Below are 55,493 nucleotides of genomic sequence, written 5' to 3' on the forward strand. Positions count from 1 at the left end.
CGCGATCCGCTCACGCTCGTCCACCCGAGCGACGGCGTGGTCAGCGCCGACTACCCGCTCACCCTGCTCGCCTCCGCCCCGGAGGAGAAGAAGGTCCTGTACGGCAAACTGGCGGCGTGGTTGCGCACCCCGGCCGTACAGCGGGAGATCATGACCACGACCCACCGGCGGCCGATCGTCCCCGAGGTGCGGCCGGACTCCCGTTTCGGCACGACCCAGCTCATCGAGCTGCCGTTCCCCAACCGGCGCGGCACGGCCGACGAGCTGATCAAGAGCTATCTGAACCAGTTGCGGGTGCCGCCCGGCACGACGTTCGTGCTGGACACCTCCGGCTCGATGCAGGGCGATCGGATCGACGCGCTGCGGCAGGCGCTCGTCGCGCTGACCGGCGCGGACACCTCCATGTCCGGCACGTTCAGCCGGTTCAGCAACAGGGAGTCCGTCACGATGCTCCCGTTCAACAGCACCCCGGGCGCCCCCGTCCCGTTCGCCGTCCCCGCCGGGAACCCCGAGGAGGTGCTCGCCCGGATCAGGCGGTTCGCCGAGAGCCTGGAGGCCAAGGGCGGCACGGCGATCTACGACAGCCTGATGGCGGCCTACGACCGGCCCCTCACGCCGGGCCGCTACAGCTCGATCGTGCTGATGAGCGACGGTGAGAACGCCAACGGCTCCGGCTACGACGACTTCGCGGCGCACTACCGCGCGTTGCCGGAGGAACGCCGCCGCGTCCCCACGTTCGTGGTGCTCTTCGGCGAGAGCGACGTCGAGGAGATGAGCAAGGTCGCCGCGCTGACCGGCGGCGCGGTGTTCGACGCGCGATCCACCTCGCTGAGCGAGGTGTTCAAGGAGATCCGTGGCTATCAGTGACCGGGTACTGCGCTACCTGGGCTCCACGAAGAACATCGCGGGCTCCGCGCTGGGCCTGCTCGGGCTGGGCGCCCACTTCCTCGGTCTGGCGGGGGCGTACTGGCCGGTGGTGGTGGCGGGGCTGTACGGCGTGGGCGCCCTCCTCGCCCCGCCGGAGCGGGTCCGGCTGACGATCTCGCACGCGGAGGTGGAGGTCCGGCAGCTGCGCGCCGACCTCGACACGCTGCTGCGCCGGATCGACGGCCGCTTTCCCGCCGACGTGCACGCCGCGGTGCACGGGCTGGCGGAGGTGCTCGGCGGCGTGCTCGGCCGGGCCGAGCAGCTGACCTCCTCACCCGACGAGCTGCACGTCGTCTCGCAGACGATCCGCAGCTACCTGCCGGCCAGCCTGGAGTCGTACGCGAACCTGCCGCGCGGCTACGCGCTGACCCGGCGGGCGGACCGGGAACGCAGCGCCCACGAGGAGCTGCTCGCCCAGCTCGCTCTCCTGGACGCGCAGCTGCGCAAGGTGGCCGACGCCATCCACCGGGGCGACGAGCAGGCCCTGCGCGACCAGGGCCGCTTCCTCCAGGACAGATTCGGCGGCTCCGACCTGGATCTCTAGCAGCCACCCGGTTACCCGCGATCGCCGGTACGTACACCGTCCGGCACGGGTGGAGCCACCGGTCCAGCCGTGCTCGGCCGCGCGTGATGGCGTAGGCCAGGAACACCCCGATCCGGCGAAGTGTCACTGGAGTATCAGTCGGTGAACACGAACTCGGCGCCGGCGGCCAGCGCCACCTCGGGGCCGAAGAGCCTGGCCGGGGTGAACGCGCCGGGGCGGCCCTCGCCCTTGGCCAGGCGCTGGGCCACCTCGGTGACGGCGCCGACCGTGAACGTCATGCCCTCGCCGGTGCGCAGCCAGCCCTCACGTACGCGACCGGACGGCCACTCGACCCGGGCGCGGCCCCAGGACGATCGGCGCGGGCGCTCCTTGGCCGTGGTCGTCGTGACACGGGCGAGCCGCCGAATGGCGAAGCCGGCCAGGCCGGGCAGACGCAGCACGCCGCCGATCGCCGGCAGCGTCGCTCGGACGGCCGGGTTGGTCGGGGCGAGAGCCGAGGCGCCGATCACCGACGGGGCGCCGCTGGCCCGCCAGGCCGCGAAGAGCTCGCCGCCGCCCCAGGAAGCGGTGGTGACCACGTCGCCTTCGGGGGTGGTCAATCGCTCGGCGGCACGGCCGGCCTGGGCGCGTACCATCCGGCCCTGCCGCACCTCGCGGCCGCCGTCGAGCAACGCCTGCACGATGGTGGCGGCCAGGGCTTCGCCGAGGGCGCCGGGTTCGATCGCGACCGACGCGATGGCGTCGACGCGTACTCGCGACGGCTTTTCCTCGGCCGTCAGCAGATGCAGCAGGATGCTCTCGGTCGCGAGCACGCCGAAGCCCGCCCCGGAGACCAGTGTGCGACCGGTGGCCGCCGCCTCCCGGTCCATGCCGTGGAGCAGCTCGAACGCGCTCAGTTCGTTGGAGACGTCGACGTAGTGGGTGCCTGGCGGGCAGGCCCGCGCGACCTGTGGCGCCGTGACCGCGAACGGGCCCACCGTGTTGATCACCACGGTCGGCGCCTCGGTGGCCAGCCGCGCGCAGACCTCGTCGAGCGAGCCGGTCACCGCGCGGGCGTCCGGACCCACCTGGGTCAGCCGCTCCCGATCGCGGCCGACCACCACCACCTCGGCGCCCGCCTGCTGCAGGCGCTGCACCGCTTCCCGGCCAACCCGTCCGGTCGCGCCGAGCACCCAGATCTCACCCGTCATATTCGCCCCCATCAGTCATGGCACGTCGTGTCATCACTATCGCATAGCCTGACACGACGTGTCATCACTAGAATGGGCCGCATGGGTCGATGGCAGCCGGGTGCGCGCGAACGGCTCGAGCAGGCCGCGCTCGATCTCTTCCTCAAGCAGGGCTTCACCGAGACCACCGTGCCGCAGATCACGGCGCGGGCCGGGCTCACGACCCGTACGTTCTTCCGGTACTTCGCCGACAAGCGTGAGGTGCTGTTCGCCGGCGAGGAGTCGGTGCCCGAGCTGGTGGCCCGGTTCATGGCCGAGGCCCCGCCGTCACTCGGCCCGATGGAGCTGATCACCGAGGGCCTGGCCCCCACCGCGGCCGAGATCTTCAAGGGCCGCGGCCTCGACTACCTGCTACGCCGACGGGCCGCGATCGACGCCGAACCAGCCCTGCATGAGCGCGAGCTGCGCAAGTTCTCGCTCATGTCGGAGGCCCTGGAGCAGGGCTTCCGCGACCGCGGCGTCGACGACCTGACCGCCCGGCTCGCGGCCGAGATCGCCGTGACCACGTTCCGGATAGCGGTGACCCGCTGGCTCGACCAGCACGGCGACCCCGACCTCCCGGCCACCATCGACCAGACCCTGACGGCGATGAGACACCTGACGAATACGCCGTCGACTTAACGGACATCCCGCTCGAAACTGCTCCGGTACGGCCTGCTCCTCCGGCCGCTGCTCGCCCTGGCCGCCGCCGTAGCGTTCCTGCACCGCGTCCGCGCCCTTGGCGATCCGCTCGTCGTACTTGCCTCCCGTCCGCTCGCTCGCGAGCCGCTCCGCGCGGTCTTCTTGGCCGATGGCGAGCAAGCACTCCTTTATCCGCAAATATCCGAAAAATAGGGAAACGTGAGTCGTAAAATTTTCAACGTTGCTGAATCGTGACAGTCCTGCTATCGGCGGACCCCGTAACAACCGCGTCACACCACACAGAAAAGCTCTGAAGAGCGGCCGGAAACGAGAGAAGCCGAGGCTCCACACGATGTCCACTCAAAGGAAGTACACCCGTACCAAAAAGACCATTTCCCGCGTCCTCGCCCTCGGCGCGCTCGTTTATCTGGTCATCACCTTCGCCACCCAGGGCGCCGAGTCGGCGGGCCAGGTGTCCAGCGTCATCGCCGCCATCTCCCTGCTGCTGACCAGCCTCGGCCTGGTCAGGTTCGGCTCCGAGACACCGGCGCGCAAGTCCGCGCGAAAGGCTCTCGCCAGGAAGGCCGCCCACGCGCCTTTCCTTCCCACCCCCATCGGGAAAGCGGAAAAGAGCCGCCATTTCGGCAACGTCATCATTCCGCTCGGATGGCTGATGATCGACGGATGCGGTGAAATGCCCACCATAACCGGATGGCAGGCGATAAAGGACCTGTGCACCTGCGTGCCCGACGACCTGCCACTCACTCTTTTCGCCTTGCCGACCGGAAATCCGCACGGTCCCGGCTGGGTCACCCCCGGCCGGCTCGTGGTCATCTGCGGCATCGGCATGGTCTGCCCCGCCTGACGCCACACCATGACGGTGACCGGCCCCCTCGGGGGACCGGTCACCGGAGGCCGGCTCAGGTCAGACGGAGATCCGGCCCGCCCCGGCCCCCGCGGTCACGATCGACTTGACGCTGGAGGCGCCGTCGAGCGAGTAGGAGTACGGGATGGAGGCGACGCTGCCGCCCGTCTCGCCGGAGCCGGAGTTGACGAAGTGGTTCGCGCGGGCGACCAGGCTCCCCGGTCCGGAGTCACCCTCACCCAGATGGAAGGGGTCCTCGGTGTTCTCGAAGTAGTTGCCCTCGACCAGGACACCGGCGCCTTGCGTGGAGGCCACGCCGTAGCCGCCGACGCTGGAGTAGAGGTTGTTGTAGACGTGCACGGGGTTGCCGAAACGAACGCGCGGGTGGCGCTGGTTGGTGCCGTCGAACCAGTTGTGGTGGTACGTCACCCGCAGGTGCCCGCGGTCCTCGCTGCCGTTGTCGTCGTCGTGGCCCAGCAGCATGGTCTTGTCGTGGTCGAAGACCCTGTTCCAGGAGATGGTGACGTAGTCGCTGGCGCGCTTGACGTCCACGGTGCCGTCGTAGCCGTCACTGAAGCTGTTGTGGTCGATCCACACGCGGGTGGAGTACTGCACGTTGATGGCGTCGTCGTCCCAGCCCTGGAAGTTCAGGTTGCGAACGATCACGTTGGAGGCCTCGGAGATGTTCAGCCCGCAGCCCGAGATCGTCGCGCCCGCATTGCCCAGCAGGGTCTTGTTGGAGCCGACGCGGATCAGGCCGGAGCAGGAGATGGTGCCGGACACCCGGACCACGGCCGCGTTCGTCCCGGACAGTGCGCTGGTCAGCGCGGAGGCGCTGGAGACCGTGACCGGGGAGGCGTTGCCGCCGCCCGAGGTGCCGCCGCCCTGCGTGGCCCAGCCGACCAGGCCGGTCGGGTCACCCGGCGGATCCGTGGGCGGGTCGGTCGGCGGGTCGGTCGGCTGGGAGCCGGTGGGGACGAGCCGCCACTGCTTGGTCGCCACCGAGTCGCAGGAGTTCGTCTGCGCCAGGGCGCCCGCGGACGTCGAGTTGTCCTTGATGTTGAGGCACTTGCCACCGTTGGCGTTGACGACCCGGTAGGTGGATCCCGACTCGGTGAGGCCCCACCTCTGTGAGGCCGCCCCCGAGCAGCTCTCCTGCTGCACGGCCTTACCCGCACCGGTGCCGGCGTCCTTCACACCCGCACACTTGCCGCTGTGAGCGGGTTTGAGCAGATAGCCGCCACCGTCGGCGACCACGTCGAAGGTCTGCGCCGCGCCGCCGCACCCGCTCTGCGTGAGCTGTAACCCGTCGGCGGAGCCGCCTCCTGGCACGGTGAGGCACAGGCCGCTGCCGTTGTTCACCACGGTGTACGATCCCGGCGCCGGAGCCGCCGAGGCGGCCGAGGCGACGGAGACGCCGGCCACCGCCGTCCCCGTCATGGCGATGGCGGCGGCGACCGCCGCGACCGTTCTGCCGCTGATTCTCTGTCGCACGATGTGAGCTCCTTGCTGGTCCGGGCAGGCTGTTCAGCCTGCGACATGGCGTCCTTCCAGCGAGCATCCGTTCACGTAGATGAATGGCATACGTGAGAGCGAACAAGAAGCACCATAGGTAAGCGCTTTCCCGGTGTCAAAGAGCTGTGAAAGTTTCATGACTCTTCAGCGTGAAAGGCGTCCTCTCGGTTGCCTCACCTCATGCGTTACGCCGAACGGCGCGGGCCGGGGGCGGCGGGCCGGGGAGTCCGCCGGTGAGGGTGTCCTCCGGGCGCAGCGGCACGTTCGCCTCCTTGATGTAGTAGGTGCGCAGGCGCGCCGAGTCGCGCAGCAGCCGGTGGAGATAGCGCCCGAGCAGCGCCACCGCCGCCACCGTGAGACCGGTGAGCAGCAGCTGGGTCGCCGCGAGCGCGCTGCCGCCCACCAGCCCGGCGTATCCGAGCACCGCGAGCACCAGCGCCAGGCAGCCGCCCAGCGCCCCCGCCGCGTAGACGGCGGCGAGCGGACGCCAGGAGAAGCCGAAGAACAGCTCGAAGGAGTGGGCCGCCAGCCGGGCCACCCGGAGCTTGGACCGGCCCGCCGTACGGGGCCGGTGGGTGACCGGCGTGACCGCGTATCGGGCGCCGACCAGGGGCACCGCCGGGATGAACCAGGGCAGCCGCAGCTCCGTGATCGTCTGGGCCAGGCCGGTGCGGACCAGCCTGAAGGTGGAGGCGCCGCGCGGCATGTCGATGCCGAACAGCCGCCGGGCCGCCCAGTGCAGACCGGCCGAGCCGCCCCGGCGGAGGAGCGGGTCGCGCCTGCCCCGCCGCTCGCCGAACACCACGTCGTAGCCCTCCCCCGCCTTGTCGAGCAGGGCCCAGATCTCCGCCGGCGGCACCTGGAGGTCCGCGTCGCACTGGACCGTCCAGGGCCGGCCCGCGTAGCGGAACCCGGCGGCCATCACGGCGTCGATGCCGAAGTTGCGGGTGAAGGACAGATAGCGCACCCTCGGGTCCGTCTCGGCCAGCCTGCGGATCCGGTCGAGGGAGTCGTCGGTGCTGCCGTCGTCGACGAAGAGGATCTCCAGCTCGCCCACCTCCTTCAGCGCCTCGACGAGCTCGCCGTGGGCGGTCTCGACCTGCGCTCCCTCGTTGTAGCAGGGCACCAGCACGGTCAGCCCCGCCGGCTCGGTGGTCACATGCGTCTCCTCAGGGCGAGTCCCAGTACGAATCCCTGCGCGCCCAGCGCGTACACCGCTCCGGCGGCCCCGGCGAGCGGGATGGTGAGCGCTCCCAGCGCGGCCACCGCAGCCCAGGCGAGGATCGCGGCCTTGGCGCTGTCGCGCAGGCCGCTCTTGCCGGAGTTCTCCAGTACGAAGATGCCGAAGCTCGCCAGGGTGTTGGCGGGCAGCAGGGACGCCAGCAGAACGGCCAGGACGATCAGCGAGCGGGTGCCGGCCACGCCCGCGGCGAGCGCCGCCCCCGCGAGGACCAGCCAGAGGGCGCTGGTCAGGATGGCCACGTTCGCGACGCGCATGCCGAGCGTCCGCGCCCGCGCGGAACCGCCCGAGGTCATCCACAGCGCCAGCCGGGGCTGGTAGATCCGCTGCACCGTGTAGACGACGGACGCGGCGAAGCCCCAGCCGAGGATCATCAGGTAGAGGTCGCCGCTCTGGCCGGCGTTCGAGGAGAGCGACAGCTCCACGAAGAGCGTCCCGATGATGGCGTTGCTCATGACGTCGGCGGCGCCCATCAGCACCACCGTGCCGGCCAGCAGGCCGCGCAGCGCCCGGCGGGAGCCGTGGGCGCGCGGCAGCCCGCGCAGCAGGACGAGGTTGAGCGCGGTGACCAGGACCAGCAGCCCGGCGAGGTAGCCGGTGGGCCGGAGGTTCGCGGTGAACGCCAGCCCGGCCAGCGCGATCATGCCCAGGCCGAGGAGTGAGAAGTGGGCGGTGTCGTAGGTGTAGCGGCCGAGGGCCCGGTGGACCGCCACACCCAGCGAGCCGCAGCCGAGGGCGATGTAGTAGGCGATGGCCAGCAGGTAGATGGTGGCGGTGGAGCCGGGCGCGAGGACGAGCCCGGCGGCGGCGGCCACGGTGAAGGGCAGCGGCACGTACGCGACGACCGCGCGGAGCAGACCCGCGAGCTGGTCACGGGTGCGGAAGGCGCGCGGGATGAGGGTGAGCGCCGCCTTCTCCGGCCCCGACTGCACCACCATGCAGAGCCAGCCCACGGCTCCGGCGGCTGCGGCGTAGGCGTTGAAGTCCGCCCGGCTCCAGGCCGCGACCAGGACGCCCGAGGACCCGTACAGCAGCAGCCTGAAGGTGGCGCGGCCGCCCAGCAGCGTGAGCAGGCGGCGGGCGCCGATGCGGTGGGAGGCGACGGCGGTCATGTCGCGTCCAGGTCGTCAGCGACGGTCCGGCGTAACGGGCGCTCGCCCGTCTCCAGGTAGGCGAGCAGGGCCTGGCGGATGCGTTCGTCGCCGAAGCGGGCGCGCACCCCCGGCACGGACGGCCCCTTGTCCACCCCGAACAGGGCGCGGAACAGGGCTCTGACCTGGTCGGTGGTGAACGACTCCGGCAGGGTGAGCAGGTCTTCGACCGCTTCCCTGGCGGGCGGCGGCGCCTCGGCGGCCTCCAGCCAGGTCGTGGAGCGGCCCGCGGTGGCGAGCCAGTGGCGCAGGTGGCCGACGCGTTCGGCCACGAAGGGCTCGTCGCGCCCCAGCCTGGCCAGGGCGAGAGCCGGGTCGTAGCAGGTGGCGTGCAGGGCGGCGCACACCTGGGAGAACGCGGGCGAGACGTCGAGGGGGACGTCGCTCACCCGTTCGACGGCGGTTCGCGACTCGGCCGAGGCGGCGGCGCCCGCGACGAGCGCGTCGAACCCCTTGTACCAGCGGGCGAGCGTGGCCCGGTCCGGCGCGGCCGGGATCTCCCCGGCGCTCTGGCGCACCCAGCGGACCATGGGTGCGGGCAGGTAGGCCGCCAGCGGGTCGCCGTCCACGGGCGCGAGCCGTGGCCGGCCGGGGGTGGGAGGCGGGCCGGGTCTGAAGACGGCGCCGCAGGACCGGCAGGAGTAGCGGACCGGGCGCAGGCGCCGGGCGATCAGGGCGGGGTGCGGGTGGCCGCACTGCACGCAGGTCATGGGCTCGTCCACGGGGGTCACAGGGGCACGGCCAGCGCGGAGGAGGGGACGAGGTCGGCGCCGAGGGCGCTCTTGGCCTCGGCCTGCCCCTTGCCGAGGACGAGTCCGGTCTTGCCGGAGGCGATCGCCCATTCCACCATGCGGACGTAACCGTCGAAGTAGAGGTGCTTGCGGCCGCCGTCCTCGGGCAACCGCGCGCCCCAGCTCAGGCAGATGGGCCAGTCAGGGTGGTCGAGGATCAGGGAGAGCCCGATCAGCCGGCCCGCGTCGCGGTAGCCGATGGCCACGACCTCGTCGCCGCCGACGAGGGCTTCCAGGTAGGGCAGCGGCAGCGGGGCGAGCGGGAAGAGCCTGCTGCGGTGCTTGAGGTCGTTCTCGGCGCGCAGCTCGGCCGCCTCCGCCCCGCCGACGAGGTCGCGGGCCGGTCCGACCTGGATGGACAGGCTCGGATCGGCGGTGAACTTCCTGGCCCGCCGCCGCAGGGAGTCGCTGCGGGCGCGGTCGAGCAGGGCGTACCACTCCCCGACGCCGCTCCAGGGGGTCGCGAGCCTGGCCAGCGGCGCGGTGGGGAGGGGCACCCGGACCCGGCCGGGCAGCAGCTCCGGCTCGCCGGGCGACACCTCCCGCCACACGGCGCTCCGCCAGCCCGCCCCCAGCTCGCGGCGCAGGCCGCGCAGGCAGTCGCGCAGCAGCTCCCGGCGCTGTTCGGGGGCCGGGTCGCCGGCGAACCACCAGCCCTTCTGGGAGCGGTTCGCCGGGGCGTGCACGTCCAGGACGCCCGCGCGGTCACGGCGTCCGGCGTAGCCGCCCCGGTGCGGCCTGATGCCGCGCAAGGACACCGACACCGCGCCGACGGCGGTGCCCGCCTGTCTCAGCACGGTGAGCAGCAGCGGCGCCTGGGCGGCCCAGGCGTAGGCGCGCAGCAGGTCGTAACGCCAGGTCGCGCACTGGCGGGCAGCGCCGCGCAGCTCTTCCCAGTCGGCGGGCTCGGGGTCGTGGCGGGGGTCGAGGATCTGCAGGCTGAGGCTCATCCCATCGCCCACCGGGGCACGGCGACGAGCTTCATCGGGACGTACTCGAAGCCCAGCGAGAGCTTGACGTCGATCATCCCCCGGCCACCGAACAATCGCTTCCCTCCCTGGCCGACGGCGCCGGCGACGATGCGCGCGTAGCTGTCGAAGTAGAGGTCCTTGCGGCCGCCCTCCTCGGGCCGCAGTGCCGCCCAAGGGCCGTAGATCGGCGAGGTGGGGTGCTCGAAGACGATCGCGAAGCCGAGCAGCCGGTCCGCCGAGTGGTAGGAGATGACGGACACGTCCTCGCGGGCGAGCAGAGCGGCGAAGTAGGCCACTGGGAGATCCGGCCGCGGGTCGAAGCGGGACGCCAGCCGGGCCGTGTGCGTGCGGTTGAGCTCGGCCAGTTCGGCGGGGTCGAGGTCGAGCCGGGCCCGGCCCTCGGTCACGACCAGGTCGGCCGCGGCGGCGATCTTCCTGGTCTGGCGGCGCAGCGTCGACCTGCGGTTCCTGCTCAGCGAGCCGATCCACCCCTCCACCGAGGCCCAGGGCAGTGACATGACGGTGCCGCCCGGCGACTGCCGCATGATCGCGCCCCGGCGGGCGACCAGGGACACCTGAGGCTCGGCCACCATGCGATAGAGCGCTCCGGCCACTCCCAGGCCGAGGTGCCGCCGGGCCGCCCGCTCGAACCGCCTGAGCAGCTCACGGCGGGTGGCGTGGGACACCTCATCGCCGAAGTGCCAGGTAGGTCCGTTGGAGTGGCCGGGCAGGCGGACGTCCAGCACGAGCGGCTCCCGGCGCGGGCGCGGCATCCGGCCGGAGCCCGGGGGGCGCAGGCCGATGTAGACGGCGCCGACCACCCCGGCGACGCGGTCGCCGTCGTGGAAGACGGCCAGCAGCGGGCGGGCCCACGAGCCTTCGGACGACGCGGCGATCACGTCGTAGGCCCAGATGGCGGACAGGCCCTCGGCGTTCCGGAAGTCTTCCCAACCGGGCGGCTCGGGGTCCTGGCAGGGGTCCAGAAGGGACACTTTCACGGGGTAACCCTCGATGGAGAAATCATCACAACATGGACACAGAGTCTCACAGAGTGATGATCTTCCCAGAAGACTCATGCTGTGATCAACCACGGCGCCTGACCATGGCACCCATCACCTTGCACACACCAACCGTCAAGAGGTGGCAATGAAGGTCGGAGTGACCGGCGGAAACGGATTCATTGGCCGATACGTGTGCGAAGAACTCGCCACCCGAGGCCACGTTCCGCTCGTGTTCGATCACCGGGGACGCGCGGACGGCGAACTGCCCTGGGAAGTCATGCGCGGCGACATCCGCGACGCCACCGCCATGACGGAGCTCGCGGCCCACTGCGACGCGATCATCCACCTGGCGGCCGTGCTCGGCACGCAGGAGACCATCACCAACCCGCGGCCCGCCGCCGAGACCAACCTCATCGGCGGCCTCAACTTCCTCGAAGCCGTCGCGCAGTACGACCTGCCGGGCGTCTACATCTGCGTCGGCAACCACTGGATGGACAACAGCTACTCCATCTCCAAGACGGCCGTGGAGCGGTTCGTCCGCATGTTCAACGCCCACCGCGGCACCAGGGTGAACAACGTCCGCGTGGTGAACGCCTACGGCCCCCGCCAGCAGGCCGCGCCGCCGTTCGCCTCCGGCAAGGTCCGCAAGATCACCCCGGCGGTCGTCTGCCGCGCGCTGAGCGGCATGCCGGTCGAGCTGTACGGCGGAGGCACGCAGGTCTCGGACATGGTCTGGGTGGCCGACGTGGCCCGCACCCTGGTGGCCTCGCTGGAGACGGCGGCGGCCGGAAAGGCCCTCGACCACGTCGTCGAGGTCGGCCCCACCACCTCGTCCACCATCCGGGAGGTCGCCGAGCTGATCATCAACCTCTGCGCGGCGCGCGGCTATCCGCGTGTGCCCATCGCCGACCTGCCGATGCGCCCCGGCGAGACGCCCGACACCGCCGTCACCGCGAACACCGGAACCCTCCTGTCCGTGGGCATCGAGCCGAGCTCGCTGGTCTCGCTCGCCGACGGCATGGCCAAGACGGTGGACTGGTTCATCGAGACCCGCGGCGTTCACTGGAGCGCTCCGGAGACGGTGACGACCGCGTGAGGCGACTGGTCGTCCTGGGCGGCTCGGACGGCACGATCAGCTCCTTCCGCGCCGCCCGGCGGCTCGGGCTCGGCACCGTCTGCGTCGACATGCGCGCCGACGCCCCCGGCGTCGGGGAGGCGGACGAGTTCCTGCACCTGAGCACCCGCGACGTGGACGCGGTCAGCGCGGCCCTGTGTGGCCGCGACGACCTGGCGGGACTGCTCGCCCCCGGCAGCGACATCAACCTCCCGGCCCTGGTCGAGGTGGCGGGACGGCTCGGGCTGCCCTGCGGGCTGCCCCCGGCCGCGCTGCGGGCCTCGGTGGACAAGGCGTACTTCCGCGAGGTCTGCGAGCGGCTCGGCCTCGGCGGGCCCGGCTACGTCAGCGGCTCCGCCGGTCGAGTTCTGCGCGCGGCCGGACGGCTGAACTTCCCGGTCATCGTCAAACCGGTGGACTCCGGCAGCTCCAGGGGCATCACCGTGTGCGCCACCGCCGGTGAGCTCGGCCCCGCCGTCGAGGCCGCGGCTGCCGCCTCCCCCTCGGCCACGGTGATCGCCGAGGAGCTGGTGACCGGCCAGGACCTGTGCGGGGAGGCGTTCCTCCAGGACGGCGAGGTCGCCCTGCTCGGGCTCAGTGACCGGGTGGTCGAGGCCCCGCAGGTCGTCGCCGTCGGCCACGACATGGCCCCCCGCGACCCGGCGCTGGCCAAGGAGGTCACGCGGCAGCTCGAACTCGTCTGCGCCGAGGTCGGCTACACCGACGGCCCGCTGAACCTCGACCTGTTCGTCACCGGCGACGGCGTCGTGCTGATCGAGATGGGCGCGCGGATCGGCGGCAACGGCATGGGCGAGGCGCTCGGCCTGATGTACGGCGTGGACACCGTGGCCGCCGCCGTCCTGCTCGCCACCGGTGAACGCCCCGACCTCACGCCCCGCTGGACCAGGCACGCCTCCGTCCGCATGCTGCGCGCCGGCCGCGCGGGCACGCTGGTGTCCCTGGACGGCCTGCCGGAGGCGCTGGCGCTGCCCGGCGTGGCCGACGTGCTGGTCACCGCCTCGCCGGGCGAGCGGGTCGTGCCCTACACCGAGTGCCGGGCCAAGCTCGGGTACGTGCTCGCGTCGGGCGCGTCGGCCGACGCGGTGGCGCGGGTGCTGGCCCGGGTCGAGGAGCTGGTCACGGTCGGCGTCGATGCCGGTTAGGTTCACCGCGGCCGACTGGGGGTCGATGCCGGTCAGGTTCTCCGCGGCCCGCTGGGAGCGGGCCTACCGCGGAGTCGTCCGGACGGCTTTCGGCCGGGTGCCGTTCTACCGCGACCAGTGGGCGGCGGCGGGCCGGGCGCTGGACGAGCCGGAGCCCACCCCCTCCGCCGCGCTGGCCGGCCAGCTGCACCGCCTGTGCCCGTTCGCGCGGCCCTTCGACGCCTCCCGGGAGCCGTCGCTGTGGATCGGCGACGGGCGGGAGCTGCGGGACGCGCTCGCCCTGACGGGCGCGCCGCGCCGGACCCCGGTGCTGGAGGTGCGCGCCGCCGTGCTCGACCGGCGGGCTCTCACCCCGGCCGGTCCCCGCTACGGGGTGCTGCTGGCACCGGACGCCCGGGTCGTCGACGAGGACCGGCGCCGCGCGCTGAACGCCGCCGCGCACGACCTGGCGAAGCGGGCCGGGCGGGCGATCGTGGTGGGCGAACGGCCCGCCCTCGACGCGATCCTGCCGGAGCTCGACCCGGTCCGGGTGCACGCCGTCGAGCGCATGACCGTGGCGCTCGCCGTACGGGATGCCCGGCCCGGAGTCGTGCATGACCCGCACCTCGGCTACTTCGCCGGGACCCACCCCGTCTGCGGCCGGACCCACCTGCTGTGGCGGCGCTTCCACGCCCGCCCGGCGGGGCGGGCGACGGCCGTCACGGCACTGCGCCGGCGACGGCCCATGCTGGTCGGCGTCGTCCCGGACGGCGCGGACACCCCCGACGCGACGGAAACACTGATCACGGCCGTCTGCCCCGAGCACGGCACACCGATTCTCTCCACACACTGACTGGGATGCGCATGCTGTCCACTTCGTCCTCGTTCTGGCGGGACAACCGCGTCGCGCTGCCGCTGGGGGTCCTGGCGGTGGCACTGGCCGCCCTGGTCAGGTTCGTGATCCCCTACGAGCAGGAGATCACCTCGCTCTGGATGCTGCTGGTCAAGCTGACTCCGCAGCTCGCCGCGCTCGCCTGCGTCGCCTGGCTGGACGTGGCGTGGGCGCGGCGGCTGCGGCTGCACCTGGTGGCGCTGCCCGCGATCTTCCTGGCTTTCCTCTGCTACTTCGTGCCCGCGACGTTCATGACCGCCCTCGACATGGCCGACGGCACGGCGGAGTTCGAGGACCTCTATCTGCACGTGGTCGTGTTCGTGCCGTTCATCATGATCGCGCTCGCACTGGCCTACCGGGTCGGCGGCGGCTCGCGCGAAGGCGTGCTGCGAGTCGGCGCGGCCATGACGATCCTGCAGATGTCGGGCCTGGAGGACCTGGTGGCGGTGATGCTGAACAGCAGGCTGGACGGGATCCCGGAGGTGTGGGACTGGGCGCACCACATCACGGTCCGGCTGGGGCACGTGGCGACGCGGAACGAGGCCTACGCCTTCATCGCGGCGCACGTGGTGCTGGCGGTGCTGACGCTGGCGGTGCCGAGGCGGCTGTTCGCCGCCCTCGGCCGCCGGCTCCGGCCGGGGCGCCCGGCCGGATGATCTAGCCCCACACCTCGCGGGCGGTCTCCACGATCAGGGCCAGCTTGGCGAACTGCTGGTCGGCGGTGAGCTGGTTGCCCTCGACGGTGGAGGAGAAACCGCACTGCGGCGACAGGCAGAGCTGGTCCAGGTCGACGTACTTGGCGGCCTCGTCGATGCGGCGCTTGAGCGCGTCCTTCGACTCCAGCTCGCCGTGCTTGGTGGTGACCAGGCCGAGCACCACCATCTTGCCCTCGGGCACGTAGCGCAGCGGCTCGAAGCCGCCGGAGCGCTCGTCGTCGAACTCCAGGAAGAAGCCGTCCACCGCGAGCTCGCCGAACAGCGCCTCGGCGACGAAGTCGTAGCCGCCCGAGGCCGCCCAGGAGGAGCGGAAGTTGCCGCGGCACATGTGGGTGGTGATCGTCATGCCCTCGGGCTTGGCGGCGAGCGCGGCGTTGATCTGCTTGATGTAGCGCAGGTGCATGTGCTCGGCGTCGTCACCGCGCTCGGTGAGCTCGGCCCGCTGGGAGGGGTCGTTGAGGTAGGCCAGGCTGGTGTCGTCGAACTGCAGGTAGGTGCAGCCCAGCTCGCCGATCTTGCGCACCTGCTCGGCGTAGGCGGCGCTCAGGTCGGTCCAGAACTCCTCGACGTCCGGGTAGACGGCCGGGTCGATGGCTGCGGGGCCGCCCCGGTAGTGGACCATGCTGGGCGAGGGGATGGTCAGCTTGGGCACGGCCGTGGTCACGGCGTCACGCAGGAACGCGAAGTCGGCGCCGAAGATCGGCTCGCTGACCTTGATCTTGTCGTGCACACGCAACGCGGCGGGGGTGAACTCGATGTCGCCCTGCTCGTTGTGGAAACGGACCGTGATGTGCTCGTCGGTCGCCGTGCCGATGCCGCCCAGCTGGTGAATGAAGTCCATGTGCCAGGAGGTCCGGCGGAACTCGCCGTCGGTGGCCGACTGCAGGCCGATCTCCTCCTGCCTGCGCACGACCTCACGAACGGCCTCGTTCTCGACCTCGCGCAGCGCGTCACCGGTGAGGGTCTCCCTGGCCTCCAGCAAGGTAGCGGGGCGCAGCAGGCTGCCGACGTGGTCCGCGCGGAACGGGGGTGTGGTGCGCATGCGACTCTCCTTGAGCGAACGTCAATATCAAGTTTGTCCGGTGGGCGGCATTTCCACCGAGGATCTTAGGCCGTGCCGCCGGCTGCCCCGTAGCGAGCCCTGATCTGGGCCTTGAGCAGCTTGCCCGCCGCGTTCCTGGGTAACTCGGGGACGAGCTCCACGTGCTTCGGGATCTTGTAACGGGCGAGCCGGCCGTCCAGATGGGCCACCAGCTCGTCAGGCCGTTCGGTCCGGCCCGGCCGCAGCACGACGAGGGCCTTGCCGACCTCGCCCCACCGGTCGTCGGGGACGCCGATCACGGCGCACTCGGCCACCGCGGGGTGGCCGTACAGGACGCTCTCCACCTCGGCGGGGTAGATGTTCTCCCCACCGGAGATGATCATGTCATTGATCCGGTCGGAGATGCGGACGAAGCCGTCCTCGTCGGCGACGCCGACGTCGCCGGAGCGCAGCCACCCGTCACTCGACAGTACCTTGCCCGTCTCCCCGGGCCGCTGCCAGTAGCCCGGCGTCACGTTCGGGCCCTGGACGTGGACCTCGCCCGGCTCGCCGGGAGCCGCGGCGGATCCGTCGGTGGCGACCAGCTTGACGTCGGAGAAGAAGCACGGCACGCCCGCCGAGCCCGCCTTGGCCACGGAGTGCTCGGCCCCCAGGAACAGGGCGCCCGGCGCCGTCTCGGTCAGGCCGTACCCCTGCAGGAAGGTCAGCCCGCGATCCTGGTAGGTCCGGATCAGCGGCTCGGGGACCGGCGCGCCGCCGCAGAGCAGGTGGCGCAGGCTGGACAGGTCGGCGTCCGGCCACCGCGGCGACTGGGCGAGGAAGGTGAACATGGCGGGCACCCCGAACATCACGGTGACCCGCTCCGCCTCGATCAGGTCGAAGGTGGCGTCAACGTCGAAAGACCGCTCCAGGATGGCCCTGCCGCCCTTGAGCACGGTCGGGATCAGCGTCTGGGCCAGGGCCGCGATGTGGAACAGCGGCGCGCTGACCAGCGTCACCTCGTCGTGCGCGAGGGGGACGTCGACCAGCAGGTTGAAGGTGTTCCAGATCAGGTTGCCGTGGGTGAGCACGGCGCCCTTGGGCCGGCCGGTGGTGCCCGAGGTGTACATGATCAGGCACGGGTCGTCGTGGGTCACCGGCTCGTCGATCGGTTCCGGGGAGCCCGAGGCGAGCAGGTCCTCGTACGCGCTCGCCAGGACGTGGCGGCCCGGCAGGCCGGCGCCGTCGTGCCCGTCACCCAGCACGATGACCTCCGCGCCGGCGTCCTCGACGATGTAGCGCAGCTCGGGTGCGGCCAGGCGAGTGTTGAGCGGGACGAACATCGCCCCCAGCGCTCCGGCGGCGAAGAAGGTCTCCACCAGCGCCGGATGGTTGGCTCCCAGGTAGGCGACCCGGTCGCCGGGCCGCACCCCGAGCTTCGCGAGGGCGTGGGCCAGCCGGTTGGTCCTGATGTGCAGGTCGCGGTAGGTCCGGTGCAGGCCGCAGTGCGTCAGCGCCACCTTGTCCGGCGACATCCGCGTCCTGCGGGCCGGCCACGAGCCCAGCCCCTGATTCCGCATCCGCACTCCTCCACGGTCTTCGCCATCAAATTAGGCCACTTGGCGACGGCTGTCACCGTTCTGCCCAACTTTGCTGGCATGCGTCCGGAACCGCGTCGAGGATGCGGGCCGTGATCGCCGCCGCCTCCGGCTGGAACCGCTCGTGCAGCACATGGCAGACCCGCTGCGCCTTCTCTGCCGGCCAGTCGTGCGGCAGGTAGCGGAGCGGCAGCCGGGGGTCGGTCCTGATGATCTGCAGCCACTCGGTGAGCAGCGTCAGCGAGCGGGCCAGGTCGTCCGGCGCGGCGAGCTCGGGACGGGCCCGGTCCCACCGCCGCAGGAACGCCTCGTAACGCCGCCCCAGCCCGGACAGGTCGTAGGCGTCGCCGATCAGCGCGTGCATGTCGGTGGGGTGCCTGGGCTCGGCCGAGAACACCTTCACCCCGGCGCCGATCCCGTCGATCACCTTGGCCGGGTCGACGTCACCCGGCGCGATCCACAACCCGTTCTGCAACGGCCCGAACCCGGCCCAGATCAGCCGGGAGCGCAGCTCGTGCCGCTGCCGCTGCCAGGACTCCGGCAGCGAGAAGCCGACGAGCGTCCACCGGTCCTCGCCGGCGTCGTTGACGACCCCGCTGTGCCAGATGCGCCGCTCACCGTCCTTGAGCACCTCGGTGCTCATCGGGGTGAGCCCGAAGTACATCCGCCGCCCGGCCCGCTGGCGGCGCAACAGCCCCCGGTTGACCATCCGGGTCAGCGTGGAGCGGGTCGCGTCCTCGGAGATCCCGACCCTGGTGAAAGCCTCGATGAAGCTGCCGGAGGACACGCAGATCCCCCGGCCGTACACGTGGTCGCCGAGAAAGGTCAAGATCACCGACTGGGGACGCAGGCCGCTCTCCCGCTCCTGTGCCGCCACGTCTCGCTCCCGTACGCATGTTGGGCAATCTCTTGACAGCCGTAATGTACCTGCCTATGTTCAGGGCCACATCGCGGGGTCCAGGAGGTCCAGATGCGCAGGCTTCTCCCATCTCTGGCATGCCTCGTGCTGGCCCTGGCGGCCTGCGGCGGCGACGGCGACGGCGACGGCGGCACGAGCTCCACCGCCGACGACCCGATCAAGGTCGGCCTCATCGTCTCCCTGACCGGCAACTACACGCCGCTGGGCAGCGAGGACAAGAAGGCCGTGGAGCTGGCCGTCGAGCAGGTCAACGGCCAGGGCGGACTGCTCGGCCGCAAGGTGGAGCTGGTCACCCGCGACGACAAGACCGCCCCCGACCAGGGCATCGTGGCCTACAACCAGATCAAGGGCGAGATCGACGCCCTCATCGGCCCGGTCTTCTCCAACTCCGCGCTGGCCATCGAGCCCATCGCGCAGCGCGACAAGATGCCCTATCTGTCACTGGCCCCCGCCCAGGAGCAGGTCGAGCCGATCAAGTCCTACGTCTTCGTCACCCCGGCGCTGTCCAGCATGTACGCCGAGCGCTACCTGCAGTACATCCAGGCCGAGGGCATCAAGACGGTGGCCGTCGCCTGGGACTCCAAGAGCGCCTACTCGGTGTCCGGCCACAAGGCCATGGTCGCGCTGGCGCCCAAGTACGGCGTGACGATCGCCGTCGACGAGGCGTACGAAACCAGCACCTCCGACTTCAGCCCGCTGTTCACCCACGTCCGCGAGTCGGCGGCCGAGGCACTGGTCTTCTGGGGCTCCGGCGCGCCCGGCGTCACCGCCGCCAAGCAGTACGCCGCCTCCGGCCTGAAGACGCCGCTGTTCCTGACCGCCTCCCAGGCGAGCAAGCTGTGGCTGGAGCCGATGGGCGCGGCCGCCGAGGGCATGACCGTGCAGAGCGCCATCGGGGTGGTGGGCGAGCATCTGCCCGACGGCAAGCAGAAACAGATCATCGAGCAGATGGCCACCCCGTACGAGCAGAAGCACGGCTACGGCCCGCCGCAGTTCGCCCAGGACGGCTACAGCGCGAGCCTGCTGCTGTTCGAGGCGATCAGGAAGGCCGGCAGCACCGACAAGGTCAAGATCCAGCAGGCTCTGGAGAGCATGGACCTGATCACGCCGAACGGCCGGTTCCGCTACTCCCCCACCGACCACTCCGGGCTGTCTCCCGACTACATCTCGGTCAACACGGTGAAGGACGGCAAGTTCGTGCCCACCGACTGGGCCAAGGAGCAGCTCGCTAAGACCGTCACGGCGGAGTAGAGGTGCTGACGGTCACCGGGATCTCACGCTCGTTCGGCGGCGTCTACGCCGTCCACGACGTCACGCTCGGCGTCGCCGAGGGCGAGGTCTGCGGCGTCATCGGGCCCAACGGAGCCGGCAAGTCCACCCTGTTCAACCTCATCACCGGCCATCTGGCGGCCGACCAGGGCGAGATCTCCTTCCTCGGCCGCAGGGTCGAACGGCTCGCGCCGCACCGGCGCGCCCGGCTCGGCATGTCCATCGTGTTCCAGGCGGCCAGGGTCTTCCGCGGCATGACGGTCCGGGAGAACGTCATGGTCGGCATGCACGGCCGTACCAGCGCCGGCTTCGTGTCGGCGGCGCTGCGGCTGCCGCGCCACCACCGCGACGAGCGCGAGATCGCGCGGGAGGCGGACGCGGCCCTCGTCCGGGTCGGGCTGGCCGATTGGGCCGATCGCCCCGCCGACCTGCTGCCGATCGGGCAGCAGCGCGCCCTGCAGCTCGCCCGCGCGCTGTGCGCGCGGCCCCGGCTGCTGCTCCTCGACGAGCCCGCCTCCGGTCTGCGCGGCGGCGAGCGTGAGCACCTCGCCGCGCTGGTGGAGGAGCTGCGCGCGGACGGGCTGACCATCCTGCTCATCGAGCACGACGTCGCCTTCGTGACCCGGCTCGCCGACCGCGTCGTCGTCCTGGACCTCGGCCAGGTGATCGCCGACGGCTCCCCCGCCGAGGTCCGCGCGGACCCGCTCGTGCTCGCGGCCTACCTCGGACAGGCCTCATGATCGACGTCACCGACCTGGTCGTCTCCTACGGTACGGCCACCGCGCTCGACCACGTCACCCTCTCGGTAGGGCAGGGTGAGATGGTGGCGCTGCTCGGGCCGAACGGGGCGGGGAAGTCCACGCTGGCCAACACGCTGGCAGGCATCCTCGCCCCGGTTTCGGGGACCGTCCGGATCGGGGGCAGGCTGGCGATGATCCCCGAGGGCCGCCAGCTCTTTCCCGACATGTCGGTCGCCGACAACCTGGCCCTGGGCGGCTGGCGCTCCGGGCAGCGCGACCCCGCCGCCGTCTACGAGCTGCTGCCGCGCCTGGCGGAGCTGTCCGGCAGGAAGGCGGGCGTGCTGTCGGGCGGGGAGCAGCAGATGGTGGCCTTCGGCCGGGCCATGATGGCGCGCCCGGAGGCGCTCGTGGTCGACGAGCTGTCGCTCGGGCTCGCCCCCAACGTCACCGCCGACCTGGCCGCGCACCTGGCCGAGCTCAACCGGGAGCACGGGCTGACCGTGCTGCTCATCGAGCAGAACGCCCGCCTGGCCTTCGAGCTGTGCCACCGGGCCTACGTGCTGGAGTCCGGGCGGCTGGTGGCCGAGGGAGACAGCGCCGAGCTGGCCGAGGACCCACGGGTGGCCAGCGCCTACCTGGGTGGGGCGATCACATGAGCGCGTTCCTGACCTACCTGCTCAACGGCCTGGCGGTCGGGTGCGCCATCGCGCTCATCGCCAGCGGCCTGGTCGTCATCCACCGGGTCACCGGCGTGGTGAACTTCGCCCAGGGGACGTTCGCCGTGGTGGCCGGGCTGTGCACCTCCTCGCTGCTCGGCATGGGGTGGCCGCACGGCCTCAGCGAGGTCGCCGCCGTCCTGGCGGGCGCGGTGGCGGGCCTGCTCACCGGCCTGGTCGCCATCGGCAAGCGCGGCACCAGCCCGCTGTCGGCGCTCATCGTCACGCTCGGCGTGGGCGTGCTGGCGTACGCCGTCGAGATCGTGCTGTGGGGGGACCAGCCGCGCTCGGCCCCCGGCCTGGCCGGCTCGGTGACCATCGCGGGGGCCCGGATCCAAACCCAGCACCTGCTGGTCATCGGCGTCACGGCGGCGACGTTCGTGCTGATCGCGCTCTTCTTCGGCCGCACCTACCTGGGCAAGGCGCTGACCGCGTGCGCCTCCAACCCCTACGCCGCCCGGGTGGTCGGCATCGACACCCGGCGGATGGGGCTGCTCGCCTTCGCCATCGGCGGCCTGCTCGGCGGGCTCGCCGGGGTGCTCATCACCCCCCTGCGGCCGATCTCCTTCGACACCGACGTCCTGCTCATCGTCAACGGCTTCGCCGCCGCCGTCTTCGGCGCGCTCACCCGCCCGGTCATCACCCTCATCGGCGCGCTGCTGCTCGGCGTGGCCGAGACCATGGCGGCGGGCTACGGCTACGGCTCCCATCAACTGGAGGTCGCGCTCGGGCTCATGATCATCGTGATGATCGTCCAGGCGAGCCGTCACTCCACCATCCACCAGGAGACAGTTTGAGAAGACTCGCGGGCGGGCTCCTCGTCGCTGTCGCCACGCTCGCGCTGCCCGCCGTGCTCGACGACAGCGCGCTGGCCGTCTACATCCTGCTCGGCCTGGCCGCCATGGTCACCGTCGGGGTGTCCCTGCTCATGGGCTACGCCGGGCAGGTCTCGCTCGGCCAGGGCGCCTTCTACGCCATCGGCGCCTACACCGCCGCCCTGCTCACCCTGGGCGGCGTGCCCCCGCTCGCCGGGCTGATCGCCGCCCCGCTGGTGGCCGCCGCGTCCGCGCTGGTCATCGGTACGCCGCTGCTGCGGCTGCGCGGCCACCATCTGGCCTTCGCGACCCTGGCCATGCAGCTCATCCTGCTGTCGGTGGCGGGGCAGATGGAGTTCACCGGGGGTGACATCGGGCTGCAGGCCATCCCGCAGTTCGGCATCGGGTCGTGGGAGATGAGCGGTGCCGCCGCGTACGCCTATCTGACCTGGGCGGGGCTGGCTCTGGTGATGCTGGTGACGTACAACGTGAGCACCTCACGGCCCGGCCGTGCGCTGCGTGCGCTGGCCACCAGCGAGACCGCCGCCGCCTCCTCCGGCATCCCCGTCGGCCGCTACAAGCTCGCCGTCTTCGCCCTGTCCGCCGCCTTCGCCGGGCTGGCGGGCGGCATCTACTGCTTCTACACCGGCTATGTGGCGCCCGGCTCGTTCCCGGTGCTGATCTCGATCCAGTACATCGTCATGGCCGTCGTCGGCGGGCTCGGCACCATCTGGGGAGCCGTCGTCGGAGCCACCGCGATCACGCTGCTCCTGCAGGCGCTGAACATCGTCGGCGCGCTGCCCGGCATGCCCAGCTACGCGCCCAGCGTGCTGTCGTACGCCGTCTACGCGCTGGTGCTCATCATCGTCGTCCTCTTCCTGCCCCAGGGGCTGCTACCCGCCCTCACCCGTCGTCTGCCTGCTCGGGTGCGGGCCAGGAGCTAACCCTGTGCCTGGACGACGCCCGCGTAGACCCAGCGGCCCTCCAGGCGCAGGAAGCGGCTGTGTTCCTCCAGCTCGCCCGGCCGGCCGCGCTCGGTGTAGTGGGCGCGGAACCGTACGGCGCCCTCGGTGTGGATCACGCTGCCGCCGGTGCTCCCTAGGATCTCCAGCCGGGTCCAGCGCAGCCGCCGATCCGGCTCCAGGTGGGCCGGGCGGTCGGCCGGGTGCCAGGTGCGCAGCAGGTAGGCGGTGTCGCCGGTGGCGAAGGCGGTGAAGCGGGAGCGCATGAGCAGCTCGGCCGTGGGGGCGGAGGCCTCGCCTCGGTGGAAGCGGCCGCAGCAGTCCTGGTAGGGGGCGGGCAGGCCGCAGGGGCACGAGGCGGGAGCAGCGGGCATGCACCCATTGTGCCTGGCTTCCCTTCGTGCCAGGACGCGCTTGCTTCGCGCTCGTGCTCAGACGCTTGCCGGGCGGGCTCGCTGGAGACGCGTCGTGAGGTCGGTGAGCGTCGGCCCGAGCGGGGCGTTCAGGGTGAGCGCGGCGTCGGCGTCGCCCCGGGTCGGGCCCTGGTTGACGATGGCGATCGGGATGCCGAGCGCGGCGGCCTTGTCCACGAACCGCAGCCCGGACCGGACCGTCAGCGACGAGCCGAGGACGAGCAGCGCCCGCGCGCCCGCCACGAGCGCGAAACACTCGTCCACGCGCGGCCTGGGCACGTTCTCGCCAAAGAAGATCACGTCCGGTTTGAGCAGGCCGCCGCAGCTCTCGCAGTCCACCACCCGGAAACCCTCGACCTGCTCGTCGTCGAGCACGGCGTCGCCGTCCGGGTTGATCCGCCCGCTGGCGTCCCAGTCCGCGTTGACCGCGCGCAGGCGGCGCTCCAGATCCGTGCGCGGGGTGCGCTCCCGGCACGACAGGCAGACCACCCGGTCCAGGCCGCCGTGCAGCTCGACGACCCGCCGCGCCCCGGCCGCCTGGTGCAGGCCGTCGACGTTCTGGGTGACGATCCCGGCGATCAGTCCGAGCCGCTCCAGCTCGGCCACCGCCCGGTGACCGTCGTTCGGCCGCGCTGAGCCGATCTGCCGCCAGCCGACGTGGCTGCGCGCCCAGTAACGCTGCCGCGCCCGCGCGCTGCCGACGAACCGCTGGTACGTCATCGGCTCGGCCTTGCGTGCCCGTCCCGTCGGACCCCGGTAGTCCGGGATGCCGGACTCGGTCGACAGGCCCGCCCCGCTGAGCACCGACACCCCGCCACCGGCCACCAACTCGGCCAGCAGCCTCCTCGCGCTCTCACTCACCACTTCATGGTGCCATTCGGACCCGCCCCATCAGACCCGCCTCTGCCGCTCAGCCCAGCTCGACCAGGAGGGTCAGGCAGCTTTCGACGCCGCTGCGGCACGCCTCGACGCAGATGGGGCCGCGCCCGCGCAGATCGCACTCCCCGGCCGAGCGGATGCAGAGCTCGACACAGGCGCGGAGCTGCGCGCGGATGAGGTCGTCGTCGTACGCGCCGGGCTGGGACAGCATGCGGGCCGTCGCCTCACAGAGATCGGCGCAGTCCAGGCTTGTCCTGATGGACGTGCGCAGCGAGGTCATCCGCTCCTCGCTGAGGCTGGCGTCGGCGCACGCCGTGCAGGCCTGCGCGCAGTCGAACAGCGTCCGCACCGCCTCCGCGATCACTGCGCGGTCCGGCCTCTGCTCTCCCGGAAGGGCGTGGAGCATCTCACGTATCAGCATGTCAGAGCTCCTTTTCGTCGTTATCTTCCGGTGCCCGCCGAGGCAGCGGTTCACACCCGCTCAGGCGCATCGGATCGGGTCTCGCGCATCAGCCCCTCCTCCAGCACGGCGGACAGGAGCAGCTCGCGGTAGCCGCCGTCGCGGAAGAGCACGGTCAGCCGGTCCTGCTCCCGGCGGATGACCTCTCCCGGCCCCCAAACGGTGTGCTCGACCTGGGCGTGCATCGGGAAGGGCCCCTCCTCGACGCCGTTCGACCCGGCCGCCGTCCCGGCGTGGCAGGTGTCGCAGTTGCCGCACGGTTCGGGGAGCCGCTCGCCGAAGTAGCCGAGCAGGAACACGCGGCGGCAGTCCCGCGTCTCGGCGTAGCGGCGCATCATCTCCAGGCGGGTGCGCTCGATGTCCCGGTGCTGCTCGGCCACCGCCCGCGCGGCCCGCGCCGCCTCGGCCGGCTCCTGACCCGACCACGTGACCGTACGGGTGCCGAGCCGGACCGCGCCCGCCTTCTCCAGCAGGTTCAGCAGCGAGGTCAGCCGCCGCGCCGTGAGACCGAGCCCCTCGCGCAGCCGCTTACGGTCGGTCCCGCCGCCGTCCCGCGTCCCGTCGCCCTGCCGCTTGCTGTCGGTCCCCCCGCCGGCTCGCACCGCCTCCGCGACCCGGGCGAGCGTCTCCTCGTCCGGCAGCGCGCCGGTGAAGAACCGCTGCAGCCCCAGGTCCTCCTCGTGGTAGAACAGCACGCCGGCGGCCGGCTCCCCGTCCCGGCCCGCCCGGCCGATCTCCTGGTAGTACGAGTCCAGCGACCCCGGCACCTGCGCATGCACGACGAACCGGACATCCGGCTTGTCGATCCCCATCCCGAAGGCGCTGGTGGCCACCACGACGTCCACCTCCCCCGCCATGAACGCCTCCTGCACCCCGTCACGCTCGGCCCGGCGCATGCCCGCGTGGTAGGCCGCCGCCCGCACGCCGCCGTCCGCGAGCCGTCCCGCCAGCTCGCCTGTCCCCTTGCGGGTGCTGGTATAGATCAGACCGGGTACGTCCAGCTCCCGCACCGCGTCGGCCACCTGCTCGACGCCGTCGCCGGACGATCTCCGTACCTCCAGCCGGATGTTGGCCCTGTCGAATCCCTGCACGACCTGCAGCGGATCGCGCATGCCGAGCCGCTCGACGATCTCCGCCCGCACCGGCGGCGCCGCCGTGGCGGTCAGCGCCGCGATCACCGGGCGGCCCAGCGCCTCGGCGACGGCCCCGAGCCGCAGGTAGTCCGGGCGGAAGTCGTGCCCCCACGCCGACACGCAGTGAGCCTCGTCCACCACCAGCAACGACGGTCTCGCGGCGGCCAGCTCCCGGACCACGTCCTGCCGGGCGAGCTGCTCGGGCGCGCAGAACAGGAACTCCGTCTCCCCCGCCCGCAACGACTCGAACGACGAGGCCCGCTCCCCCGCCGACGTCGACGCGTCGAGGCTGACCGCCTGCTCGTCCCGCTCGCGCAACGCCTCCACCTGGTCTCGTTGCAGCGCGATCAGCGGCGACACCACCAGAGTGGGCCCTTTCAGGAGCAGCGCGGGCACCTGGTAGATCGCCGACTTCCCGGCCCCCGTCGGCATCACGGCCAGCGTGTCGCGCCCGTCGGCCAGCGCCGCCATCGCCTCCAGCTGGCCGGGCCGCAGCGCCTCCAGCCCCAGCACCTTCCGCGCGACCCGCTCGCACCTGTCCTCGCTCGTCTCCGCCATCGGTCCCCTCCCCTGGCGCGAAAGGCGTCGCGCCGCCCCCGTGCGAAGCCCTCCCCTGCCCGCACACCCGGCCACAATGTGCGGGCCATGCTCAGAGACGATCGGGGGCGAGTCGGCCGTCGCTTCCTAGTTTCGGCACATGTTGACGACGATACCGATCGCTTGGTCCGATAGAGCGGTCGGTTGCTTCATCTTCGATCAAATCCGATCGGTACTATGGGTGCCCGCGAGGAGGACTATGACGTACACCGCAACCGGCTCCCCGATCCACCGTCCGGACGCCACCGGCGCCGGTCCGCTGCTCGCCGTCTGGGGGGCTGATGCCTCGTGGGAGAGCCTGGCGCACAGCCTGCTGCCGCCCGGCACCGCGCTCCCGGCGCCTCCCGCCGCCGTCGGTGACGGGGATCCGCTGGGCGAGGTGCGGGAGCTGGCCGAGGCTGAGCTGGGGACTCCGTGGCCGCAGCCGCTGGCCTCGCAGTACGCGCGTTACTTCCGCGCCGGAGACGGAAACCGTACGGACTACGAGAGTCAGGTGTTCGGGCGTCAGGACCGGCTGACCCGGGCGGTGCTGATGGCGGTGGCGAGCGGTGCGGAGCGGTGGCTGGACGAGGCCGCCGACGGGATGGTGCTGCTGTGCGAGCAGAGCTCGTGGTGCTGGCCGGCCCATGAGGAGTCGTGCCGGCCCAGGGGGACGGTCCTGCCCGACCTGGCCGAGCCGTGCCTGGACCTGGGGGCCGCCGAGGTGGCCGCCCAGCTGGCCTGGGCCGATCATGCGCTCGGGGCACGGCTCGACGCGCGCTTTCCGGGGTTGCGTGCGCGGGTGCGGGCGGAGGCTCAAGTGCGGGTGCTGGAGCCGTTCACCCGGCGGCGCGACTGGCACTGGCTCGGGCTCGACGGCCACGTGCACAACTGGTGCCCGTGGATCTGCGGCAACGTCCTGGTCGCCGCCCTGCGCCTGAGCGAGCCGGGCGACGAGCGGGCACGGCAGGTGGCGCTCGCCGTGGAGGGCATCGACCGCTACCTCGCGGCGCTGCCGGACGACGGCTCGATCGACGAAGGCTACGAATACTGGTGGAACGGCGCCTGCCGCGCGCTGGAGGCGCTCGACGTGCTGGAGCACGCCACGGCGGGGACACTGAACGCCGCGCGGGTGCCTGTCGTGCGGGAGACCGTACGGTTCCCGCACCGCATGCAGCTGGGCGGGCCGTGGTACCTGAACTTCGCCGACGCGCGGGCCCGGCCCTCCAGTGAGCTGCCCTGGCAGGTGCCGTACCGGTGGGGCCGCCGGCTGGGCGAGCAGGACGTGGTTCGGCACGCCGCCGCCCATCGAGGCGCGATCTCCGTCTGGGCCGGGCTCGGGCGGGCACTGCACGAGCTCGCCGACGCCGAGTGGCAGCGGGCCGTGCCTGGAGAGCCGCCCCTGGTCGCCGGGGTCTGGCTGCCGGGCACCCAGGTGGGCCTCGCGCGATCCGCCGCCGGGACACCGCGCGGCCTCACCCTCGCCGTCAAGGGCGGGCACAACGACGAGAACCACAACCACAACGACGTCGGCACCGTCATCGTCGCCGTGGACGGCGTGCCGGTCATCGTCGACGCGGGGCGGCCGACGTACACGGCGCAGACGTTCGGGCCGGACCGGTACGCGATCTGGACGATGCGGAGCGACTGGCACAGCGTTCCGGAGGTACGGGGCACGCCGCAGGGACAGGGCCCCCGGTTCAAGGCCCGCGACGTCGAGGTGACGGACGAGTCCGGGGTCTTCGCGGCCCGGATGGACCTGGCGGCGGCGTACCCGGTGGAGGAGCTGCGGCAGTGGCGGCGGACGGCCCGGCTCGACCGGGCCGCCTCGCTCGTGACGATCGAGGACGCCTGGAGCTTCGACGGCGACGGGCCGCCGAGCTCTCTGCACTTTCTGCTCGCCGGGCAGGTGGAGCTGACCGCCGGGCAGGTGGTGGTACGGCCGCTGGACGGCGCCCGCGACGTGCTCGTCAGCTGGGACCCGGAGCTCGCCACGGGTTCGCTTACCGTCCGGGAGCTGGACGATCCGATGCTCTCCTCGGTGTGGGGCGAGCGGCTGACCCGGCTGGAGCTGCGCCTGCCCGGCACGGCACACGGCTCACTCCCGATCCACGTGGAGGTACGCGCATGACAGCCCCTGACCTTCCCGCACCGCTGCCGGTGGAGGTGGGCGCGTGACCGTCCCCGACTCCCCTACGCCGCTGCCCGACGAGCGGCGCGCCCAGGTGGTCGAGCTGCTGCGCCGGCGCGGTGTCGTACGCGTCAATGACCTCGCCACGGAGCTCGACGTCTCCGCGATCACCGTACGGCGCGACATCGCGCTGCTCGCCTCACAGGGGATCATCCGCCGGGTGCGCGGCGGAGCCGTACTTCATGGCGGCGCGCTCGCCGACACGCTCGCCGTCAAGGACCCCGAGGGGACGCCGCCCCCGCAGGCGGCGCCTCATCCGGTCGCTGCCGGTAGGGGGCAGCTCACGATCGGGGTCGTCGTGCCGTCGCTCGACTACTACTGGCCCGACGTGATCCGCGGCGTCCGAGAGGCCGCGGCGGCGTCCGGCGCCCGGATCGTGCTGCGCGGGGCCACCTACCAGGCCGCCGACGAGCGCCGCCAGCTCTCCTGGCTGGTCGAGTCCCTGGGGGTGGACGGGCTGCTGGTCGCGCCGACGACCACCGGCAGCGACGGGGAGGCGCTGGTCCGCTGGCTCCAGCACACCGACGTGCCGGTGGTGCTCATCGAGCGCACCGCCACCGTCGGCCCCTACCAGGAGGCGATGGAGTCGGTGGTCAGCGACCACGCGCTCGGCGCCACGATGGCCGTGCGGCACCTCGCCGCACTCGGCCACCGGCACGTCGGCGTGGTCACGACCCTGCAGAGTCCTACGGCTCCGCATGTACGGCGCGGCTGGCGGCAGGCGTGCGAGGAGCTCGGCCTGCGGTTGGACGGTGCGCTCGACATCGCCACCGTCGACCAGCGGCACCCCGACTGGCCCAAGCAGCTCGACGAGGTGCTCGACAAGTCCCTGTCCTCAGGAGCGACCGCGCTGCTGGTGCACTCGGACCCGGAGGCGATCAGCCTGGTCGAACGCTGCCAGGAACGCGGCATCCGGATGCCGGGCGACCTCACCGTGGTGACGTACGACGACGAGGTGGCCGAGCTGTGCGACCCGCCGCTGACGGCCGTCCGCCCACCCAAGTCGGCCATCGGCCGAGCGGCCTTCGCCATGCTCACGGCCCGCCTGTCGGACCCGGACCCCCAACGCCCCGCCCACCGGATCGTCATCGAACCCCGCCTGATCGTCCGCTCCTCCTCGTCGTAGGGAGTCAACGGCTCATCAGGGAGCAGGTCCAGACCCTCTCCGGAAAAGAGAGGCAACATCATTCTTCGTCACTATGTGTAGTTGCCATGAGACAATGAGCGACATGCCGTCTATCGCACACGACACTCTTGTCCGGCTGTTCCACGACCGGCCCCAACTGGCGGTGGAAATCCTGCAGGACCTCATGGAGGTGAACCTCCCCGCCACCTCCCTGGTCCGGGTGGAGTCGAACACTTTCAACACCCGCCCCTCCGACGACATCGAGGCCGACCTCGTCATCGTCCTGGGACCGCCACAGGCGCCCGCACACGTGATCATCGTCGAGATCCAGAACGACAAATCCAAGGATCCCCGGCAACTCGCCCGGTATGCCGCCGCCGCGTGGCTGCTGCTGGGCTGCGACGTCACGGTCCTCGTCATCTGTACCGACCGTGGGGCGGCCACCCACTACGCGCGGCCCATCGATTCCGGGCTGACCGGCTACCGCCTGCACGCTCGGGTGGTGGGACCGGACGACATTCCTCCGATCACCGACCCGCATGAGGCCGCCGCCCACCTTGAACTGTCGGCCATGTCGATCATGCTGCACGGCCGCGACCGCAAGGTCATCGAAGCGCTGGCAACAGCGCTGGCCGACACTCCCCCTGGTCACGCTTCGAAGTACTATGAATACGCTTACGACATGTCCGGGCCCGAGATCCGTTACCTCATGGAGGAGATCATGAAGTCCACCGACTGGCCTGTCTTCACGCCCTTCGCGCGCGAGCACTACGGCCGCGGCCTCGAAGACGGCGAGGCGAGGGGCAAGGCGGAAGAGGCCGTGAAATCGGTGCTGCTCGTGCTGGGCGCCCGCGGTTTCACCATCCCCGACGACACCCGCGACCGGATCACCGCCTGCACCGATCTCGACCAACTCGAACGCTGGCTCACCCGCGCCACCACCGCCCAAACCCTCGAAGACCTATTCAACGAACAGGGCTGACGGTGCAGGGATGGAGCCGCGCCCCTCATGTCGACCCCCGTGATCTCCTGGCACATCAGCAGCTTCAGCGCCGACGTCAGCGGCAATTGCGTGGAGGCGAGGCCTCTTGACGACGGAACCGATCGCGTCGCCGTACGGCACAGCACGGATCCCGCAGGGCCGGTGATCGTCTATACGAGATCTGAGTAGGAGGCGTTCGTCGCCGGAGTACGCGCCGGCGAGTTCGACTTCTTCAAGGACGAGACCCGTTGAGCCCTTCGGAAACAGGGCTCAACGGGATCAAGAATTCATGGCCGGATAGATCGGGATGCTTGGGACATGCTCATGGCAGGCGCGAAGAAGGGCTTCCTCGGCTAACTCCAGAATCCTTCGTCAGCCCGGTTCGCTGAAGAGGTTATCGATGGTCTGGATGGTGGCGGCGCGCGGGTGAGCCAGCTTTCGAGCTGAGTGAGGTCGGCCCGCATGCCTGAAGTCCCGAACGCGGGTCACAAGGAGAAACGCGGGTCACAAGGAGACACGTGTACGGGCCCATTCGAGTGATGGTCAGCCGAGGGTGGACGTGTCCACGGTGTCGGTGGTGGTGTCCGGCCAGGTGAGGTGGGCCGTCGGGCCGTTCCAGGAGATCGTCGGCGGCTTCTCCGGCGGCTGACCGCCGAGGAAGACGGTGGCCTCGTACCACGTGTCCGGGTGGGCGGGCGTGCTCGTGGCGCACCAGGGGATCAGGGTCCAGGGGGCGAGCGGTGAGGAGTCCTCGGCGGCGGTCACTGCGGACAGGTCCAGGCCGGGGCCGGGGAGGACGTGTGAGTGAAGGGTGCCGTTCGAGGCTCCGCCGGAGGAGGGGGTCTGGGCGGGTAGCGAGGGGCCATCAGTAGAAAGGGTCTGGGCGGGAAGGGGCCAGCCGCCTATGCGCAGGGGGCCGGTCACGTCGCCTGCTGCGGTGAGGCGGACGAGGCGTACCTCCCAGGGGCCGCGTACGGCGGACAGGACGGTGAGGTGGGGGCCGAGGCGGACCGCGCCGGAGCGGCCGGAGCCGTGGTCGCGGCTGGTGGGGTCGGGGGTGACCCAGTGAGCCTGCCAGCGGGAGGCGCCGAGGAGGGTTCCGGTGGGGAGGTGGTCGACGAGGAGGGTGTCGAAGCCGGTGCGGTGGCTGGGCAGGCCGTGTTCGTCGAGGATGGCGACCGACTGGTCCAGGGGCTCGGCGGCGTGCTCGCCCGCGAGGGCCGGCGAGGTGGCGGTCGAGTAGCCGAGGCGCGCGTACAGCGGCGAGTCGGTCAGGTTCGTACCCGGATGTGAGTGGTCGGTGCCGTGATTGAGCACGCGGACGACGCCGTCGGCGCGGGTGCCGCTGACCAGCCAGCCGGGGGCCGGGATGGCGAGCCGGAAGTCGCCGACCTCGGCGGGGAGGGGCTCCTCGACGGCGGTCCACACCGGGTGGTCGGCGGGCAGCGACAGGCCGAACATCCCCTTGGCCGCCCAGTAGGGGGAGCCGGGGCCGGAGTAGGTCTGGGCGATGGGCCGCCAGGGGTGGTGCCAGCCGAGGGTGAGGACGCCGTCGTCGTCGGGGGCGCCGTGCTCGACGAAGTGGCGGGCGATGCCGGAGGCGGCGCGGCGCAGCAGGCCCGGGGCGGGGGTGGTCAGGCCCGCGCGGGCGCCCGTCCAGAACGGGGTGGCGGCGGCGAACCGGTAGGTGAGGCTGCGCCCCTGGATGAGGGGCGATCCGTCGGCGCCGACGAGGTGGACCGCGTCCTGCAGGTAGCGCTCCAGCCGCTCCAGGTAGACGGCCCGGCGCGCGTCGGCCGCCGGGTCGCCGGCCGCCATCTCCGTCCACATGACCGGGTAGAACTGCAACGCCCAGCCCGAGTAGTGGTCGTAGGCCCGTTCGGCGCCGTCGGCGTACCAGCCGTTCTCCCGCGCGAACCCGTCCGTGAACGCCAGCCCGTCGTCGATGTCCCGGCGCATGTCCGCACGCCGGCCCGCGCCCCCGACGGACAGGAGGAACTGCTCGACCACGATCTGGAACCAGATCCAGTTGATCGGCGGGTAATCAGACCCGATCGCTGGCGTCAGGTAGTCGACCACCTGTTCCTGCACGCGCGGGTCGAGCCGGTCCCACAGCCAGGGCCTGGTCAGGTGGAGCACCAGGGCGAGGGAGGCGGCCTCGACCTTGGGCTGGCCGTGCTCGTCGAGGCGTACCCAGCGCTCCGGCGAGTGCGGGTCCGTGCCCGCGGCCAGGCCCTTCGCGTACCATTCCAGCAGCCCGTGGGGGTCGCGCCCGTCCTCCCCCGCCACCCTGAACCCGGCCGCCAGGAAGGTGCGCGCGAAGCCTTCGAGCCCGTCCACGTCGGTGCCGTAACCCCCGGCCGGGCCGGGGAAGGTGATGCGCGCGTGGCCGTCGGAGGCGTGGCGCCGCGCGGACAGCAGCAGGTGGTCGGCGAGTGCCGCCCAGTGGTCCCTGGTCCATCCGGTGTACGGCGAGAGCCGCCGGTCGTCGAACTCTCGCAGCGTGCGCATGGGTCCTCCTGTGCGGTGGGGCGTCGCCGGTCGCGACGCGCTGGTTCGTCGCTCGGCCGCCCGCCGAGTGACGGGACGTGATGCTGGCATCGGGACCGCAAGGCGTCAAGACAACTGTGCTCGTTTTTGATCAGAAACGCTCACTCCGATCGGCTCCGCGCACCGCCCTTGACGCCCCGGAGGGCCGGTGACAGCATCACAACTTCGTCCTGTCGCGTCGTCATCCTCGATCTTCCGCAGGACAGAGAGCAGCACGTCAACTGATCAATAACGATCGGATGAACTGATCGTTATTGATTGAGAAAGTATTGACGTGATTGAAACGATCGGACATGATCGGCGACACTGGAAAGCGCTTCCCCGCCGAAAGGACCCGTGTGAGAGACGTACGCCGACCACAGGCACTGCTGCTCATGGACCCCGCGCACTTCAGCGTGCAGTTCCCTGAGCCGCAGCTCAGCCGGTTGCGTGCGCTGACCCAGCTCGCGGAGCCGTTCCCCATCACCGATCTGGACGATCCGGACGTGCGGCGCCGGCTGCGTGAGGTGGAGGTGCTGGTGACCTCGTGGGGCTGCCCCCAGCTGACGGCCGAGCGGCTCGCCGACGCGCCGAAGCTCAAGGCGATCTTTCACTGCGCCGGCACGGTCCGCTCGTTCGTCACCGACGAGGTGTGGCGCCGGGGCATCCTGGTGACCACCGCCGCGGACGAGAACGCGATCCCGGTCGCCGAGTTCACCCTCGCGGCGGTCATCTTCGCCGGCAAGAAGGCCCCCTTCCTCGCCCAGGACGCGCGCCTGCATCGCGACGACTGGTCCTCCTACGCCACCGCACGCGGGGAGCTGTCCAACCGCGGGCGGACGATCGGCGTCGTCGGCTTCTCCCGGACGGGACGCCGGGTCGTCGAACGCCTGCGCAGCCTGGACCTGACGATCCTGGTGGCCGACCCGTACGCCGATCCGGCAGAGGTGAGCGCGGCGGGCGGCAGCCTGGTGCCGCTGCCCGAACTGCTGCGCCGCTGCGACGTGCTCACCCTGCACGTCCCCGCGCTGCCCGCCACCCGCAACCTCATCGGGGCAGCGGAGCTCGCCCTGCTCAGGGACGGCGCGACCGTCATCAACACCGCGCGCGGCGCGGTCCTGGACACGACCGCGCTGGAGAACGAGTGCGCCTCGGGCCGGCTGGACGCGATCCTGGATGTCACAGAACCTGAGCCTTTGCCCGCAAGTTCGCTACTCTACGACCTGCCCAACGTCATGATCACCCCCCACATCGCCGGGTCTCTCGGGGCTGAGACCCGGCGCATGAGCGAGAGTGCGCTCGATGAGCTCGAACGCTACCTGTCCGGCAGGCCGCCTCGTGCGGCCATCACCCGGGACGAGTTCGTGGTGAGCGCCTGAGCTCTGAGACCGGCTCATGAAAGGAGACCGGATCAATGATCGCTTCGAACACGCCAGGAGGTCGCGGAGTGCGACGTCAGCTTGTGAAGTGCGCGGCGGCCGCGGCCGCACTAGCCCTCGCCGTAACCGCTTGTGGCGCGAGCGACCCAGCCGCCCAGAGCGAGGGCGGCGACGTCACCCTCTCTGTCACGGTGTGGAACCTCGCCAAAACCCCTGAGTTCAAGGCCCTGTTCGACGCCTTCGAGGCGGCGAACCCGGGCGTCAAGGTGGAACCCGTCGACATCCTCGCCGACGACTACCCGGACAAGGTCACCACGATGCTGGCCGGTGGCGACAAGACCGACGTCATCACCATGAAGAACGTCATCGACTACTCCCGCTACTCCAGCCGGGGACAGTTGACCGACATCACCGACATCGTGAAGAAGAACGACACCTCCAAGCTGGCCGGCCTGGACGCGTTCAACGTCAACAACGCTTACTTCGCGATGCCGTACCGCCAGGACTTCTGGCTGCTGTACTACAACAAGGGCCTCACCGAGAAAGCCGGCGTGAAGTTCACCGACGGCATCACCTGGGACGAGTACGCCAAGTACGCGCAGCAGCTCACCCAGGGCGACGGCGCCAAGAAGGTCTATGGCACCTACCAGCACACGTGGCGGTCGGTGGTCCAGGCGATCTCGGCGGCCCAGACCGGCGGCGACCAGCTCGGCGGCGACTACACCTTCTTCACCGAGCAGTACAACACGGCGCTCGCGCTGCAGAAGGCCGGCAACACGCTGGACTACGGCACCGCGACCGCCCAGCAGGCCGACTACCGCACCATGTTCGAGACCGAGGCGACGGCCATGCTGCCCATGGGCACCTGGTACATCTCCGGCATTCTCGAGGCCAAGGAGAAGGGCGAGACGAAGGTCGACTGGGCCCTGGCGCCGATGCCGCAGCGTCCGGGCGGCACCGGGGTGACGACGTTCGGCTCGCCGACCGCCTTCGCCGTGAACAAGAACGCCGAGCACGCCGACATGGCGAAGAAGTTCGTGGAGTTCGCCGCGAGCAAGGCCGGGGCCGAGGCCATCACCAAGGTGGGCGTGGTGCCGGCGCTGCAGACGCCGGAGATCACCGAGGCCTACTTCAAGCTCAAGGGCATGCCGACCGACGAGTTGTCAAAGAAGGCGTTCACGCCGGACAAGGTCGTGCTGGAGATGCCCGTCAGCGAGAAGGCGTCCGACATCGACACGATCCTCAACGAGGAGCACCAGCTCATCATGGTCGGCGACAAGACGCCCGCCGAAGGCATCAAGTCGATGAACGACCGCGTCAAGAGCGACGTTCTCAGCTAAGTGAAGGGCGGCGGGCGCCCAGCAGGCGCCCGCCCCCTCTCCTGAGCGCAGCATAGGAAGTCACGAAGGACCACCATGGCCCATGTAATGACGCAACAGGCGCCGACGGACAAACCGTCGCCCAGCGCCCCCCGCCGGCCCCGCGCTTGGCGCAACACCCTGATCGGGTGGAGCTTCATCCTGCCGAACTTCATCGGCTTCGCCCTGTTCACGCTCATTCCGATGAGCGCGGCGTTCGCCCTGGCGTTCATGGAGTGGGACTCCTACAGCACGCCGGAGTGGGTGGGCCTGGAGAACTTCCAGAAGATGTTCTCCGACGAGAACTTCCGGGTCGCGCTCTTCAACACCCTGTACTACGCGGCCGGCCACATCCCGCTGACGCTGGTCGCCGCGCTCTGCCTGGCGCTGGTGCTCAACAGGAAGCTGCGCGGCGTGGGGTTCTTCCGCACCGCCGCCTTCTTCCCGTACATCACCTCGCTCGTCGCGGTCGCCGTGGTGTTCAACATGCTGTTCAACCCGTCGGCGGGGCCCGTCAACCAGTTGCTCACGGCGCTGGGCGTGGCGGAGCCGCCCCGGTGGGTGGCGAGCACCGACTGGGTGATGCCGACGGTGATCGTGACCAGCGTGTGGCGGGACATGGGCTACTACATGGTGCTCTTCCTGGCCGGGTTGCAGACGATCCCCCGGGAGTACTACGAGGCGGCCAAGGTCGACGGGGCCGGCGCCTGGCAGCGCTTCTGGAGCATCACGCTGCCGTGCCTGCGGCCGACGACGTTCTTCGTGCTGGTCCTGCTGACGATTCAGAGCTTCAAGATCCTGGACCTGATCCAGGTCATGACCGACGGCGGCCCCGGCCGTAGCACGCTGGTCCTGTCGCTGCTCATCTACCGGGAGGGCATCAGGGAGGGGCAGTTCGGCTACTCCTCGGCCATCGCCCTGGTGCTGTTCGTGATCGTGCTCGCCGTGACCGTCGCCCAGTTCCGTATCAACGAGCGGAGGAGTGCCACATGACCGCGCTGCACGAGGCTCCCCCGGCCACGGAGCGCCGGTCGGCGCCCGCCGCCCCGTCGCGGCGGGGGCGGCGACTGGTCCGCATGGTGCTGGCGTACGCCGCCCTGCTCGTGGCGGCGGCGGTGGTGCTGCTGCCGTTCGCGTGGATGGTGTCGTCGTCGCTGAAGCGCAACAACCAGGTCTTCTCCGTCCCCATCCAGTGGATTCCGGAGGAGTTGCGCTGGTCGAACTTCGTCGACATCTGGACGCAGATCCCGCTGGCGACCTACCTGGGCAACTCGGTCTACCTGTCGGTCGTGATCACATTCCTGCAGTTGCTCACCGGCAGCTTCGCCGCCTACGGCTTCGCCAAGGTGCGCTTCCCCGGCCGGGACCTGCTCTTCCTGCTCTACATCGCCACCATCGCGGTGCCGTGGCAGGCGTACATGGTGCCGCAGTACATCATCATGCACCAGGCCGGCCTGACGAACACGCACCTGTCGATCATCCTGCTGCAGGCGTTCGGCGCGTTCGGCGTCTTCCTCATGCGGCAGTACTACATGTCGATCCCCGACGAGCTGTGCGAGGCCGCGCGCATCGACGGGCTCAGTGAGTACGGCATCTGGTGGCGGATCATGCTGCCGCTGTCGAAGCCGGCGCTGGCGAGCCTGGCCCTGCTGACGTTCGTGAACACCTGGAACGACTACATGGGGCCGTTCATCTACCTGACGAGCAACGATCTGTGGACGATCCAGCTCGGCCTGCGCTCGTTCGTCGGCATGTACAGCGTGGAATACGCCATGATCATGACCGGGGCGGTGCTGTCGGTGCTGCCGATCCTGGTCATCTTCCTGTTCGGGCAGCGCTACTTCATCCAGGGCATCGCGACGAGCGGGCTCAAGGGGTGAGCGCGGTGCGCGGCCTGCTGCGACCGGCCCAGCAGACGACGTACGAGCGGGTGTTCAACACCGTGTACGTCGGCCTGATGACGAACCTGTTCCTCGCCGTCGCGTGCGCGCCGCTGTTGGTCGCGCTGGCTATCGTGCGGGATCCGCTGGTGTCGTGGCCGTTCTTCGCCGTGCTGTCCGCGCTGTGCGCGCCGGCGCTGGCCGGGGCGTTCCGGTGCTTCGCCGCGCTGAACGAGGGGTCGACGGCCGTGCTCCGCGCCTTCTGGGGCGGCTACCGTCAGGCCGCGGGCCGGGCGCTGGCCGTCTGGGCGGCCGCGACGGTGCTGGTGTGCGTGCTGGTGCTGGACGCCGTCGTGGTCGCGCGGACGTCGTGGGGGCCGGTGCTGGTGCCGTTCTTCGTCACCGCGACCGTGCTGGTCGTGGCACTGACCGTGGCGCTGCTCGTGGTGATCGCCGAGACGCCGCGTGACGTGCGGCCACGCGGGCTGGTCCTGCCGTGCCTCTATCTGGTGGCGCGGCGCTGGTACCTGAGCGCCCCCACCGTGGCCGTGCTCGGCCTGGCCGTCGCCGTCATCCTGGTCAAGCCGGTGCTCGGCGTCCTGCTGGCCACCGCTCCCCTGCTGTTCGTGGCCTGGTCCACCACCAGGTACGTGGTCACCCCGGCGCTGCCGGCCGCCTAGCCGGAACGTACAAGGGACTCCGGAAGCTCATCGGGCGTCCACACTCCTCTCAACATTTGGTCATACCCGCAGGTCATGTTCGGATCATCGGCCACTCCCGAGTACGAGGAGACCCATGATCCGACGAGCAGGCTTGATCTTCATGACCGTGCTGGCGGCTGTGGTGGCGCTCGCCTCACCCGGCACCGCCGACCCGGCCACCGCCGCCCCCTCCACCATCAACGTGGCGCATCGCGGCGCGTCGGCGTACGCGCCGGAGAACACCGTCGCGGCGTTCAGGCTGGCCGCGCGGCAGGGCGCGGACATGTTCGAGCTCGACGTCCAGGAGACCAGCGACCACCGGCTCGTGCTCATGCACGACACCACCCTGGCCCGCACCACCGACGTGGAGCGGGTCTTCCCCGGCAGGGCGCCGTGGCGGGTGGCCGACTTCACCCTGGCGGAGATCCGGAAGCTGGACGCCGGCTCGTGGTTCGGCGACGATGCCGAGCCGGTGCCCACGCTGCAGGAGGCGCTGCAGGCGATGCGCGGCAGCGGGCTCGGCCTCCTGCTGGAGATCAAGTCCCCGCGGCTCTACCCGGGCATCGAGGCCAGAGTCGCCCGTGAGCTGCGCCGCTCGTGGTCCGGCGGGCTCGCCGTGCAGTCGTTCGACTGGGGCTCGATGCGCCGGTTCGCCAAGACGATGCCCGAGGCGCCCATCGGCCTGCTCGGGACGCCCTCGGCCGGCGAACTCCCCGCGCTGGCGGAGTTCGCCGACCAGATCAACCCGCCGCACGGCGACGTCACCCGCGACTACGTCGAGAGCGTGCACGACCTGGACATGGCGGTCCTCACCTGGACCGTGGACGACGCGGCGACCATGCGCCGGATGATCGCCTCCGGGGTGGACGGCATCATCACCAACAGGCCCGACGTTCTCAGGGAGCTGTGAACGTGGTCAGGACGGCGGCGTGGTCGGAGGTCCAGGCGTTGTCCTGATGGTTCGGGATGGGCGTCGGGGCGCCCTCGACCACCGCCTCCGACGCCTTCACCCTGAGGTCGCCCTTGTAGTGCACGAAGTCGATGCGGTCCAGCGGCTCGGGCTCGCCGGTGTGGCCGTCGTGGCCGTACCCGCCGGTGAAGGTCGTGTAGATCGGCGACCAGGTGATGCCGGGAGCCGCGACCGGGTCCGGATGGGCCTCCCGGTAGGAGTCGCGCATGCCCGCCCGCTCGGGCAGGACCGAGGTGGGCCAGGCCACCGACTCGTAGCCGCAGCGCTGGGTCGCGGGCGTCCAGTCCAGGTGCGAGGGCGCGTTGAAGTCGCCCAGCAACAACACAGGGGTACGGCGCGCGTCGGCCAGGTCGCCGGACATGGCCGACATGATCTGCCGGATCTGGCCGGTGCGCTTCGACTCGGCCTCCCTCTCCATCAGCCGCTCGACGCTCCACCTGCCGAAACAGGCGTCGTACGGGCCGTACGGGGTGTAGCCGAGATGGACGTTCCAGAGGGCCACCTCATGCCGCTCGTCGAGCGCGATCCTGGCGCTGACGGCCGGCATTCCGGACTCGGCGGGCAGCGGCCCCCGCGAGACGATCGGGTAGCGGCTGATGATGCCCAGGTCGGAGCCCGCCTGATAGTGGTCCCAGCCGAGGGCCTCGGCCAGCTCCCTGGCGGAGGTGGAGGACGTCTCCTGCAGTCCGACCACGTCCACGTCGCTATCGAGGAGGAACTTCAGCTGCTTCTCCCTGCCTCCCCTGACCTGGCTGCCGCCGTGCCACAGGTTCCAGCTCATGGCCCGCAGCTCGGGCACCAGCGGCCCGCCGGGCGGCCGGACGCGGACGGCGACCGTGGCGGTGTCCCGCGCACCGGCCGCGTCGCGCGCCTCCACCTCGAACGTGGCCGTCTTCGCCGAGGCGGCGGCCGGCGGCGTGCCGGTGACCCCGCCGTCGGCGCTCACCCGCAGCCAGGCGGGGCCGCTCACCTTGCGGAAGGTCGCCTGGCCACGGACCGTGCCCGTGACACGCGCGGTGTACGGCGTCTTCGCGCGGGCGTTGCGCAGGGTGAAGCGGTCGGTCATGAAGTGGACGGGTTCGCTGCTCACGACCTTCATCTTGACCGGCTGGGCCAGCCACGCATAGCCGTCCTCGGCCAGCGCGTAGGCGACGTAGTCGCCGGGTTCGAGCCCGTCGGTGGGCAGCGTGGCGGTGCCGGTCGCGGCGGGGATGTAGACCCACGTGAGCGAGGGGCCGACGTACTTCTCCGCGACCGGGCCGTTGCCGGGGTCGGTGTAGAGGCCGATCCAGTTCGTGGGGTCCGGGCGCGGCGTGGAGTAGGACAGCTCGATCGGGTCGCTCGCCTTGACGCTCGCGGATCGGAGCGTGAGCGTGCCGTCGGGCGCCCCCGCCCGGGCCCGGCCGGCCTGGGCGTCGGCCTGGGCCGGGACAGCCTGGGCCGGGACGGCCGGCAGGGCCACGGCGGCCAGCAGTGCGGTGGTCAGAAGCAGGGTGCGGCGCATAGGAATCCTTCATCGTGCGGAACTCTGGACAGGCTCTCCTACACGGGAATCCAGGAGGTGTACGGCACCTGACCGCAGGTGGTGGTGACGATGAGCGCGTTCGTGGGTAGCCGTCTGACCATGGCAGCCGAACGTGTGACCGACGAGCCCGATCCCGACCACCGCCGCCCCGAGGGGGTGAGCGACGAGACCGTCGAGGCGCTGGGCGCGCTCAGCGAGGCGCTGGAACGGACCCACCGGGCGCGCGGCCACCTCTACTCCTGGCACCAGCTCACCGGCAGCGCGGACGCCGGCCTGGACAAGGCCGTCGAGCTGCTGCGCAGGGCCGGGCACCAGGAGATCGCCGATCGGATCGAGCGGGACCTGATCGGGCTGAACGTCATCCAGGGGCGGTGGACGTTCCAGGTGTGCGAGGAGTACGACGCGCTGTACTACGCGACGTTCCAGGCCCTGGAGGCGGACGCGCGCGAGCGTCTGGCGGGCGGGCGCCCGCACCTGTACGAGGCGGAGCTGAAGCAGAAGCGGCGCACGCCCGGCCTGCCCGGCCACGAGACCGCTCCCTGAGATCTACGGCTCGTCAGTCACGCCCGTCGTCCGGCGCGTAGGGCGGCAGGTCGAACCGGGCGCGGATCTCCTGCTGGACCGCGATCTTGTCGGCTCGGGCGTCGATCGTCATCACGTACTCCTTGCGGCGGAACAGCTCCACCACCGGGTCGATCTTGTCGTGGTAGTCGCGCAGCCGCCTGGCCAGTGCGTCCGGGGTGTCGTCCGCGCGGGTGACGAGCTCGCCGCCGCAGACGTCGCACCTGCCCTCGGCCTCGGGGCGGTGGGCGATGAGGTTGTAGTCCATGCCGCACCGCGAGCACAGCCGCCGGGCCAGGACGCGCCGCCGCACCTCGTCGTCGGGCAGGTCGAGCAGGATCACCCCGTCGATGTCATAGCTCTCCAGGAAGAACTCCGCCTGGCGCCGGTTACGGGGGAAGCCGTCGATCAGGAAGCCGTAGTTCCAGTCATGCTGCTGGAGCCGCTCCCTGACCACGTCCTCCACCAGGTCGTCCCCCACCAGCTCACCGGCGGCGACCAGGCGGCGGACCTGGGCGCCGAGCTTGGTGTGGTTCTTGACGTGCCAGCGGAAGATGTTGCCGACGCTGATGTGGACCAGGTCGAGGTCGTCGGCCAGCAACGTGCTCTGGGTGCCCTTGCCGCTCCCTTGCACTCCCATGATCACATATTTCCGCATATCGTCCTCTTCCTCATCTCGTCGTCCCGCCACCATGCCACAGGCCACGCCCGGCAAGATCCACTCTGTACGCTCGGGCGGAGGAAGAGGATCAGCGCCGGATGGGAGTGCTCTCCCGCAGGACGACGCCGGTGGGGATCTGTACGGTGTCCGGGCCCGGACCACCGCCCAGCGCGAGCCGCATGGCGGCCCGCCCCGCCTCCCTCAGGGGTACGGCGACGGAGGTGAGCGCCGGGGTGACGTCGATCGCCGAGTCGATGTCGTCGAAACCGGCGACCGCGATGTCCTCGCCGGGGACGAGACCGGCGTCGCGGAAGGCCGTCATGGCGCCGATGGCCATCACGTCGTTGACCGCGAAGACGACCTCCACCTCACCGGCGCCCCGATCGGCGAGCTTCCGGGCCGCGTCGTAGCCGCCGCCGCGCGTGAACTCGGTCTCGAACACGAACCGGTCGTCGAGGGTGAGCCCCGAGGCGCGCAGCCCCGCCGTGAAGCCCGCGACCCGGTCGCGGGACGTGCGGACGGAGTCAGGCGCCCGGAAGATCGCGAAGCGCCGGTAGCCCGCGCCGGCCAGGGCTAGGGCGAGCCGGTGGGCGCCGCCGGTGTTGTCGATGGTGACGGTGTCGAACGGCAGGTCCCGCTGGCTGACCATGACGACCCGGCCCCCGGCCGCCTGGTACTCCTCCAGCTCACCGGCGAGCGCGCCACGCGTGTCCGTACCGCCAGCACCGCCAGCACCGCCGACATTGTCGACATTGTCGACATTGTCGACGCGAGTGCCCGCGACCACGATGACGCGCGGACGCTGTCCCCGTAGCGTCCTGACGAGTTCGAGTTCGAGCTCGCGCTGCGGGGAGCGGCCCGCGACCGCCATGGTGACGACGAGCCCGGCCGCCTCGGCCGCCTGGGTGACCCCGGCCGCGATGGCCGAGAAGTAGGGGTCGGCCACGTCGCCCACCACCAGCGCCACGGTCGGCGTCGAACCCCTCGCGACGGCCTGCGCCGACGGGTGCGGCCGATAGTTGAGCTTGGCCGCCGCCGCGCGCACCCGGGAGGCGTTCTCCGTGCGGACGTTGCGGGCGCTGCCGTTGAGCGCCCGCGAGGCGGTGGCGATGGAGACACCGGCCTCACGTGCCACGTCGTGCAGCGTCACCGACGCCCGGACGCCGGCGGCCGACGCCGGCGGGGCCTCATCCATGGCGCCGCACCCGGCGTGTCATCACGCGGTGTGTCATCGCCCGGCCTGTCACCATCCGGCCTGTCATTGCCCGGCCTGTCATTGCCCGGCCTGTCGTTGCCCGGTTTCCGGAGCGTGCACCAGGGGGTGGGCGACGTCGTGCGCCTGGAGGTGGCCGCACATCCCCCATCGGGGCTCGGGTGGGGCTTCGAGGAGCGAGGAGCGCAGGAGGTGGTCGCCGTCGCCGCGTTCGAGCGCGTCGAGGATCGACACCGTCTCTCGGGTCTCCCGGGCGACCGTGGCCTCCCAGATCTCGCGCCAGCGTGCGACCGAGGGCCGGACCAGCGCGACCGCGCTCGCGTACAGGCTGCGCAGCGGGGCGAGGTCGCCGTCGCGGGCGGCGTCGGCGAGCCGCAGGAAACCCGCGACGGCGAGTTCGCGCCGCCGCCGGACCGCCGCCTCCACCGTGGCGGGGTCGCCGGACGGGAGGGTGGCGGCCTCCCGGTAGCGGGCCGGGTCGCCGACGATCTCCGGCGGGAAGGTCATGACCGCGTCGCCGGCCTCGGGCAGGCCGGCGTTCTGCATGACGACGACCACTTCCAGGCCGCCCCCGTTGATCGCCCGATGGATGGTGCCGGGCGTGAACCACACGGTCGAGCCGCTGCTCAGCTCGGTCTCCCGGAAGCCGCTCATGTCGAGCGTCTGCAGGGCGCCACGACCGGCGATGACGACGTACGCCTCGGTGGAGGCCGTGTGCAGGTGCGGCGTGCCGCCCTCCAGGCCGTCGGCGCAGGCTCCCGAGTAGACCGCCAGCCTGCTGACGGACGTGCCTCCGGGAAACGCGGGAGTCTCACCGTAGGACGCGAGCGAGCCGCCCGGAGGGGGTGGGGTCATGCTCGGTCCCTCCCGGTGGCGAGGGCGGCCAGGGCGGCGCGGCCCTGGTCGGCCAGGAGCGCCGAGCCGTCCTCGCCCCGGTCACCGTCGGCCACGACGACCGCGTACCGGAAGCTCATCGTCTCCCCGTCCGCCAGCGGGACCTCCTCGCTGAAGAACGGCGCCGGGCTGAGGCAGGCGAACATCTCGCTGCGGGCGAACCACTGCGGCGGATGCTGCGGGTTGGCGGTGTCGTCGACCATGACGATCGTCGACCAGGCGCCGCTCCCGTCGTGACGGCCCCGGAAGCCGAACCACTCCGCCCGCACCCCCCGCAGCTCGTCGCCGCCCGCACCGGTCGGCGACTGGATGATACCGCCGGTGAACGATCGCGGGCCGCGCCAGAACAGGCCGCCGTAGCCGGCGTTCTCGCGCCCCTTGGTCGTCGGGGAGCCGAAGTCGAGCGTGGCCCCGGACACGTTCGTCATGGCCGTCTCGAACACCAGCGCCCAGGTCGTCGCGTCCACCACGGTGGCCGTCAGCGCCCGCCGCTCCTCGATGACGGGCCGGCCCGCCTGGGAGATCCAGTCCAGGCGATGCGCGATCCGCACCCGGTCGCCGGTGGCCGCCAGCTCGGTCATGTCGCGGTGGACGGCGCTGCCGTTGTTCTCGAGCTGTACGTAATTCCCCTGGACATACGTGGGCCCGCCCCAGAAGTTGTGCTCGCCCACATGCGGCAGCGACCAGGCGATGCCCTTGTGCCAGACGTGGTCGTGCGGCCGGAACAGCGAGACCACGTCGCCGGTCAGGGTGCGGAGCGGGTGCAGGTAGGGCTTCGGCGACTCCAGCACGGGGGTGTCGGGCCGGTAGGTGTAGGTGAAGAGCTCGACGTCACCCGCGGAGACGGTGACCGAACGGCCGAGCGCGTGGCCGGCCTGCAGGGTGGGGGTCATCACTGGCTCGCTTCGCTCGAAGGGGTCTTCCAGGGGGCGCCCGACCCGTCCATGCGCTCGGCGAAGGGGCTGCCGGGGCCGAGTTCGCCGCTGCGGACGCGCCGCCCGGTGAAGGAAGAGGCGTAGACGGCGGCGACGAACTCCATCGTCCGCCTCGCCTCCTCCAGCGTGACGGGGGGCGCCTCGCCCCGGTCGAGCGCGTCCAGGACCGCGGCGAACTGGCCGTCGTGGTTGCTCCGCACGGCGTCGGGGTCGGGCTGCCAGAGCTCGGCCACCTTCTCGTGCCCCGGAGCCGGGGTGATGGTCCAGTCGTCGTCGGTGTAGCCGTACAGGTGCTCGACCTCGACGGTGGCGCGCTCGAAGTCGAAGCGGAGCACGGACGTCTCCCTCGGCGACACCACCGAGTTCACCACCGTGGCCATCGCGCCGCCGTCGAAGGTCACCAGCGCCATCGACACGTCCTCGGTCTCGGTGTCGCGGGCCTGGCGGGCGGCCATCGCGCTGACCTCCCGCCACGGGCCGAGCACGGAGAAGAGCAGGTCGAACTGGTGGATGCCGTGGCCCATGGTGGGCCCGCCGCCCTCGGACTCCCAAGTGCCGCGCCAGGGGACGGCGAAGTAGGCCTCGTCGCGGTACCACTGGGTGAGGCAGGTGGCCAGCAGCGGGCGGCCGAGCTCGCCGGAGGCCAGCAGCCCGCGCAGCCGGGCGGCGCCGGCGCCGAACCGGTGCTGGAAGACGGTGGCGACGTGGCCGGTGGAGCGGCGTTCGGCCTCGATCAGGGTGTCGAGCTCGGCGAGGGAGAGCGTCGGCGGCTTCTCCATCAGCACGGTGACGCCGGCCGCCAGGCACTCCAGCGCCTGCGGCGCGTGCAGCAGGGGCGGGGTGCACAGGTGGACCAGGTCCACCTCCTCCTCGCGGAGCAGCTCGGTCAGGCTCGCGTAGGCGCGCGGCACGTTCCACGTGGCGGCGAAGGTCCGGGCTCGGTCGGGGTCCACGTCGACCGCGGCGACGAGGTCGGCCCGTCCGCCGGAGCGGGCCAGGGCCTGTGCGTGTGCGGTGGCGATCCCACCGGTGCCGACGATCGCGGCCCGGTAGCGGGGTTGAGACATAAGATCCTTCAAACGCCGGGAAAACGTATTCCGCAGTGTGCCCGCCGCGTCACGCCACCGTCAAGGCGCTCAGACGGCCTCGGCGCCACCCGCCGATCCCGCCGATCCCGCAGCTCTGGTGCTCTCCCTGACGACCAGGAGGCCCCGTACGGTGAGGTGCTCGGGAGCGGACTTCTCGCGCAGCGCCAGGCGGATGGACTCGGCGCCCACGTGGGCCAGGGGAAGGCCCACGGTGGTCAGCCGGGGCGTCACGTCGGCGGCGAGCTGGATGTCGTCGATGCCGGTCACGGACACGTCGCCGGGGACGGCGACCCCGGCCGCGCGCAGGCCCGACAGGGCGCCGATCGCGATGACGTCACTGACCGCGAGCACCGCGTCGCAGCGTCCGGCGGGCAGCTCGCGCACGGCGTCGAAGCCGCCCTGGCGGCTCGCCTCGCCGTGCGCGACCTTGATGTGCCGGGGCTGGACGCCACCGGCGCGCAGCCCCTCGACCATGCCGGCGACCCGGCCGGAGAAGTTGACCCGCTCGGCCGGCCCGGCCAGGATCGTCACCCGCCGGTGCCCGGTCCGGGCGAGGTGCTCCCCCGCCACACGGCCCGCGCCGTGGTTGTCGAAGGCGATCGAGTCGAACGAGCCGTGGGTCACGCCCACGATCACCACCCGCCCGCCGTCGCGCTCGTAGGCGTGCAGCTCGCCGAGCAGGCGGGCGTCGAGCTCGCCGGCCCCGAACCTGCTGGAGGCGAGCACGAGCGCGCGCGGGCGCAGCGAGCGCAGCAGGCGGACGGCGTCGAGCTGCCGGTCGGGGGCGGCCTGCGTCGAGCAGACGGTGACGAAGACGCCGGACATCCGCGCCCGCCGCTCCATCTCCGCCACCACGATCCCCATGGCGGGAGTGGTCAGGTCGTCGGCGACGAGGGTGATGGCGTCGCCGGCGCGCCGCATCGCCCTGGCCGAGGCGTCCGCGGTGTAGCGCAGGGCGGCCGCCGCGGCGAGGACGCGCTGCTCGTACTCCGGCGCCACCGTCCGTGAGCTGCCGCCCAGGACGCGGGAGGCGGTCGCCACCGAGACCCCGGCCGCCGCGGCCACGTCGTGCAGCGTGACCGTCCGTCTCGCCGCACGGGGCATCCTGGGTCCTCTCCACGTCGCGCGGGCGCGTACTGCATGTTGACCTTCTCCCCGCCATGAATGACGGGGATTCTCCCGCATCGCTGCGGGAGGTTACTGGTTCTGTCCTATGCCGCTTGCGCGGTGAGGGTTTCGAGGGCTGCCCCACGAGACGGTGCCCGTGCTGGTCTTGTGCTCTCTCCGCAGTCGTTTGGGGTGTCCGCCAGCCCGGCGGCCACCTGGTGCGTCTGCCGCAGGCGGATGCCCTCGGCGAGGATGTTGAGCGCTGCCGCGACGTCGCGGTCGTGGTGCTCACCGCAGGACCGGCAGTCCCATTCGCGGACGCCCAGGGGGAGCTTCCCGACCTTCCAGCCGCAGCACGGGCACAGCTGGGAGGACGGAAACCAGCGGTCGATCTTCATGACCGTCCGCCCGGACCGCTGGGCCTTGTATTCCAGCATCGCGAGGAAAGCACCCCATCCGGCGTCGTTGACGCTCTTGGCCAGCATGCCCTTGGCGAGGGCTCCCACCGACAGGTCCTCCACGTAGATCGCTTGGTTGTCGCGGATCAACGCGGTGGACAGCTGATGGTGGAAGTCTCGGCGGGCGTCAGCGACCTTGGCGTGCTGGCGGGCGACCTTGAGTCGGGCCTTGGCCCGGTTCGCGGACCCCTTCTCCTTCTTCGCGTGCTCGCGCTGGAGTTTCCCCAGTTTGCGCTCCCGACGGCGCAACCAGCGCGGATTGTCGATTTTCGTGCCGTCGGGCAGGACCGCATACGCGGTCAACCCCACATCGATGCTGCTCTCGTCCTCGGTCTGTGGAAGCGGGATGTCGATGCTCCCCACGACGAACGACGCGAAATAACGCCCGGCCGCATCCTTGATGATCGTGACCGAGCCTGGATCGGACGGCATGGCGCGCGACCAGCGGACTTCGACCTCTCCGATTTTCGGCAGGACCAGACCCCGGTCGGTGACCTTGAACCGGGCGTTCTTGGTGAACCGGATCGTTTGGCGGTGGTCTTTGCGGGACTTGAACCGGGGCGGCCCCAGCTTCGGGCCGGGCCGTTTGCCGGACACGGAGGTGAAGAAGTTGCGGTACGCGGTCGAAAGGTCCGCGAGGGACTGCTGGAGCACCACCGCCGATACCTCGCCCAGCCACGCCCGCTCGGGGGTCTTCTTCGCCTCAGTGACCCTCGCGGACAGCACCGCGTCGGGGAGGAACGGCTGCCCGGCTCGATAGGCGTCTTGCCGGGCGCGCAAAGCATCGTTGAACACCACACGAGCGCACCCGAACGCCCGAGCCAGCGCATTGCGCTGCCCAGCGTCCGGATACACCCGGTAGTTGTAACGAAGCCGCATGAGGCGAAATCTTACCTCGGCTACATTTGGTTTATGGCCGAATACTGATGACATCCGGACCGCGGAAGGCACTGTGCTTTCGTCCTGCACACCCATTTGGTTTTCGTGACAAATTCCGGCACAAGGTATTCACCGGCACCCACCTACGACGCATCTACGACGCATGGAAGAAATCACGCGAGACGTGTGCACGGACTTCGAGGTCGAGCTACACGAGTTCAACGGCGAGGACAACCCACGTCCACCTCCTGGTGAACTTCCCGCCCAAGGTTGCCCTGTCCACACTCGTCAACGATTCGCCTGACGGCGAATCGACTGCTTCTGCCCCGCTACGCGGGACGGTCCGCTTCACCCCCGACTTGAAGTGAAGGCCGGAGCACTACGGACAATTCCGGTAGCCCGGTCGCGGGTGCCGAAAGTTTCGGCCCACGGTCCCGTACGCGTCCGGCGAGACGTCGCGGCGGCCCGCGCCCGCCTAGGTCAGCGCCCAGAAAGGCCCCCGCCTGCGGTCAGGCGGGGGCCGGTGCCTGGGTCAGGCGCCCAGGAAGCCGGCCTCCTTGAGCCAGTCGGCCGAGACCTTGGCCGGCTCCATGCCCTCGACGTCGACCTTGGCGTTGAGCTTCTGCATGGTGGCGTCGTCCAGCTTGGCGATCACCGGGTTGAAGACCTCCGCCAGCTCGGGGTGCTTCTGGAAGATCTCGTCCCGCACGGTCACGGCGGCGTTGTAGACGGGGAAGAACTTCTTGTCGTCCTCCAGCACCGTCAGCCCGAGCGCGGCGATGCGCCCGTCGGTGGTGAACACCTCGCCGAAGTTGCAGGTCTGGCCCTTGTCCGTCTCGGTGTAGACGACGCCGGTGTCCAGCAGCGCGATCCGGTCCTTGGGGATTTTGAAGTCGTAGGCCTTGGTGAGGCCGGGCAGCCCGTCGTCACGGGTGGAGAACTCGGTCTCGATGCAGATCGAGACCTCCTCCGGCTTGGTCTCGGCGAGCTTCGCCACGTCCGAGACGGTCTTGACGCCGAGCTCCGTGGCCTTCTCCGAGCGGATCGCCAGGGCGTAGGTGTTGTTCAGCGGGGTCGGGCCGATCCAGTGGATCTTGTTCTGCTTCGTGTCGGCCTCCGAGGTGGCCTTGAACTGCTCGGCCGGGTCGGCGATCGGCTCGGTGTTCTTCAGGTGCTCGATCCACCCGGTGCCGGAGTACTCCCAGTAGAGGTCGATCTCGCCGCCGAGCAGGGCCTTGCGGTTGGTCACCGTGCCGCCCAGGTTGGTCTTGTCCTCCACCTCGGCGCCGTGCGCCTTCAGCAGGTGGACCGCGATCTGGCCGAGCATGATGTTCTCGGTGAAGTCCTTGGAGCCGACGACGAACGACGCGCCGTCGAGCTCGCCGCCCGCGCTGGCGGTGGCGACGGTGTCAGACCCACCGCAGGCGCTCACGGTCATGGTCAACGCGGCCGCGGCGAGCAGCGCGAGCGTACGGTGGAGGGGACGGCCTTGCATGCGAAAACACCTCTTGCTGGGGGATTGCCGGAAAAACGGTCACATGCCGCGGGGCTTGAGCAAGCTCTCGGCGAGCCCGCCCAGCCAGTCGATGAAGAAGGCGATGCACGCGGTCAGCACGCCGCCGACGATGGTCACGGGCAGGCGGTTGAGTTTGAGCCCGTTGATGATCAGCTCGCCCAGCCCGCCGGCGGCCACGAAGGCGCCGAGGGTGGCGACGCCGACGGTCAGCACCAGGGCGGTGCGCAGGCCGGCGAGGATGGCGGGCACGGCGAGCTTGAGCTCGACCCGGCGCAGGATCTGCCCCTTGGTCATGCCCATGCCGCGGGCGGCCTCGATGAGCGCGGGGTCGATCTGCTGCAGCCCGACCATGGTGTTGCGCAGCACCGGCAGCACCGCGTAGGCGACCAGGCCCACCAGGGCGGTCTGGAATCCCACACCCAGCACGAACGTGGCCAGCACGAGCAGCCCGATGCAGGGCACGGCCTGGCCCAGGTTGCCCGCGGTGAGGATGAGCGGGGTGACGAGCCGGTTCTTGGAGCGCGAGGCGACGATGCCGAGCGGGATCGCGATGATCACGACGAGGGTGGTCGCCACGACCGTCATCTGGAGGTGCTCGACGGTCTTGGCGATGATCACCGACCGGTTGAGGCTGCGCTGTTCGATGGAGTCGAGCTCCAGGGTGCCGACCCAGGTGTACAGGGCGGCCAGCGCGATGAGGATGGCGGCGGGGGTGAGCAGGTGGCGCAGGCCCGAGGCGCGGACGGGGTTTCGGGCCTTGCCGACAGTGAGGGTTTCAGCGGTCACCGGCGACCACTTCCTCCCGGACGGCGGACGTATGAGATCCCACTGCCGCGCAGAGCGTGGCGTAGGTGAGCACGCCGGACGGCGTGCGGCACCGGTCGGTGCCGTGCGCGACCATCAGGTCCAGCGCCTCGCGCAGGCTGGCGTCCGCCGCGATCCGCGGCAGCGCGCCACCTGACCGCGCCGTCTCCTGGGCCGTCTCCTGGGCCGTCTCCTGCGCCGTCTCCTGCGCCGTTTCCTGGGGTACGTCCTCCACCCGGAGCAGCGCGAGCCGCTTGAGCGTGGCGTCCTGGCCGATGAAGCCGGCCACGTAGTCGTCGGCCGGGTCGGCCAGGATGTTGGCGGGCGTGTCGTACTGCGCGATATGCGAGCGGTCCTTCAGCACGGCGATGCGGTCGCCGAGCTTGATGGCCTCCTCGAAGTCGTGCGTGACGAAGATGATGGTCTTGCGCAGCTGCTTCTGCAGCTTGACGAACTCGTTCTGCAGGTGCTCGCGGGTGATGGGGTCGGTGGCGCCGAACGGCTCGTCCATCAGCATCACCGGCGGGTCGGCGGCGAGAGCTCTGGCGACGCCCACCCGCTGCTGCTGACCGCCGGAGAGCTGGCGCGGGTAGCGGTCCCGGAACGTCGCCGGGTCCAGGTGCACCAGCGCGAGCAGCTCTTCCACCCGCTCGGCGATCCGGGGGGCCGGCCAGCCGAGCAGCTTGGGGACCAGGGCGATGTTCTGTCCCACGGTCTGGTGCGGGAACAGGCCGACCTGCTGGATGGCGTAGCCGATGTGCCTGCGCAGCTCGTCGGGGTGCAGGCTGAGGATGTCCTCGCCGCCGATGCGGATCTCGCCCGACGTGGGCTCCACCAGGCGGTTGATCATCTTCATCGTGGTGGTCTTGCCGCAGCCCGACGGGCCGACGAAGACGACGAGCTCACCGGCGGGGATGACGAGGTTGACGTTGTCGACCGCTGGAGCGGCCTGCCCCGGGTAGTGCTTGGTCAGCGCCCGCAACTCGATGCGGACGCCTTCGGGATCACGGTCGAACACGAAGCCCCCTGGGCGTGGTCAGATGGCGGACGGCTGAGAAGAACGCGTCGAACAGCACCGCGATGATCACGATGCCGAGCGTGCCCGCGAGCGTGGCGTTGAGAGAGTTGACGGAGCCGAGCCGGGAGAGCCCCTCGAAGATCTGGCTGCCGAGGCCGGGCCCGTCGACGTAGGCGGCGATCGCCGCGATGCCGATCAGCATCTGCGCGGAGATGCGCACACCCGCCAGGATCAGCGGCCAGGCCAGCGGCAACCTCAGCCGCAGCAGCAGGCGGACGGTGCCCATGCCCATCCCGCGTCCGGCCTCCACGGTGGCGACGTCCACGCCGCTCAGGCCGGTGACGGTGTTCCTGATGATCGGCAGGAACGCGTACACGGTGAGCGCTATCAGCGTGGAGCCCCAGCCGAGCCCGGTGATCGGGATGAGCAGGGTGAGCAGGGCCAGGGAGGGGATCGTGAGGATTCCGGCGGACACTGTCAGGGAGGCGCCCCGCGCCTTCGGCCTCTCGTAGGTGAGGAGTCCCACCCCCACGCCGACGGCCGTGGCGATGGCGATCGCGATCGCGACCACGAGGGCATGTTCGACGGCGGCCAGCGAGAGGGTGTCCCAGCGGGAGACCACGTACTCGCTGAAAGTCATAGAGTTACCGCCTTCGCTTACGCTTGCATGGGCTTGTAAACGTATGACTTGTTGCGGTCATTGCAAAATTTGTTGCACTTAGCGCAACGCACTTGTTATGAACGGATGTGGATGGACGAGAAGCTTGCGGTGTCCTCCGCCGGGCTCCGCCGGGACCTGGAGATCCTCGACGTACTCGCAGGTCACGGCGATGATCTGGATACCGACGGGTTCGGCGTGAGCTGGATCGCGCAGCGGCTGGGCCGGGAGAAGAGCCAGGTGTCCAGGGCCCTGCGCGCACTGGAGACCGAGGGCATGGTGGAGCGCGATCCGCTGACCCGGCGCTACCGCCTGGGCTGGCGGCTGTTCGCACTGGCGGCACGGACGCAGCAGGCCAGGCTCGTCCAGGTGTCCGCGCCGATCCTGCGGCGGCTGGCCACCACCTTCAACGAGGACGCCCACCTGTGCGTGCTCCGCGGCGACCAGGTGCTGACGCTGGTGTCGATCCCTTCCTCGCGCGCGTACCACCGCATCTGGGAGGGCGTCTCGGTGCCGGTGATCATGGCGGCGGCGGGCCGGTCGCTGCTCGCGGACTGGGAGCCGGAGCAGGTGCGCCGGCTGCTGCGGGCGCCGCTGCCCGCCGGGCTGGACTCCGCCGTCAGCGACGAGGAGCAGTGGATGGCCGATCTCGGCCATGCGCGCTCCTTCGGGTACGTGGTCAGCGACGTCGAGCTGGACGACAGCCCGGCGGCGGTGTCGGCGCCCGTCTGGGATCACCGGGGGCTGATCGCGGGCGCGATCAGTGTGTCGGTCACCCGCCTGGCGGACCTGACCCACGCGCACGAGATGGGCCGGGTGATCGCCGGGACGGCGCGCGAGCTCTCCACCAGTCTGGGCCTGCTGCCCAGGGCCGCCGGCGCCGAGCTCTGACGCGTCCATACCCCTGAGCGAGGATCGGGGAAAGCTCAGGGGCGATCACTGATACGGCCCGGCCGGGGGAACGGGCAGGGTGGCCGTATGAACTACGAAAGCCGCCTGGCGCGCCTCTCCTTCACCGCCGGGCCAGCCGCGTTCCTGGGCGGGTGGATCCTCATGCTGCCCATCGACGGTGACCTGGTGCCCGGCCCGTGGTGGACGGCCGCGCACGCGGTCTGGCTGACCGGCTTCCTGTTCTTCGGCGTGATGACGCTGGCGCTGCGGCGGATGGCCGCCCCGGTGACCGGCGGGCGGCGGGCGCTGGTGGAGATCGCGTCCGGGGTGGCGCTGGTCAGCGTGGCGGCCAACGTCGCCCAGCTGGTCATCGACCTGGTCGCCGGGTTCACCGCGGCCGACGGCGCGGCCATGCGGGCGCTGTTCGACCAGGTGCAGGCCTATCCCGGGGTGGCGCCGGTGGTCTACGGGGCGGGCGCGCAGTTGTTCTTCGCCGCGCTGCCGGTGCTGGCCGTCACCCTAGCCGTGCTGCGCCGGGTCACCCCGGTGAGCGCCGCCGTGGCGGTGTCCGGCGTAGTTCTCCTGGCGGGGGCGACGCTCACCGACGGCCGGGGCTCGATCCTGGTGGCGGTCGGGATGGCGCTGCTGTGGCTGGGCGCGCTGCTGCTGGGCCGGGGTCCGCAGGCCGCCGACGGGCTCGGCGCGACCGGATAGGCGGGCGGGGTCGGGACCGCCCTGCTCGCCGTACCAGCGTGCCAGGCGGCCCTGCCGCCCCACGGCCCGCAGGCGGCGCTCGGCCGCCTCGCGGGTGGCGCCGGTGGCCACGATCAGCAGCGTGTCCCCCTCCCGCAGCCCGGTCTCCGGCGCGGGCACGAACGTGGCCCGGTCCCGGATGACCAGGCTGATCACGGCGGGCGCGGGCAGCCGCAGCTCGGCCACCTCCACCCCGTGCAGGCGTGAGCCGGCCGGGACGGTCAGGGTGAGCAGCTCGGCGTCCAGCACGTCCAGCGGCGCGGACTCGATGTCCACCTCCCGGGCCTGGTCGGGCTGGATCACGCCGAGCGCGCGGGCGAGCGGCGGCAGGGCCGGTCCCTGGATCAGGGTGAAGACGACGACCAGCACGAACACGATGTTCAGCAGGTGGCCGCTGCCGGGCACGCCCGCCACGATCGGGAAGGTCGCCAGCACGATCGGCACCGCGCCGCGCAGCCCCGCCCAGGAGATGAACGCCTGGTGCCGCCAGGGGACGCGGAACGGGATCAGGCAGGCGAGCACCGAGGCGGGGCGGGCCAGGAGCAGCAGGACCGCGCCGACGAGGAGGGCGGGCAGCAGCGCGCCGGGCAGCTCGCTGGGGTCGACGAGCAGCCCCAGCATGACGAACAGGCCGATCTGCGCGAGCCAGCCGGCGCCCTCGGCGAAGGACCTGGTGGCCGCGCGGTGCGGCAGCACCGCGTTGCCGAGGACGATCGCGGACAGGTAGGCGGCCATGAATCCGGAGGCGTTCGCGGCCCCGGCCGCGGCGAACGCGATGACGCCCAGGCCGAGCGTGGCCAGCGGATACAGACCGCTGGCGGGCAGCGCAACATAGCGCAGCGCGGCCACCCCCGCCCAGCCCACCAGCAGGCCGACGGCCGCGCCGACGACGATCTGGTAGAGCACCTGCCCGCCGATCGTGGCGAGGTCGGGCACGCCGCCGACGCTGCTGAAGACCAGCACCAGGATGACGGTGGGCGCGTCGTTGAACCCGGACTCGGCCTCCACCATCCCGGCCAGCTTCCGGGGCAGCGGCAACGCTCGCAGGACGGCGAAGACCGCGGCCGCGTCGGTGGAGGACACGATCGCCCCCAGGAGCAGGGCGAGCTGCCAGTCCATGCCGAGCAGCAGGTGCGCGCCGGCGGCGGTGACCAGGACGCTGACCGCGACCCCGGCGGTGGCCAGCAGCGCCGAGG

54 protein-coding genes and 1 pseudogene (2 of these 55 only partly in view) are annotated in these 55,493 nt (G+C 71.1%); 26 read left to right on the plus strand and 29 right to left on the minus strand.

Translation table 11 applies throughout. The features are described 5' to 3' along the window. Both ACTMTF_RS09405 and ACTMTF_RS09410 read left to right on the plus strand, forming a co-directional pair. Positions 1-867, plus strand: partial view of a substrate-binding domain-containing protein gene (locus tag ACTMTF_RS09405; protein WP_441110245.1) — the 3' portion only. It extends 678 nt beyond the left edge of the window; only the last 867 of its 1,545 coding nucleotides appear in the window; its start codon lies off the left edge, out of view; the stop codon is at positions 865-867. Beyond that, complete coding sequence (locus ACTMTF_RS09410; RefSeq protein WP_441110246.1) at positions 854-1,471, plus strand: hypothetical protein; 618 nt, start codon at positions 854-856, stop codon at positions 1,469-1,471. The genes ACTMTF_RS09405 and ACTMTF_RS09410 overlap by 14 nt, the downstream gene beginning before the upstream one ends. A 134-nt stretch (positions 1,472-1,605) precedes the next feature. On the opposite strand, the gene ACTMTF_RS09415 is transcribed toward ACTMTF_RS09410, so the two are convergent. Next, positions 1,606-2,661, minus strand: coding sequence for a saccharopine dehydrogenase NADP-binding domain-containing protein (locus tag ACTMTF_RS09415; RefSeq protein WP_441110247.1), 1,056 nt, complete (start codon positions 2,659-2,661; stop codon positions 1,606-1,608). An 81-nt stretch (positions 2,662-2,742) separates the two neighbouring features. On the opposite strand from ACTMTF_RS09415, the gene ACTMTF_RS09420 reads away from it, so the two are divergent. Next, entirely contained in the window at positions 2,743-3,321 is a 579-nt protein-coding gene (locus tag ACTMTF_RS09420) for a TetR family transcriptional regulator (RefSeq protein ID WP_441110248.1), read from the plus strand. An 84-nt stretch (positions 3,322-3,405) separates the two neighbouring features. On the opposite strand, the pseudogene ACTMTF_RS09425 reads toward ACTMTF_RS09420, so the two are convergent. Continuing rightward, positions 3,406-3,681: pseudogene (locus ACTMTF_RS09425) on the minus strand (antitoxin); the annotation flags it as partial. On the opposite strand from ACTMTF_RS09425, the gene ACTMTF_RS09430 reads away from it, so the two are divergent. Beyond that, complete coding sequence (locus ACTMTF_RS09430) at positions 3,563-4,186, plus strand: hypothetical protein (protein WP_441110644.1); 624 nt, start codon at positions 3,563-3,565, stop codon at positions 4,184-4,186. The pseudogene ACTMTF_RS09425 and the gene ACTMTF_RS09430 sit on opposite strands and share 119 nt — an antisense overlap. A 60-nt stretch (positions 4,187-4,246) precedes the next feature. Here ACTMTF_RS09430 and ACTMTF_RS09435 read toward each other — a convergent pair whose 3' ends face one another. The 6 genes from ACTMTF_RS09435 to ACTMTF_RS09460 form a co-directional block, all read right to left on the minus strand. Next, positions 4,247-5,680 carry a pectate lyase family protein gene (locus tag ACTMTF_RS09435; RefSeq protein ID WP_441110249.1) on the minus strand — a complete coding sequence of 478 codons (1,434 nt, stop codon included), beginning with the start codon at positions 5,678-5,680 and terminating at the stop codon, positions 4,247-4,249. 199 nt (positions 5,681-5,879) lie between these two features. After that, positions 5,880-6,860, minus strand: a complete 981-nt coding sequence (locus tag ACTMTF_RS09440; RefSeq protein ID WP_441110250.1) for a glycosyltransferase family 2 protein — start codon at positions 6,858-6,860, stop codon at positions 5,880-5,882. Further along, positions 6,857-8,053, minus strand: coding sequence for a hypothetical protein (locus tag ACTMTF_RS09445; protein ID WP_441110251.1), 1,197 nt, complete (start codon positions 8,051-8,053; stop codon positions 6,857-6,859). Before ACTMTF_RS09445 ends, ACTMTF_RS09440 begins: the two co-directional genes overlap by 4 nt. Then, positions 8,050-8,814 (minus strand): hypothetical protein, encoded by a 765-nt coding sequence (locus ACTMTF_RS09450; RefSeq protein ID WP_441110252.1) that lies wholly within the window; start codon positions 8,812-8,814, stop codon positions 8,050-8,052. Before ACTMTF_RS09450 ends, ACTMTF_RS09445 begins: the two co-directional genes overlap by 4 nt. 5 nt (positions 8,815-8,819) lie before the next feature. After that, positions 8,820-9,833, minus strand: coding sequence for a hypothetical protein (locus ACTMTF_RS09455; protein WP_441110253.1), 1,014 nt, complete (start codon positions 9,831-9,833; stop codon positions 8,820-8,822). Beyond that, positions 9,830-10,852 (minus strand): GNAT family N-acetyltransferase, encoded by a 1,023-nt coding sequence (locus tag ACTMTF_RS09460; RefSeq protein WP_441110254.1) that lies wholly within the window; start codon positions 10,850-10,852, stop codon positions 9,830-9,832. Before ACTMTF_RS09460 ends, ACTMTF_RS09455 begins: the two co-directional genes overlap by 4 nt. A gap of 148 nt (positions 10,853-11,000) precedes the next feature. Here ACTMTF_RS09460 and ACTMTF_RS09465 point away from each other — a divergent pair, with 148 nt between their 5' ends. Genes ACTMTF_RS09465 through ACTMTF_RS09480 form a run of 4 tightly spaced genes read left to right on the plus strand, consistent with a single transcriptional unit; the run spans position 11,001 to position 14,659 of the window. Further along, a complete protein-coding gene (locus ACTMTF_RS09465) occupies positions 11,001-11,951 on the plus strand; it encodes an NAD-dependent epimerase/dehydratase family protein (RefSeq protein ID WP_441110255.1) in 951 nt (316 codons plus the stop codon). Next, positions 11,948-13,132, plus strand: coding sequence for an ATP-grasp domain-containing protein (locus ACTMTF_RS09470; RefSeq protein WP_441110256.1), 1,185 nt, complete (start codon positions 11,948-11,950; stop codon positions 13,130-13,132). Before ACTMTF_RS09465 ends, ACTMTF_RS09470 begins: the two co-directional genes overlap by 4 nt. After that, positions 13,122-13,964: a hypothetical protein gene (locus tag ACTMTF_RS09475; protein ID WP_441110257.1), complete on the plus strand. Its 843-nt coding sequence runs from the start codon at positions 13,122-13,124 to the stop codon at positions 13,962-13,964. Before ACTMTF_RS09470 ends, ACTMTF_RS09475 begins: the two co-directional genes overlap by 11 nt. 5 nt (positions 13,965-13,969) lie before the next feature. After that, positions 13,970-14,659 (plus strand): hypothetical protein, encoded by a 690-nt coding sequence (locus ACTMTF_RS09480; protein ID WP_397009762.1) that lies wholly within the window; start codon positions 13,970-13,972, stop codon positions 14,657-14,659. A gap of 1 nt (position 14,660) precedes the next feature. Here ACTMTF_RS09480 and ACTMTF_RS09485 read toward each other — a convergent pair whose 3' ends face one another. From ACTMTF_RS09485 to ACTMTF_RS09495, 3 genes are all read right to left on the minus strand, one after another. After that, positions 14,661-15,761 (minus strand): 5-methyltetrahydropteroyltriglutamate--homocysteine S-methyltransferase, encoded by a 1,101-nt coding sequence (locus tag ACTMTF_RS09485; RefSeq protein WP_397009760.1) that lies wholly within the window; start codon positions 15,759-15,761, stop codon positions 14,661-14,663. A gap of 65 nt (positions 15,762-15,826) precedes the next feature. After that, positions 15,827-17,320, minus strand: coding sequence for an acyl-CoA synthetase (locus ACTMTF_RS09490; protein WP_441110258.1), 1,494 nt, complete (start codon positions 17,318-17,320; stop codon positions 15,827-15,829). Between the two features lie 52 nt (positions 17,321-17,372). Beyond that, complete coding sequence (locus tag ACTMTF_RS09495; protein WP_397009756.1) at positions 17,373-18,215, minus strand: PaaX family transcriptional regulator; 843 nt, start codon at positions 18,213-18,215, stop codon at positions 17,373-17,375. A 93-nt stretch (positions 18,216-18,308) separates the two neighbouring features. Here ACTMTF_RS09495 and ACTMTF_RS09500 point away from each other — a divergent pair, with 93 nt between their 5' ends. Genes ACTMTF_RS09500 through ACTMTF_RS09520 form a run of 5 tightly spaced genes read left to right on the plus strand, consistent with a single transcriptional unit; the run spans position 18,309 to position 22,741 of the window. Beyond that, positions 18,309-19,508, plus strand: a complete 1,200-nt coding sequence (locus ACTMTF_RS09500) for an ABC transporter substrate-binding protein (RefSeq protein WP_441110259.1) — start codon at positions 18,309-18,311, stop codon at positions 19,506-19,508. 2 nt (positions 19,509-19,510) lie between these two features. Next, complete coding sequence (locus ACTMTF_RS09505; protein WP_397009752.1) at positions 19,511-20,266, plus strand: ABC transporter ATP-binding protein; 756 nt, start codon at positions 19,511-19,513, stop codon at positions 20,264-20,266. Beyond that, on the plus strand, positions 20,263-20,922 hold the full coding sequence (locus tag ACTMTF_RS09510; RefSeq protein WP_397009750.1) for an ABC transporter ATP-binding protein: 660 nt from the start codon (positions 20,263-20,265) through the stop codon (positions 20,920-20,922). Before ACTMTF_RS09505 ends, ACTMTF_RS09510 begins: the two co-directional genes overlap by 4 nt. Further along, positions 20,919-21,779 (plus strand): branched-chain amino acid ABC transporter permease, encoded by an 861-nt coding sequence (locus ACTMTF_RS09515; RefSeq protein ID WP_397009748.1) that lies wholly within the window; start codon positions 20,919-20,921, stop codon positions 21,777-21,779. Before ACTMTF_RS09510 ends, ACTMTF_RS09515 begins: the two co-directional genes overlap by 4 nt. Further along, positions 21,776-22,741: a branched-chain amino acid ABC transporter permease gene (locus ACTMTF_RS09520; RefSeq protein ID WP_441110260.1), complete on the plus strand. Its 966-nt coding sequence runs from the start codon at positions 21,776-21,778 to the stop codon at positions 22,739-22,741. The genes ACTMTF_RS09515 and ACTMTF_RS09520 overlap by 4 nt, the downstream gene beginning before the upstream one ends. Here the strand turns inward: ACTMTF_RS09520 and ACTMTF_RS09525 are convergent. Genes ACTMTF_RS09525 through ACTMTF_RS09540 form a run of 4 tightly spaced genes read right to left on the minus strand, consistent with a single transcriptional unit; the run spans position 22,738 to position 26,202 of the window. Further along, positions 22,738-23,133, minus strand: coding sequence for a YchJ family protein (locus ACTMTF_RS09525; protein WP_441110261.1), 396 nt, complete (start codon positions 23,131-23,133; stop codon positions 22,738-22,740). The two genes, ACTMTF_RS09520 and ACTMTF_RS09525, sit on opposite strands and share 4 nt — an antisense overlap. A gap of 57 nt (positions 23,134-23,190) precedes the next feature. Further along, a complete protein-coding gene (locus ACTMTF_RS09530) occupies positions 23,191-24,033 on the minus strand; it encodes an NAD-dependent protein deacetylase (RefSeq protein WP_441110262.1) in 843 nt (280 codons plus the stop codon). A gap of 49 nt (positions 24,034-24,082) precedes the next feature. After that, entirely contained in the window at positions 24,083-24,472 is a 390-nt protein-coding gene (locus ACTMTF_RS09535; RefSeq protein ID WP_441110263.1) for a four-helix bundle copper-binding protein, read from the minus strand. Between the two features lie 50 nt (positions 24,473-24,522). Next, on the minus strand, positions 24,523-26,202 hold the full coding sequence (locus ACTMTF_RS09540; RefSeq protein WP_441110264.1) for a RecQ family ATP-dependent DNA helicase: 1,680 nt from the start codon (positions 26,200-26,202) through the stop codon (positions 24,523-24,525). 238 nt (positions 26,203-26,440) lie between these two features. Here ACTMTF_RS09540 and ACTMTF_RS09545 point away from each other — a divergent pair, with 238 nt between their 5' ends. The 4 genes from ACTMTF_RS09545 to ACTMTF_RS09560 all read left to right on the plus strand — a co-directional run bounded on the left by ACTMTF_RS09545 (position 26,441) and on the right by ACTMTF_RS09560 (position 30,708). Further along, positions 26,441-28,351: a heparinase II/III domain-containing protein gene (locus tag ACTMTF_RS09545; RefSeq protein WP_441110265.1), complete on the plus strand. Its 1,911-nt coding sequence runs from the start codon at positions 26,441-26,443 to the stop codon at positions 28,349-28,351. Between the two features lie 43 nt (positions 28,352-28,394). Beyond that, positions 28,395-29,537: a substrate-binding domain-containing protein gene (locus ACTMTF_RS09550; protein WP_441110266.1), complete on the plus strand. Its 1,143-nt coding sequence runs from the start codon at positions 28,395-28,397 to the stop codon at positions 29,535-29,537. Positions 29,538-29,631: 94 nt separating this feature from the next. Further along, a complete protein-coding gene (locus ACTMTF_RS09555) occupies positions 29,632-30,519 on the plus strand; it encodes a hypothetical protein (RefSeq protein ID WP_441110267.1) in 888 nt (295 codons plus the stop codon). Positions 30,520-30,546: 27 nt separating this feature from the next. After that, entirely contained in the window at positions 30,547-30,708 is a 162-nt protein-coding gene (locus ACTMTF_RS09560) for a DUF397 domain-containing protein (RefSeq protein WP_441110268.1), read from the plus strand. 354 nt (positions 30,709-31,062) lie between these two features. On the opposite strand, the gene ACTMTF_RS09565 is transcribed toward ACTMTF_RS09560, so the two are convergent. Then, a complete protein-coding gene (locus tag ACTMTF_RS09565) occupies positions 31,063-33,030 on the minus strand; it encodes a DUF2264 domain-containing protein (protein ID WP_441110269.1) in 1,968 nt (655 codons plus the stop codon). Between the two features lie 377 nt (positions 33,031-33,407). Here ACTMTF_RS09565 and ACTMTF_RS09570 point away from each other — a divergent pair, with 377 nt between their 5' ends. The 6 genes from ACTMTF_RS09570 (at position 33,408) to ACTMTF_RS09595 (ending at position 39,276) form a co-directional block, all read left to right on the plus strand. Next, complete coding sequence (locus ACTMTF_RS09570) at positions 33,408-34,427, plus strand: hydroxyacid dehydrogenase (RefSeq protein ID WP_441110270.1); 1,020 nt, start codon at positions 33,408-33,410, stop codon at positions 34,425-34,427. 68 nt (positions 34,428-34,495) lie between these two features. After that, positions 34,496-35,767, plus strand: coding sequence for an ABC transporter substrate-binding protein (locus ACTMTF_RS09575; protein WP_397009724.1), 1,272 nt, complete (start codon positions 34,496-34,498; stop codon positions 35,765-35,767). 75 nt (positions 35,768-35,842) lie between these two features. Continuing rightward, positions 35,843-36,778, plus strand: a complete 936-nt coding sequence (locus ACTMTF_RS09580) for a carbohydrate ABC transporter permease (protein WP_397009722.1) — start codon at positions 35,843-35,845, stop codon at positions 36,776-36,778. Then, a complete protein-coding gene (locus ACTMTF_RS09585; RefSeq protein WP_441110271.1) occupies positions 36,775-37,665 on the plus strand; it encodes a carbohydrate ABC transporter permease in 891 nt (296 codons plus the stop codon). The genes ACTMTF_RS09580 and ACTMTF_RS09585 overlap by 4 nt, the downstream gene beginning before the upstream one ends. Beyond that, complete coding sequence (locus ACTMTF_RS09590) at positions 37,662-38,345, plus strand: hypothetical protein (RefSeq protein WP_397009718.1); 684 nt, start codon at positions 37,662-37,664, stop codon at positions 38,343-38,345. Before ACTMTF_RS09585 ends, ACTMTF_RS09590 begins: the two co-directional genes overlap by 4 nt. 115 nt (positions 38,346-38,460) lie before the next feature. After that, complete coding sequence (locus ACTMTF_RS09595) at positions 38,461-39,276, plus strand: glycerophosphodiester phosphodiesterase (RefSeq protein ID WP_441110272.1); 816 nt, start codon at positions 38,461-38,463, stop codon at positions 39,274-39,276. Here the strand turns inward: ACTMTF_RS09595 and ACTMTF_RS09600 are convergent. Next, positions 39,263-40,840 (minus strand): endonuclease/exonuclease/phosphatase family protein, encoded by a 1,578-nt coding sequence (locus tag ACTMTF_RS09600; protein WP_441110273.1) that lies wholly within the window; start codon positions 40,838-40,840, stop codon positions 39,263-39,265. The two genes, ACTMTF_RS09595 and ACTMTF_RS09600, sit on opposite strands and share 14 nt — an antisense overlap. Positions 40,841-40,960: 120 nt before the next feature. On the opposite strand from ACTMTF_RS09600, the gene ACTMTF_RS09605 reads away from it, so the two are divergent. Beyond that, positions 40,961-41,404 (plus strand): hypothetical protein, encoded by a 444-nt coding sequence (locus tag ACTMTF_RS09605; protein WP_441110274.1) that lies wholly within the window; start codon positions 40,961-40,963, stop codon positions 41,402-41,404. Positions 41,405-41,417: 13 nt separating this feature from the next. Here the strand turns inward: ACTMTF_RS09605 and ACTMTF_RS09610 are convergent, their stop codons facing one another. The 7 genes from ACTMTF_RS09610 to ACTMTF_RS09640 form a co-directional block, all read right to left on the minus strand. Further along, positions 41,418-42,062 (minus strand): adenylate kinase family protein, encoded by a 645-nt coding sequence (locus ACTMTF_RS09610; protein WP_441110275.1) that lies wholly within the window; start codon positions 42,060-42,062, stop codon positions 41,418-41,420. Between the two features lie 109 nt (positions 42,063-42,171). Continuing rightward, a complete protein-coding gene (locus ACTMTF_RS09615; protein ID WP_441110276.1) occupies positions 42,172-43,278 on the minus strand; it encodes a LacI family DNA-binding transcriptional regulator in 1,107 nt (368 codons plus the stop codon). A gap of 78 nt (positions 43,279-43,356) precedes the next feature. Continuing rightward, positions 43,357-44,151, minus strand: a complete 795-nt coding sequence (locus ACTMTF_RS09620) for a cupin domain-containing protein (RefSeq protein WP_441110277.1) — start codon at positions 44,149-44,151, stop codon at positions 43,357-43,359. Continuing rightward, positions 44,148-45,083, minus strand: coding sequence for a PmoA family protein (locus ACTMTF_RS09625; RefSeq protein WP_441110278.1), 936 nt, complete (start codon positions 45,081-45,083; stop codon positions 44,148-44,150). Before ACTMTF_RS09625 ends, ACTMTF_RS09620 begins: the two co-directional genes overlap by 4 nt. Then, positions 45,083-46,192: a Gfo/Idh/MocA family protein gene (locus tag ACTMTF_RS09630; RefSeq protein ID WP_441110279.1), complete on the minus strand. Its 1,110-nt coding sequence runs from the start codon at positions 46,190-46,192 to the stop codon at positions 45,083-45,085. The genes ACTMTF_RS09625 and ACTMTF_RS09630 overlap by 1 nt, the downstream gene beginning before the upstream one ends. A gap of 69 nt (positions 46,193-46,261) precedes the next feature. Continuing rightward, positions 46,262-47,317 carry a LacI family DNA-binding transcriptional regulator gene (locus ACTMTF_RS09635; protein WP_441110280.1) on the minus strand — a complete coding sequence of 352 codons (1,056 nt, stop codon included), beginning with the start codon at positions 47,315-47,317 and terminating at the stop codon, positions 46,262-46,264. 107 nt (positions 47,318-47,424) lie between these two features. Continuing rightward, entirely contained in the window at positions 47,425-48,657 is a 1,233-nt protein-coding gene (locus tag ACTMTF_RS09640; RefSeq protein WP_441110281.1) for an RNA-guided endonuclease InsQ/TnpB family protein, read from the minus strand. A 47-nt stretch (positions 48,658-48,704) separates the two neighbouring features. Here ACTMTF_RS09640 and ACTMTF_RS09645 point away from each other — a divergent pair, with 47 nt between their 5' ends. Next, positions 48,705-49,025 carry a transposase gene (locus ACTMTF_RS09645; protein ID WP_441110282.1) on the plus strand — a complete coding sequence of 107 codons (321 nt, stop codon included), beginning with the start codon at positions 48,705-48,707 and terminating at the stop codon, positions 49,023-49,025. Positions 49,026-49,189: 164 nt separating this feature from the next. Here the strand turns inward: ACTMTF_RS09645 and ACTMTF_RS09650 are convergent, their stop codons facing one another. From ACTMTF_RS09650 to ACTMTF_RS09665, 4 genes are read right to left on the minus strand one after another with little or no spacing between them, the layout of a single operon-like run. Then, entirely contained in the window at positions 49,190-50,152 is a 963-nt protein-coding gene (locus ACTMTF_RS09650; RefSeq protein ID WP_441110283.1) for a glycine betaine ABC transporter substrate-binding protein, read from the minus strand. Positions 50,153-50,191: 39 nt separating this feature from the next. Then, positions 50,192-50,959, minus strand: coding sequence for an ABC transporter permease (locus ACTMTF_RS09655; RefSeq protein WP_441110284.1), 768 nt, complete (start codon positions 50,957-50,959; stop codon positions 50,192-50,194). Continuing rightward, positions 50,949-51,995 (minus strand): ABC transporter ATP-binding protein, encoded by a 1,047-nt coding sequence (locus ACTMTF_RS09660; RefSeq protein WP_441110285.1) that lies wholly within the window; start codon positions 51,993-51,995, stop codon positions 50,949-50,951. Before ACTMTF_RS09660 ends, ACTMTF_RS09655 begins: the two co-directional genes overlap by 11 nt. Next, positions 51,982-52,635: an ABC transporter permease gene (locus tag ACTMTF_RS09665; RefSeq protein WP_441110286.1), complete on the minus strand. Its 654-nt coding sequence runs from the start codon at positions 52,633-52,635 to the stop codon at positions 51,982-51,984. The genes ACTMTF_RS09660 and ACTMTF_RS09665 overlap by 14 nt, the downstream gene beginning before the upstream one ends. A gap of 111 nt (positions 52,636-52,746) precedes the next feature. On the opposite strand from ACTMTF_RS09665, the gene ACTMTF_RS09670 reads away from it, so the two are divergent. Next, positions 52,747-53,544: an IclR family transcriptional regulator gene (locus ACTMTF_RS09670; protein ID WP_441110287.1), complete on the plus strand. Its 798-nt coding sequence runs from the start codon at positions 52,747-52,749 to the stop codon at positions 53,542-53,544. A 519-nt stretch (positions 53,545-54,063) separates the two neighbouring features. Here ACTMTF_RS09670 and ACTMTF_RS09675 read toward each other — a convergent pair. Next, positions 54,064-55,493 carry the 3' portion of a potassium/proton antiporter gene (locus ACTMTF_RS09675; protein ID WP_441110288.1) on the minus strand. 268 nt of this gene lie beyond the right edge of the window, so the window shows 1,430 of its 1,698 coding nt (coding positions 269-1,698); its start codon lies beyond the right edge, outside the window; the stop codon is at positions 54,064-54,066.

This window comes from Nonomuraea sp. ZG12 (assembly GCF_052068115.1).
Classification (GTDB): domain Bacteria; phylum Actinomycetota; class Actinomycetes; order Streptosporangiales; family Streptosporangiaceae; genus Nonomuraea.

Bases quoted from the DNA above. Each gene is read 5' to 3' on its own strand.
- ACTMTF_RS09415 (WP_441110247.1), bottom strand. From the start codon at position 2,661: ATGACGGGTGAGATCTGGGTGCTCGGCGCGACCGGACGGGTTGGCCGG.
- ACTMTF_RS09420 (WP_441110248.1), top strand. From the start codon at position 2,743: ATGGGTCGATGGCAGCCGGGTGCGCGCGAACGGCTCGAGCAGGCCGCG.
- ACTMTF_RS09445 (WP_441110251.1), bottom strand. From the start codon at position 8,053: ATGACCGCCGTCGCCTCCCACCGCATCGGCGCCCGCCGCCTGCTCACG.
- ACTMTF_RS09455 (WP_441110253.1), bottom strand. From the start codon at position 9,833: ATGAGCCTCAGCCTGCAGATCCTCGACCCCCGCCACGACCCCGAGCCC.
- ACTMTF_RS09465 (WP_441110255.1), top strand. From the start codon at position 11,001: ATGAAGGTCGGAGTGACCGGCGGAAACGGATTCATTGGCCGATACGTG.
- ACTMTF_RS09475 (WP_441110257.1), top strand. From the start codon at position 13,122: ATGCCGGTTAGGTTCACCGCGGCCGACTGGGGGTCGATGCCGGTCAGG.
- ACTMTF_RS09480 (WP_397009762.1), top strand. From the start codon at position 13,970: ATGCGCATGCTGTCCACTTCGTCCTCGTTCTGGCGGGACAACCGCGTC.
- ACTMTF_RS09485 (WP_397009760.1), bottom strand. From the start codon at position 15,761: ATGCGCACCACACCCCCGTTCCGCGCGGACCACGTCGGCAGCCTGCTG.
- ACTMTF_RS09490 (WP_441110258.1), bottom strand. From the start codon at position 17,320: ATGCGGAATCAGGGGCTGGGCTCGTGGCCGGCCCGCAGGACGCGGATG.
- ACTMTF_RS09500 (WP_441110259.1), top strand. From the start codon at position 18,309: ATGCGCAGGCTTCTCCCATCTCTGGCATGCCTCGTGCTGGCCCTGGCG.
- ACTMTF_RS09510 (WP_397009750.1), top strand. From the start codon at position 20,263: ATGATCGACGTCACCGACCTGGTCGTCTCCTACGGTACGGCCACCGCG.
- ACTMTF_RS09515 (WP_397009748.1), top strand. From the start codon at position 20,919: ATGAGCGCGTTCCTGACCTACCTGCTCAACGGCCTGGCGGTCGGGTGC.
- ACTMTF_RS09525 (WP_441110261.1), bottom strand. From the start codon at position 23,133: ATGCCCGCTGCTCCCGCCTCGTGCCCCTGCGGCCTGCCCGCCCCCTAC.
- ACTMTF_RS09535 (WP_441110263.1), bottom strand. From the start codon at position 24,472: ATGCTGATACGTGAGATGCTCCACGCCCTTCCGGGAGAGCAGAGGCCG.
- ACTMTF_RS09540 (WP_441110264.1), bottom strand. From the start codon at position 26,202: ATGGCGGAGACGAGCGAGGACAGGTGCGAGCGGGTCGCGCGGAAGGTG.
- ACTMTF_RS09545 (WP_441110265.1), top strand. From the start codon at position 26,441: ATGACGTACACCGCAACCGGCTCCCCGATCCACCGTCCGGACGCCACC.
- ACTMTF_RS09555 (WP_441110267.1), top strand. From the start codon at position 29,632: ATGAGCGACATGCCGTCTATCGCACACGACACTCTTGTCCGGCTGTTC.
- ACTMTF_RS09560 (WP_441110268.1), top strand. From the start codon at position 30,547: ATGTCGACCCCCGTGATCTCCTGGCACATCAGCAGCTTCAGCGCCGAC.
- ACTMTF_RS09565 (WP_441110269.1), bottom strand. From the start codon at position 33,030: ATGCGCACGCTGCGAGAGTTCGACGACCGGCGGCTCTCGCCGTACACC.
- ACTMTF_RS09580 (WP_397009722.1), top strand. From the start codon at position 35,843: ATGGCCCATGTAATGACGCAACAGGCGCCGACGGACAAACCGTCGCCC.
- ACTMTF_RS09585 (WP_441110271.1), top strand. From the start codon at position 36,775: ATGACCGCGCTGCACGAGGCTCCCCCGGCCACGGAGCGCCGGTCGGCG.
- ACTMTF_RS09595 (WP_441110272.1), top strand. From the start codon at position 38,461: ATGATCCGACGAGCAGGCTTGATCTTCATGACCGTGCTGGCGGCTGTG.
- ACTMTF_RS09600 (WP_441110273.1), bottom strand. From the start codon at position 40,840: ATGCGCCGCACCCTGCTTCTGACCACCGCACTGCTGGCCGCCGTGGCC.
- ACTMTF_RS09605 (WP_441110274.1), top strand. From the start codon at position 40,961: ATGGCAGCCGAACGTGTGACCGACGAGCCCGATCCCGACCACCGCCGC.
- ACTMTF_RS09610 (WP_441110275.1), bottom strand. From the start codon at position 42,062: ATGGGAGTGCAAGGGAGCGGCAAGGGCACCCAGAGCACGTTGCTGGCC.
- ACTMTF_RS09615 (WP_441110276.1), bottom strand. From the start codon at position 43,278: ATGGATGAGGCCCCGCCGGCGTCGGCCGCCGGCGTCCGGGCGTCGGTG.
- ACTMTF_RS09620 (WP_441110277.1), bottom strand. From the start codon at position 44,151: ATGACCCCACCCCCTCCGGGCGGCTCGCTCGCGTCCTACGGTGAGACT.
- ACTMTF_RS09625 (WP_441110278.1), bottom strand. From the start codon at position 45,083: ATGACCCCCACCCTGCAGGCCGGCCACGCGCTCGGCCGTTCGGTCACC.
- ACTMTF_RS09630 (WP_441110279.1), bottom strand. From the start codon at position 46,192: ATGTCTCAACCCCGCTACCGGGCCGCGATCGTCGGCACCGGTGGGATC.
- ACTMTF_RS09635 (WP_441110280.1), bottom strand. From the start codon at position 47,317: ATGCCCCGTGCGGCGAGACGGACGGTCACGCTGCACGACGTGGCCGCG.
- ACTMTF_RS09640 (WP_441110281.1), bottom strand. From the start codon at position 48,657: ATGCGGCTTCGTTACAACTACCGGGTGTATCCGGACGCTGGGCAGCGC.
- ACTMTF_RS09645 (WP_441110282.1), top strand. From the start codon at position 48,705: ATGACATCCGGACCGCGGAAGGCACTGTGCTTTCGTCCTGCACACCCA.
- ACTMTF_RS09650 (WP_441110283.1), bottom strand. From the start codon at position 50,152: ATGCAAGGCCGTCCCCTCCACCGTACGCTCGCGCTGCTCGCCGCGGCC.
- ACTMTF_RS09665 (WP_441110286.1), bottom strand. From the start codon at position 52,635: ATGACTTTCAGCGAGTACGTGGTCTCCCGCTGGGACACCCTCTCGCTG.
- ACTMTF_RS09670 (WP_441110287.1), top strand. From the start codon at position 52,747: ATGGACGAGAAGCTTGCGGTGTCCTCCGCCGGGCTCCGCCGGGACCTG.